The sequence below is a fragment of the Bordetella ansorpii genome (genome assembly GCF_900078315.1).
In the GTDB taxonomy this organism is placed as follows: domain Bacteria; phylum Pseudomonadota; class Gammaproteobacteria; order Burkholderiales; family Burkholderiaceae_B; genus Bordetella; species Bordetella ansorpii.
On the sequence record NZ_FKBS01000014.1, the window covers coordinates 1,023,151 to 1,080,164 of the forward strand.

48 protein-coding genes and 2 tRNA genes (1 of these 50 running past the window's edge) are annotated in these 57,014 nt (G+C 67.5%); 25 read left to right on the top strand and 25 right to left on the bottom strand.

From position 1 onward, the window contains the following. The first annotated feature begins 25 nt into the window (after positions 1-25). From A7W11_RS12295 to A7W11_RS12305, 3 genes are all read left to right on the top strand, one after another. Entirely contained in the window at positions 26-11,002 is a 10,977-nt protein-coding gene (locus A7W11_RS12295; protein WP_218188602.1) for a filamentous haemagglutinin family protein, read from the top strand. A gap of 229 nt (positions 11,003-11,231) precedes the next feature. Beyond that, positions 11,232-12,833: an inorganic phosphate transporter gene (locus A7W11_RS12300; RefSeq protein ID WP_066412464.1), complete on the top strand. Its 1,602-nt coding sequence runs from the start codon at positions 11,232-11,234 to the stop codon at positions 12,831-12,833. A gap of 213 nt (positions 12,834-13,046) precedes the next feature. After that, a complete protein-coding gene (locus tag A7W11_RS12305; RefSeq protein WP_066412466.1) occupies positions 13,047-14,084 on the top strand; it encodes an RpnC/YadD family protein in 1,038 nt (345 codons plus the stop codon). Between the two features lie 22 nt (positions 14,085-14,106). Here A7W11_RS12305 and ruvC read toward each other — a convergent pair whose 3' ends face one another. The 5 genes from ruvC to A7W11_RS12330 all read right to left on the bottom strand — a co-directional run bounded on the left by ruvC (position 14,107) and on the right by A7W11_RS12330 (position 18,866). Then, positions 14,107-14,658 (bottom strand): crossover junction endodeoxyribonuclease RuvC, encoded by a 552-nt coding sequence (gene ruvC, locus A7W11_RS12310; protein WP_066412474.1) that lies wholly within the window; start codon positions 14,656-14,658, stop codon positions 14,107-14,109. Positions 14,659-14,662: 4 nt separating this feature from the next. Continuing rightward, positions 14,663-16,252 carry a bifunctional phosphoribosylaminoimidazolecarboxamide formyltransferase/IMP cyclohydrolase gene (gene purH, locus A7W11_RS12315; RefSeq protein WP_066412476.1) on the bottom strand — a complete coding sequence of 530 codons (1,590 nt, stop codon included), beginning with the start codon at positions 16,250-16,252 and terminating at the stop codon, positions 14,663-14,665. 16 nt (positions 16,253-16,268) lie between these two features. After that, the gene (locus tag A7W11_RS12320; protein WP_066127022.1) at positions 16,269-16,508 is read right to left on the bottom strand and encodes a helix-turn-helix domain-containing protein; all 240 of its coding nucleotides are present in this window, start codon (positions 16,506-16,508) and stop codon (positions 16,269-16,271) included. Between the two features lie 50 nt (positions 16,509-16,558). Beyond that, positions 16,559-17,587 (bottom strand): tRNA dihydrouridine synthase DusB, encoded by a 1,029-nt coding sequence (dusB, locus tag A7W11_RS12325; RefSeq protein ID WP_066412481.1) that lies wholly within the window; start codon positions 17,585-17,587, stop codon positions 16,559-16,561. A gap of 115 nt (positions 17,588-17,702) precedes the next feature. Beyond that, positions 17,703-18,866: a UbiH/UbiF/VisC/COQ6 family ubiquinone biosynthesis hydroxylase gene (locus A7W11_RS12330; protein ID WP_412778719.1), complete on the bottom strand. Its 1,164-nt coding sequence runs from the start codon at positions 18,864-18,866 to the stop codon at positions 17,703-17,705. Between the two features lie 140 nt (positions 18,867-19,006). On the opposite strand from A7W11_RS12330, the gene A7W11_RS12335 reads away from it, so the two are divergent. Further along, a complete protein-coding gene (locus A7W11_RS12335) occupies positions 19,007-19,468 on the top strand; it encodes a TM2 domain-containing protein (protein WP_066412494.1) in 462 nt (153 codons plus the stop codon). A gap of 34 nt (positions 19,469-19,502) precedes the next feature. Here the strand turns inward: A7W11_RS12335 and A7W11_RS12340 are convergent, their stop codons facing one another. Continuing rightward, positions 19,503-20,843, bottom strand: a complete 1,341-nt coding sequence (locus tag A7W11_RS12340) for an aminopeptidase P N-terminal domain-containing protein (RefSeq protein ID WP_066412497.1) — start codon at positions 20,841-20,843, stop codon at positions 19,503-19,505. 411 nt (positions 20,844-21,254) lie between these two features. On the opposite strand from A7W11_RS12340, the gene A7W11_RS12345 reads away from it, so the two are divergent. The 5 genes from A7W11_RS12345 to A7W11_RS12365 all read left to right on the top strand — a co-directional run bounded on the left by A7W11_RS12345 (position 21,255) and on the right by A7W11_RS12365 (position 28,324). After that, positions 21,255-22,262: a sodium:calcium antiporter gene (locus A7W11_RS12345; protein ID WP_066414003.1), complete on the top strand. Its 1,008-nt coding sequence runs from the start codon at positions 21,255-21,257 to the stop codon at positions 22,260-22,262. A gap of 399 nt (positions 22,263-22,661) precedes the next feature. Then, entirely contained in the window at positions 22,662-23,018 is a 357-nt protein-coding gene (locus A7W11_RS12350; RefSeq protein ID WP_066412504.1) for a hypothetical protein, read from the top strand. Positions 23,019-23,399: 381 nt separating this feature from the next. Beyond that, on the top strand, positions 23,400-26,144 hold the full coding sequence (gene mgtA, locus A7W11_RS12355; protein WP_066412516.1) for a magnesium-translocating P-type ATPase: 2,745 nt from the start codon (positions 23,400-23,402) through the stop codon (positions 26,142-26,144). Continuing rightward, entirely contained in the window at positions 26,141-27,265 is a 1,125-nt protein-coding gene (locus tag A7W11_RS12360) for a porin (protein WP_156523059.1), read from the top strand. The genes mgtA and A7W11_RS12360 overlap by 4 nt, the downstream gene beginning before the upstream one ends. Positions 27,266-27,457: 192 nt before the next feature. Beyond that, entirely contained in the window at positions 27,458-28,324 is an 867-nt protein-coding gene (locus A7W11_RS12365) for a cytochrome c oxidase assembly protein (RefSeq protein WP_066414015.1), read from the top strand. 4 nt (positions 28,325-28,328) lie between these two features. On the opposite strand, the gene galU is transcribed toward A7W11_RS12365, so the two are convergent. Beyond that, on the bottom strand, positions 28,329-29,168 hold the full coding sequence (gene galU / locus A7W11_RS12370) for a UTP--glucose-1-phosphate uridylyltransferase GalU (RefSeq protein ID WP_066412520.1): 840 nt from the start codon (positions 29,166-29,168) through the stop codon (positions 28,329-28,331). A gap of 82 nt (positions 29,169-29,250) precedes the next feature. Here galU and A7W11_RS12375 point away from each other — a divergent pair, with 82 nt between their 5' ends. Continuing rightward, positions 29,251-30,750, top strand: a complete 1,500-nt coding sequence (locus A7W11_RS12375) for a M48 family metalloprotease (protein WP_412778720.1) — start codon at positions 29,251-29,253, stop codon at positions 30,748-30,750. A 51-nt stretch (positions 30,751-30,801) separates the two neighbouring features. Here the strand turns inward: A7W11_RS12375 and A7W11_RS12380 are convergent, their stop codons facing one another. The 3 genes from A7W11_RS12380 to A7W11_RS12390 are packed head-to-tail and all read right to left on the bottom strand — an operon-like array spanning position 30,802 to position 32,577. Beyond that, the gene (locus A7W11_RS12380) at positions 30,802-31,902 is read right to left on the bottom strand and encodes a YheT family hydrolase (protein WP_066412532.1); all 1,101 of its coding nucleotides are present in this window, start codon (positions 31,900-31,902) and stop codon (positions 30,802-30,804) included. Positions 31,903-31,917: 15 nt separating this feature from the next. Beyond that, positions 31,918-32,340: a YybH family protein gene (locus tag A7W11_RS12385; protein ID WP_066412537.1), complete on the bottom strand. Its 423-nt coding sequence runs from the start codon at positions 32,338-32,340 to the stop codon at positions 31,918-31,920. A gap of 21 nt (positions 32,341-32,361) precedes the next feature. Next, positions 32,362-32,577, bottom strand: a complete 216-nt coding sequence (locus A7W11_RS12390) for a zinc-finger domain-containing protein (RefSeq protein WP_066412540.1) — start codon at positions 32,575-32,577, stop codon at positions 32,362-32,364. A 219-nt stretch (positions 32,578-32,796) separates the two neighbouring features. On the opposite strand from A7W11_RS12390, the gene A7W11_RS12395 reads away from it, so the two are divergent. The 3 genes from A7W11_RS12395 to A7W11_RS12405 all read left to right on the top strand — a co-directional run bounded on the left by A7W11_RS12395 (position 32,797) and on the right by A7W11_RS12405 (position 35,454). Next, positions 32,797-33,465: an AzlC family ABC transporter permease gene (locus A7W11_RS12395; protein ID WP_156523098.1), complete on the top strand. Its 669-nt coding sequence runs from the start codon at positions 32,797-32,799 to the stop codon at positions 33,463-33,465. A 13-nt stretch (positions 33,466-33,478) separates the two neighbouring features. Then, positions 33,479-33,808, top strand: a complete 330-nt coding sequence (locus A7W11_RS12400; RefSeq protein WP_066412546.1) for an AzlD domain-containing protein — start codon at positions 33,479-33,481, stop codon at positions 33,806-33,808. Positions 33,809-33,987: 179 nt separating this feature from the next. Next, positions 33,988-35,454: a DEAD/DEAH box helicase gene (locus A7W11_RS12405; RefSeq protein ID WP_066412549.1), complete on the top strand. Its 1,467-nt coding sequence runs from the start codon at positions 33,988-33,990 to the stop codon at positions 35,452-35,454. Positions 35,455-35,528: 74 nt separating this feature from the next. Here A7W11_RS12405 and A7W11_RS12410 read toward each other — a convergent pair whose 3' ends face one another. Beyond that, a complete protein-coding gene (locus A7W11_RS12410) occupies positions 35,529-35,918 on the bottom strand; it encodes a thioredoxin family protein (RefSeq protein WP_066412552.1) in 390 nt (129 codons plus the stop codon). Between the two features lie 64 nt (positions 35,919-35,982). Here A7W11_RS12410 and A7W11_RS12415 point away from each other — a divergent pair, with 64 nt between their 5' ends. From A7W11_RS12415 to A7W11_RS12430, 4 genes are all read left to right on the top strand, one after another. Beyond that, positions 35,983-36,795, top strand: coding sequence for an EI24 domain-containing protein (locus A7W11_RS12415; RefSeq protein WP_066412553.1), 813 nt, complete (start codon positions 35,983-35,985; stop codon positions 36,793-36,795). 19 nt (positions 36,796-36,814) lie between these two features. Beyond that, positions 36,815-37,624: a competence/damage-inducible protein A gene (locus tag A7W11_RS12420; RefSeq protein WP_066412555.1), complete on the top strand. Its 810-nt coding sequence runs from the start codon at positions 36,815-36,817 to the stop codon at positions 37,622-37,624. 123 nt (positions 37,625-37,747) lie between these two features. Next, entirely contained in the window at positions 37,748-38,632 is an 885-nt protein-coding gene (locus A7W11_RS12425; RefSeq protein ID WP_066412557.1) for an IclR family transcriptional regulator, read from the top strand. Beyond that, entirely contained in the window at positions 38,625-39,710 is a 1,086-nt protein-coding gene (locus A7W11_RS12430; protein ID WP_066412559.1) for an AbrB family transcriptional regulator, read from the top strand. Before A7W11_RS12425 ends, A7W11_RS12430 begins: the two co-directional genes overlap by 8 nt. A 126-nt stretch (positions 39,711-39,836) precedes the next feature. On the opposite strand, the gene A7W11_RS12435 is transcribed toward A7W11_RS12430, so the two are convergent. Continuing rightward, entirely contained in the window at positions 39,837-40,814 is a 978-nt protein-coding gene (locus A7W11_RS12435; protein WP_066412569.1) for a tripartite tricarboxylate transporter substrate-binding protein, read from the bottom strand. Positions 40,815-41,284: 470 nt separating this feature from the next. Between A7W11_RS12435 and phaP the strand changes: the two genes are divergently transcribed. Then, on the top strand, positions 41,285-41,872 hold the full coding sequence (phaP, locus tag A7W11_RS12440; RefSeq protein WP_066412570.1) for a TIGR01841 family phasin: 588 nt from the start codon (positions 41,285-41,287) through the stop codon (positions 41,870-41,872). A gap of 209 nt (positions 41,873-42,081) precedes the next feature. On the opposite strand, the gene A7W11_RS12445 is transcribed toward phaP, so the two are convergent. From A7W11_RS12445 to A7W11_RS12465, 5 genes are all read right to left on the bottom strand, one after another. Continuing rightward, positions 42,082-43,128 carry a quinone-dependent dihydroorotate dehydrogenase gene (locus tag A7W11_RS12445; protein ID WP_066412572.1) on the bottom strand — a complete coding sequence of 349 codons (1,047 nt, stop codon included), beginning with the start codon at positions 43,126-43,128 and terminating at the stop codon, positions 42,082-42,084. A gap of 136 nt (positions 43,129-43,264) precedes the next feature. Continuing rightward, the gene (locus A7W11_RS12450; RefSeq protein WP_066412575.1) at positions 43,265-43,990 is read right to left on the bottom strand and encodes an arginyltransferase; all 726 of its coding nucleotides are present in this window, start codon (positions 43,988-43,990) and stop codon (positions 43,265-43,267) included. A 115-nt stretch (positions 43,991-44,105) separates the two neighbouring features. After that, positions 44,106-44,867, bottom strand: a complete 762-nt coding sequence (gene aat / locus A7W11_RS12455) for a leucyl/phenylalanyl-tRNA--protein transferase (RefSeq protein ID WP_066126946.1) — start codon at positions 44,865-44,867, stop codon at positions 44,106-44,108. 4 nt (positions 44,868-44,871) lie between these two features. Then, the gene (locus tag A7W11_RS12460) at positions 44,872-45,453 is read right to left on the bottom strand and encodes an NUDIX hydrolase (protein WP_066412577.1); all 582 of its coding nucleotides are present in this window, start codon (positions 45,451-45,453) and stop codon (positions 44,872-44,874) included. Positions 45,454-45,550: 97 nt separating this feature from the next. Continuing rightward, positions 45,551-46,141 (bottom strand): DUF2946 family protein, encoded by a 591-nt coding sequence (locus A7W11_RS12465; protein WP_066412580.1) that lies wholly within the window; start codon positions 46,139-46,141, stop codon positions 45,551-45,553. A 185-nt stretch (positions 46,142-46,326) separates the two neighbouring features. On the opposite strand from A7W11_RS12465, the gene A7W11_RS12470 reads away from it, so the two are divergent. Then, on the top strand, positions 46,327-46,704 hold the full coding sequence (locus tag A7W11_RS12470; RefSeq protein WP_066412583.1) for a DUF427 domain-containing protein: 378 nt from the start codon (positions 46,327-46,329) through the stop codon (positions 46,702-46,704). 59 nt (positions 46,705-46,763) lie between these two features. Here the strand turns inward: A7W11_RS12470 and A7W11_RS12475 are convergent, their stop codons facing one another. After that, positions 46,764-47,537 carry a GntR family transcriptional regulator gene (locus A7W11_RS12475; RefSeq protein ID WP_162270270.1) on the bottom strand — a complete coding sequence of 258 codons (774 nt, stop codon included), beginning with the start codon at positions 47,535-47,537 and terminating at the stop codon, positions 46,764-46,766. Positions 47,538-47,772: 235 nt separating this feature from the next. Here A7W11_RS12475 and A7W11_RS12480 point away from each other — a divergent pair, with 235 nt between their 5' ends. From A7W11_RS12480 to nudC, 4 genes are all read left to right on the top strand, one after another. After that, the gene (locus A7W11_RS12480; RefSeq protein ID WP_066412595.1) at positions 47,773-48,477 is read left to right on the top strand and encodes a nitroreductase; all 705 of its coding nucleotides are present in this window, start codon (positions 47,773-47,775) and stop codon (positions 48,475-48,477) included. Positions 48,478-48,628: 151 nt separating this feature from the next. Next, on the top strand, positions 48,629-49,186 hold the full coding sequence (locus A7W11_RS12485; RefSeq protein WP_066412598.1) for a hypothetical protein: 558 nt from the start codon (positions 48,629-48,631) through the stop codon (positions 49,184-49,186). After that, positions 49,183-49,923 carry a hypothetical protein gene (locus A7W11_RS12490; RefSeq protein ID WP_066412601.1) on the top strand — a complete coding sequence of 247 codons (741 nt, stop codon included), beginning with the start codon at positions 49,183-49,185 and terminating at the stop codon, positions 49,921-49,923. The genes A7W11_RS12485 and A7W11_RS12490 overlap by 4 nt, the downstream gene beginning before the upstream one ends. 137 nt (positions 49,924-50,060) lie before the next feature. After that, complete coding sequence (gene nudC / locus A7W11_RS12495) at positions 50,061-51,032, top strand: NAD(+) diphosphatase (protein WP_066412603.1); 972 nt, start codon at positions 50,061-50,063, stop codon at positions 51,030-51,032. 31 nt (positions 51,033-51,063) lie between these two features. Here the strand turns inward: nudC and A7W11_RS12500 are convergent, their stop codons facing one another. Continuing rightward, positions 51,064-51,909 (bottom strand): S1/P1 nuclease, encoded by an 846-nt coding sequence (locus tag A7W11_RS12500; protein ID WP_066412612.1) that lies wholly within the window; start codon positions 51,907-51,909, stop codon positions 51,064-51,066. Positions 51,910-52,226: 317 nt separating this feature from the next. Here A7W11_RS12500 and A7W11_RS12505 point away from each other — a divergent pair, with 317 nt between their 5' ends. Continuing rightward, on the top strand, positions 52,227-53,228 hold the full coding sequence (locus tag A7W11_RS12505) for a tripartite tricarboxylate transporter substrate binding protein (RefSeq protein ID WP_066412614.1): 1,002 nt from the start codon (positions 52,227-52,229) through the stop codon (positions 53,226-53,228). A gap of 28 nt (positions 53,229-53,256) precedes the next feature. Here the strand turns inward: A7W11_RS12505 and A7W11_RS12510 are convergent, their stop codons facing one another. The 6 genes from A7W11_RS12510 to A7W11_RS27960 all read right to left on the bottom strand — a co-directional run bounded on the left by A7W11_RS12510 (position 53,257) and on the right by A7W11_RS27960 (position 56,865). Beyond that, positions 53,257-53,868 (bottom strand): hypothetical protein, encoded by a 612-nt coding sequence (locus tag A7W11_RS12510; RefSeq protein WP_066412617.1) that lies wholly within the window; start codon positions 53,866-53,868, stop codon positions 53,257-53,259. An 81-nt stretch (positions 53,869-53,949) separates the two neighbouring features. Then, positions 53,950-54,025 (bottom strand) — tRNA-Gly (locus A7W11_RS12515). Positions 54,026-54,174: 149 nt separating this feature from the next. Then, positions 54,175-54,248 (bottom strand) — tRNA-Cys (locus A7W11_RS12520). Between the two features lie 147 nt (positions 54,249-54,395). Beyond that, entirely contained in the window at positions 54,396-55,772 is a 1,377-nt protein-coding gene (locus A7W11_RS12525; protein ID WP_412778721.1) for a short-chain fatty acid transporter, read from the bottom strand. A 188-nt stretch (positions 55,773-55,960) separates the two neighbouring features. Further along, a complete protein-coding gene (locus A7W11_RS12530) occupies positions 55,961-56,686 on the bottom strand; it encodes an ABC transporter substrate-binding protein (RefSeq protein WP_066412631.1) in 726 nt (241 codons plus the stop codon). Between the two features lie 38 nt (positions 56,687-56,724). Then, positions 56,725-56,865 carry a hypothetical protein gene (locus A7W11_RS27960; protein ID WP_175582039.1) on the bottom strand — a complete coding sequence of 47 codons (141 nt, stop codon included), beginning with the start codon at positions 56,863-56,865 and terminating at the stop codon, positions 56,725-56,727. Positions 56,866-57,011: 146 nt separating this feature from the next. Here A7W11_RS27960 and A7W11_RS12535 point away from each other — a divergent pair, with 146 nt between their 5' ends. Then, positions 57,012-57,014: the beginning of an N-acetylmuramoyl-L-alanine amidase family protein gene (locus tag A7W11_RS12535; protein WP_328587204.1), read on the top strand. The gene runs 702 nt beyond the window's last position; 3 of the gene's 705 nt are visible here — the first part of the coding sequence; the start codon lies at positions 57,012-57,014; the stop codon falls past the right edge of the window.

The following is a 57,014-nucleotide window of genomic DNA, read 5'->3' on the forward strand; positions in this document are numbered from 1 at the left end:
TGGCGAGGACGGCCGGCTGTACAGCGTGGACCGCGCGCCGGGCGACCTGCTGTACAAGGGCGTCTATCGCGGCTACGAGGCCGCGTCGGCGCGCTGGGGCGAGGATGCCACGCGCTATTACTACAACCCGCTGATCGCGCCGACCTCGCGTTTCGAGCCGGGCTATACGGTGGGCCGCGACGCAGGCACGCTGGTGGTGTCCACGGCCAGCGCGGTGCTGGAAGGCCGGTTGGTGGGCGAGACGTTCCAGGGCACGCGGCAGACGGAAGCGCCGCTGCCCGAGGCCGAGGGCTACGGGCAGTCGCACCGCGCCCAGTCGCGCCGCGGGCAACTGATCGTGGGCGACTGGCGCTATATGTACGACACCCGCAGCCGGCTGATGCTGCCGGTGTTGAGCGCCACCAGCCAGAACATCGGCACCGTCGTGGTGGATCGCGATGTCGCGGCGCTGGCGCAGTCGCTGGACCTGCAGGCGGCGCTGCCCGATGACCGCAAGGGCGTGCTGCACCTCGATACGGCGCTGCTGGACGACGCGCAACTGGGTTCGATCCGCATCGCGGCCAGCAAGAGCATCGCCATCGACGCGACGTTGAGCACGGCCCACGGCGGCGGCATCACGCTGTATGCGCCGCAGATCGATATCCGCGCCGACGTGGTCAGCCGTGGCGGCAGCATCCAGGCCGGCAACGTGCTGAACCAGTTCAACGATGGGCGCATGCAGGACGTGGCGCTGGTGCCGGCCCCTCGCGAGATGGCGCACGTGAACGTGGCCGAAGGCGTGCGGCTGGACGCCAGCGGCCTGTGGAGCAACGGCATGGATGCCGCGCGGGCCCAGGCGGCGGGCGTGTATCGCAATGGCGGCAGCGTGTCGCTGCGCGGCACCGGCAACGTGAACGTGGCCGAAGGCAGCGTGATAGACGTGTCGTCGGGCGCCGTGCTGTCGCCTGAAGGCAAGCTGCAAGGCGGGCGCGGCGGCAGCGTCACGCTGGCCGCCGACGTGCTCAGCTACCTGACCCCTGCGTCCAGTGGCGGGCAACTGGTGTTCGAGGGCCAGGTGCAAGGCTTTGGCGTGACCGGCGGCGGCACGCTGTCGGTCGAGAACGGTGGGCGCATCGTGCTGGGTGGCGCGCACGAGGCGGCGGGCGAGAACGCGTTGTGGCTGGATGCCACACTGTTTCAGCAGGGCTTCGCCAACTATGCGATCAATGGCCATGGCGGCGTGACGGTCGCCGAGGGCGCCGAGATCGCGCCCGCGATGCCGGTGTATCGCCTGACGGCCGGTTCCATGGCCGGCCTGCCGTCGGACGGCCATGCGGCGGATGCGCTGTCGCTGTGGCTGCCGCCCTTGCACGATGAAGACCCCAAGCGAGGCGTACTGACGCAGCGCCAGGGCGCATCGCTGGCGCTGCGTTCTGCGCGCAGCACTGTAGGCGGGGCCATCGAGATCGGCCGCGGCGCTCGTGTGGCCGTCGATCCGGGCCAGTCCATCAGTGTGGTGGGCGGCGGACAGATCACCGTCGAGGGCCGGCTGGAAGCCCCCGGTGGAAGTCTCTACATCAACGATATTCATCCGGAAGGCGCGGCGTTCGATCCCATCGCAAACGCCCGTTCGGTGTGGATCGGCGAGCAGGCGGTGCTGGACGTGGCGGGCCGCGCTTATGTCGCGGTTGACATCCAGGGCAGACGCTACGGCCAGGTGCTCGATGGCGGCAAGATCGACATCGGCGGCACGCTCAGCTGGGAGACGGGCGACTACCTGACCGACCGTCCCATGGACCTGCACCTGATCATTCGCCCGGGCGCGCTGCTGGATGCCTCGGGCGCGCAGGCCGTGCTGGACCTGCCGGGCCGCGGCGAGACCGCCGTGGCCTCCAACGGCGGCAGCATCGTGCTGTCCTCGGCCAACAGCCTGTACCTGGATGGCGCGCTGCGCGCGGCCGCAGGCGGCGCGGGGGCGGCGGGCGGCACGCTGGGGCTGTCGATGGGCGACTCGTACTACGTGCGCAACGTCAACCCCGATGCCGGCGTGCTGCAGGCGCGCCTGCTGAGGCTGGCGCAGCAGCAAGGCGACAGCGTGCTGCGCGCTGATTTGCGCGCAGGCGAACAGGACGACACGCTGGTCTATGGGTTCGGCCGCATCGGCGTGGATAGGATCGAGGCCGGCGGTTTCGGCAATCTGGCCGTGCGCAACCACATGATCGCTGAGGGCGACGTCGTCCTGCAGGTCTCGGAAAGCCTGCGCCTGACCGGCATTAGCCCGCTGACCGGTGCGGACGTTGCGCGCTCGGTGACGCTGCGGGCGCCCTACATCCGGCTCGACAGGCCAGAGGCCGAGGCGCAGAACGGCGATTTCTATGTCACGCCGAGCATGGGCGGCGAGCCGGGGAGTAACGAGGTCTGGAAACTCGGGCACCGCTTCGAGGCGCAGGCCGACCTGATCGACGTGCGCGGCATCCATGCCTTCATGCCTTACCACGACATATCGATCTACAGCCGCGGCGACGTACGCTTGCTGCCTACCGAAATTTCGACCGGCGCGGGCGGCTCGGCCTTGATGGGGCCGCAGAACTTGACCGTGACGGCCGCCCAGATCTACCCGGCCATCGGTGCGGTGAATGCGGGCCTGCAGGCGGGCTATTACGGCGGGGCGCTGGGCGTCTCCCTCAATAATCCGGATGCGGTGCTGGCGCTGCGCAGCCCCGACGGCGCGGTGCCCGACATGCCGTTCTCCGTGTTCGCGTCGATGCGCCTGGTCGCGCCCCGCATCGAACAGGGCACCGTCGTTCGGGCGCCATTGGGCGCGATCAGCATCGGCAGTGGTCAGTTTGACGCCTCGTCGGTGACCTTCCTGCCCGGCAGCGTCACCTCGGTCAGCGGCGCGGGATTGGTCATGCCGTATGGGGGCACCGTCGACGGTATCAACTACCTGTACAACGGCGCCAAGATCCAGCCGGTGCCGGCCGGCGGCGCTGGCGCGTCCGATCTCGAAAGCCGCGCGCTGCAGATCCAGGCCGACGACATCACCGTGGCCGCGGGAGCCATCCTGGACCTGTCGGGCGGCGGAGACATCCGTGGTGCGGGCTTCGTCAACGGCCGGGGCGGCTCGGTCGACGTGCTCAGGCACGCCATGGCGGACAGCAATCCCGCCACGGGCTTCAAGGCCTCGGGCAACGGCGTGTATGCCATCGTGCCGTCGTTCGGCGGTTCATACGCGCCGCTGCTGGCGGATGCCGGCGCGGGCCTGCCCACCCTGGGCCGCCAGGTGACGATCGAGCGCGGCCTGCCCGGCCTGCCGGCAGGCACGTATACGCTGCTGCCGTCTACCTATGCGCTGCTGCCGGGCGCGTTCCGGGTGGAAATCGGTGCGGACGCGGCGCCGACGTCCTCGGCGGTGCGCACGCGCAGTGGTTCGTGGGCCACGCAGGGCCAACTGGGCACGGCCAACACGGGGCAGCGCAATGCGCTGAGCAATGCCTTGCTGGTCACGCCCGCCGACGTGGTTCGGCGCCATTCGCAGTACAACGAAACGTCTTACGCCGATTACCTGGTGGCCGACGCGGCGCGGCGCGGCATTCCGCGTGCCATGCTGCCCATCGACGCCAGCCTGCTCGAACTGCGCCTGCTCAAGGGCGCCGGCATGGGCGGCAAGCTCGCGCTGGACATGCAAGGCGAAGCGCGCTTCGCGCCCGCGGCGGGCAGCGACGGGTTCGGCGGCACGCTGGTCGTCAATCCCGTCAACCTGGGCCTGGAAATCCTGGCTCCGGGCCAGGCGCCGGTGCTGGGCGCCCAGGCGGTCTCGGTATTCGCCGACGCGCTGAACGCCTTGAAGCCTTCGCGGCTGGTGCTGGGCGGCAGCATGCGGAACTATGACGGATCGGCCGCGCAGCTCGTGGCTGGTGGCAGCGCCAATCTGGTGGTGCGTTCGGGCGCGATCCTGTCCGCCCCCGAACTCATCCTGAGCGGCACCGCTCACGGCCGTATCGTCGTCGAGCCGGGCGCCACGCTGACCACGCTGGGCCAGGGGCCCGTGCGGATGGACACGCGCAGCGGCTACTACCTGCGCAGCGATGGGGTAGGGACGCTGGTGGTGTCCAACGGCAACGTCAACATCGTGCCGCCCACCTACGAGAACGCCACGCGCATCGACCTGGGCGCCTGCTGGACGGCGGACTGCGCAGGCGTGGCGCGCATCGTCTCCGAAGGCACCATCGCCGCGGCCACCAATGGCGTGCTGGCCATCGGCGAGGCCGCGGAATACGGCACGCGCAACCTGCTGATGAGCGTGGCGTCGATCAACCTGGGGTCGGCGCAATCCCTGGCCGCGGCGCAGGCCGCCGGTCATCTGCCTCCCGGCATGGCCCTGAGCCAGGACCTGCTGAACAGCCTGTTGCGTGGCAATACCGCGCTGGGCGCGCCCGCGCTGGAAAGCCTGATCCTGTCGGCCGGCGATGCCGTCAACGTCTTCGGGTCGGTGACACTGGACACGCGCGGCACGGGCGGCGCCTCGTCGCTGCAGCGGCTGGTGCTGGGCGCGCCGGCCATCTACGGCTACGGCGCCGCGGCCGACGTGGCCACGATAGCCGCCAACGAGTTCGTCTGGGCGGGTTCGCTGGCGGCCGATCGCGCCAGTCTCGCGCCAGGCTACGGCACCCCGGCCGCGCCGGGCGGCGCCGTGCTGGATCGCCTGGGCGACGGCACGTTGAACATTGCAGCGGACGTGATCCGCTTCGACGCCGCGCCATACAGCACGGCCACCTCGCTGGCGCCCGCGCAGCGGCTGGTGTTGGGCTTCTCGGCGTTGAACCTGAATGCCGACCGCATGGTCACCGGCAACAAGACCGGCAAGCTGGAGTTCTATCATCGCCCCGACCGCTATGAGGCGGGCACGGGCTGGACGTACCAGGGCGGCGACCTGACGGTGCGCACGCCCATGCTGACCGGCGAGGCCGGCTCAGTGCTGACTCTGCACGCGGGCGGCACATTGCAGGCGCGGGGCACGGGCGCCGCGCACGAGGCACGCGATGCGCTGGGCGCGACCGTGAACCTGGCGGGCCAGCGCATCTTGCTGGACACGGCGGTGGTGCTGCCCTCGGGCCGCCTGGCGCTGGAAGCCGAGGGAGACATCACGCTTGCCGACGGCGCACAGATCGACCTGGCGGGTCGCGAGATCGCGCTGTACGACGCCCGGCGCTACAGCTGGGGGGGCGACCTGGTGATGAAGAGCGAGGCTGGCAACATCGCGCAGGCCGCAGGCTCGCGCGTCGACCTGTCGGCGCGCTACAACCGTGCGGGCACGCTGCAGGCCACGGCGCTGGGCGAATCCGCCGGCCGCGTTGATCTCGCCGGCGGCATCGTCGGCACCGCCAGCGGCGTGTACAACGCGGGCGGTACGTATGTTCCCTATGAGACCGCCGAGGTGGCGCTGCGCGCGCAGACGCTGGCCGATTTCTCGGGCCTGAATGCGCGCCTGAATGAGGGCGGCGTGTTCGGCGCGCGGCGCTTCCAGATCAAGCAGGGCGACCTGACCGTGGGCGACGAGGTGCGCGCCCGCCACGTCGAGATCGTAGTCGACGGCGGCAGCCTGACGGTGAATGGCCGCATCGACGCCAGTGGCGCGCAGGTCGGCAGCATCCGTCTGGCCGCGCAGGGCGACTTACGCGTGAACGGCCTGCTCGATACGCACGGCCAGTACCTGCGCCGCGACAGCTACGGCAAGATCATAGATGCCCCGAACCGCGCCATCATCGAGTTGACCTCGCGCCAGGGCACGCTGGTGCTGGGGCAGGGCGCGAGCTTCGACCTGCGCGCGGGCACCGAGGTGCCGCAGTACCACGACGGCCAGGCGCGCGGCACGCTGGACCTGAACGTGCGCCGTACGGGCGGCGACGACGCGCGCGGCGCGCTGGCGGGCTCGGGCGACGGCGCCGACGGCGTGGCGCTGGACGTGGCGGGCACGCCCGTCATCCTGGGCGCCAAGGCGGTGTCGGTGAACGCGTTCCGCCGCTACACCGATGCGCCGCTGGCTGCCCAGCCCGACGTCACGGGCAAGACGCCGCAACTGATCTCGCAGGATTACTTCGGCGACGAGACCCGGGGCATCCACAAGGAGAACCTGGACTTCATGGCCGCGGCAGGGGCCAACACGGCGCTGGGCGCAACGCTGGCCCGCCTGGGCGCGCAGTTGCGCCCCGGCGTGGAAATCGCCAGCGCCACCGCCGATGGCGATCTCACGGTCGTGGGCGACCTGGACCTGTCGAACTACCGCTACGGCCCGCAGGCCGATCCGACGCGGCGCGGCTATGGAACGCCGGGCGTGTTGGTGCTGCGCGCGGGCGGCAACCTGAACATCTACGGCAGCATCAACGATGGCTTCGGGCTGGCGCCCGAGTCGCCCGACGACAAAGGCTGGCAACTGGTCGAGGGCCGCTACAGCAGCACCTCCGGCCAGACGCCGTTCGGGCAGGAACTGGTCATCCCGATCGATGGCGTGCAGCTCGAAACGGGCACGATATTCCCGGCGGGCAGCACGCTGAACTATGACGTGAAGGTGCAGGCGGCGACCTTGCCGGCCGGCACCGAATTGCCGACGACGATGACGCTGAACGGCAACCTGTCATTGCCCGCGGGCCTGGTGCTGACGGGCGACGTCATCACGGCGGACGGCACGCTGTACGCGGCCGGTTCGGTGCTGAAGGACACGCTGAACCTGACCGCGGATGCGCGCCTGGGCGCGGGCTTCCGCCTGCGCAGCCAGGCGGCGTTCAAGGCCTTCACCTGGCCCAAGGGCGCGAAGCTCGCGGCGAACCTGGTGCTCGCCGAACGCCTGACCCTGGCGCGCGGCGCGCGCATCCCGTCGAACACCACGGTGGAGCTGGTGGGCGACGCGCCCGTGTCGCTGCGGCCTGCCGGACCGGACGGCCGGCAGGGCCGCAACTGGGCGCTGGCCCCCATGCTGGGCGAGGGCGCCACGTCGTGGAGCATGATGCTGGTGGCGGGCGCGGATCTGGGCTCGGCCGACATGCGCGCGCGCAATGTGTTGGGCGAAGGGGACATCGTTCTGGCCGATGCGCACTTCGGGCAGATTGCGTTCGGCCAGCGCACGATAGAGCTGGTGGGCGGCGGACCCATGGCGGTGACCGAAGCAGGCGCGCTGGGAATTTTCGGCGATGCTGCCTTGGCCGGCATGACGCAAGAAGAAATTGACACGTGGTTGCAGGAGAACTGGGGTGCGTCCTGGAAGGATTTCTTCGGCGACGCGACGTTGGCGTCCATGTGTGATTGGGGCCCCAGTTATTGCGTTGCCACGCCCTCGCCGCCGAAAGTGACCGAAGCAGGCGCAGTGGGGATATTCGGCGATGCTGCCCTGGCCGGTATGACGCAGACCGAAATCGACACATGGTTGCAGGCAAACTGGGGTGCGTCCTGGAAGGATTTCTTCGGCGACGCGACGTTGTCGTCGATGTGCGACTGGGACCCGGGCTACTGCCTCGTCGAAGGCGGCACTGAACAAGAGACCTACACCCACAGCTACGCTTCCCGACTGCCCCTGTTCAGCGTATTGCGCACCGGCACGGGCGACTTGTCGCTGTTGGCCGGCCGCGATGTGGGCATGGTCTCGGCATACGGCGTCTACACGGCGGGCGCGGTGACCTCGCTGGGCGCCGCGGATGCCCGATTCAATTTGCCGCGCGGGCAGAAGGACGGGAACGGTGTGCTGGGAATGGTGCAGCGCGACGGCCGCTACGATGCCGCGATGGCTGCGTACCAGGCCTGGTATCCCGATCACGGCGGCAACCTGACCATCGCCGCTGGCCGCGATGTGTATGGCGACAATTGGGGCTCCCGCGCCAATGCGGCCTCGCTGGCCGAGTCGCAGCCGTATTTCTCGCAGGAGGCCAGCGCGCAGGTGGGCAACTGGCTGTGGCGCCAGGGCAATCAAGGGTCGTCCGGCATCGAGGATATCGCCGCAAGCTGGTGGATCAATTTCGGCGCATACGCCAACACCCGTCCCTATGAGGGCGGTTTGTCGAAAGTGACGACCGACGGCGGCGGCACCCGAATGTACGGCTTCACGGGCTTCGGCACCCTGGGCGGCGGCAATCTGGACATCTCGGCGGGTCGCCATGCTGGCGTGGTCGATGCGCGCGGCGATTCGCTCGCAAGCCGAAGCGCAACTTCGCCGCGCTCGCAAGGTCTGGTGGCGGCGGTGGGCAGCACCGGCCGCGTGCTGGACGGCGAGCTGGTGCTGACCGGAGGCGGCGACCTGAACGTGCGCGTGGGCGGCGCGTTGAATCCCAATGCGCGCGCCACCCAGCAGAGCGATGGCAGCGGCAGCCCGACGAGCAATCACTATGACCTGGGCGGCGCGCTGGACGATCTCGACCTGAACGGCGTGCTGACCAATCTGCGCGGCACGCTGGCCGTATCTGCCGGCAACATCGGCGCCATCTCGTTGAAGTACGGCGACGGCGGGGGCGTGCGCGCCACCGATCCGTTCGCGGTGGGGGGCGGGCTGTCTTTTGGCGGTCCGCGCCTGATCCTGGGTGACGCGACCGCCTGGCTGGACACCCGAGGCGATCTGGTGCTGGGCGCCGCCGGCGATGCCGGCCGCGTGCGGCAGCCCAACACCAGTCCGTACCGGCTGGTTGGACAGGCCGATCCGGTGATCGGCGGCGGCGAGGGCTGGTTCTCGCTGTGGACACCGTCCACCTCGGTCAACCTGTTCTCCGCCGGCGGCAACCTGACGCCGATGACGGCCAATAACGCCTTCCGGACCTCGGACGTCAACGAAGAGAGCGCGCCGGGCTCCCAGGTGTATTACGTTTATCCCTCGCAACTGCGCGCCGTCGCGGCGGGGGGCGACATCATGCTCGCTTCCCTGAACGTGGCCAACTATGACAGCCTGATGCTGGCGCCCGCGCCATCGGGTACGCAGTTCCAGACCGCGGACCGGCCGACGGATTCGTTCGAGGCCCAGGCGGGGCGGCTGGATATGCTGGCGACCGGCTCGATTCTCGCTGGGCCGGGGGCGCATCGCATGTCCCTGTCGGGGGCCGACGCCGCGTTGCCCTCCCCATGGCGCCCGGCATTCAGCGCGCCGGGCGAGACGCAGACGTCCCGGCCTCTGGGCAATCTGTCGCCCGAGGGCGTGGGTGCCGCCGCCTACGGCAAGCCGCTGTTCGTGTTCGGCCCGAACTCGCCGCAGGAGACCTCGCTGTATGCCGATGACGCGATGCCCGCGCGTTTCTATGCCGTCGAAGGCGACGTGGTGGGCTTGACGACAGGCAACGTCCTGTCGGTGAAGGGCAGTCTTTACTACGGCCAGCCGCGCGCGCTGGACAGCTGGTACGAAGCGGCACTGCCGCTGGATGTGCGGGCAGGCCGCGACATCCTGGACCTGCATGCCGTCATGCTGCACAACAACAGCACCGACGTCTCGCGCGTGCAGGCCGGCCGCGACGTGGTCTATGCCGACCTGACGGTGGCCGGCCCCGGTACGCTGCTGCTGCAGGCGGCCCGCCAGGTGCGCCAGGACGACGTGGCCAGCGTGCGCAGTCGCGGCCCGTTGATCCGCGGCGATGCGCGCCCCGGCGCCAGCATCGCCGTGCTGGCGGGCGTGGGCGCGGCAGGTCCTGACTACGCGGGCTTCCTGTCGCGCTACCTGGATGCGGCCAATGCGATGGCCACCGGCCCCGGCAACGGCCTGGACACCCAGCCCGATCGCGTCGTGCAGACCTACGGCGGCGAACTGACGCTGGCAGATTGGCTGCGCACGGAGTACGGCTACAACGGCACCGAGGAAGACGCGCCCGCCGAGCTGGCGCGCCGCCAGGCGCTGCGCGACGCCGATACCAGCGGCCCGCGCCGCGACCTGGCGCAGGACTACCGCGAGGAAAGCCAGCTGTACCTGGTGAACTGGCTGCGCAGCGCGCACGGCTATCAAGGCGACGAGGACGGTGCGCGCGCCGCGCTGGACGCTCTGGCGCCGCTGCAACGCGAGGTCTATGCCCGCCAACTGTACTTCGCCGAACTGCGCGAGGGGGGCCGCGAGTACAACGACGAGACCGGCCCGCGCTTGGGCAGCTATCTGCGCGGCCGGCGTGCGATCAGCGCGTTCTTCCCGCAGGCGGATGCGCAGGGCCAGGCCTTGGCCTACAACGGCGACTTCACCATGTACGGCGGCGCCGGCCTGCACACCGACTTCGGCGGCGCCATCCAGGTGATGACGCCGGGCGGACGTCAGGTGATCGGCCTGGAAGGCGTCGCGCCGCCATCCACCGCCGGCATCGTCACGCAAGGGCGCGGCGACATCCAGATGTACGCGCAGTCCAGCATCCTGCTGGGCCAGAGCCGCATCATGACGACCTTTGGCGGACATGTGCTGGCCTGGTCGGCCGAGGGCGACATCAACGCGGGCCGAGGTGCCAAGACCACCGTGGTCTACACGCCGCCCAAGCGCGTCTACGATGCCGTCGGCAACGTGGCGCTGAGCCCCACCGTGCCCAGCACCGGCGCGGGCATCGCCACGCTGAACCCGATCTCGGAGATTCCGCCGGGCGATGTGGACCTGATCGCACCGTTGGGCACCATCGACGCCGGCGAAGCAGGCATCCGCGTGTCGGGCAACATCAACATCGCGGCCTTGCACGTGGTGAACGCGGCCAATATCCAGGTGCAGGGCGAATCGAAGGGCATCCCGGTGGTGGCGGCGGTGAACGTGGGCGCGCTGAGCAACGCCAGCGCGGCCGCCACCAGCGCCGCGACCTCGGCGCAGGATGCCGTGGCGCGTTCACGTGCAGCGGCGCAGAAGGCGCTGCCGTCCATCATCAGCGTGCAGGTGCTGGGTTTCGGCAACGAGCCCGTGCCGAAGCCCGTGCCATCCGGCAACGAACGCGTCAGCTATGACAGCAGCAGCACGGTGCGTGTCCTGGCCGTGGGGCAACCGTCCGATGCGGCAAAGGGGCAACTGACGGCTCGGGAACGCGCGAACCTGATGCCCTGAGCGCTGGGCATCATGGCAGGCACTGCGGCGTCCTGCGCGGCGCCGCAATGCCTGCCGATAAGAACCTGATTCAGTCTTTCGTCAGTGCTCGTTGCCGTCCAGCGGAACGCCGCCGGTAAGCGTTGGTAAGGTTTGCGGCGCAATGGTTGCCCCATGCCCGCTTGAAACCCGACTGTCATCGCCGCTGCCTACCTTATCCCGCACTCGACATTCGATGAGGACGAGGTTCATGGCCGACACGACTTACGAACAGACCGCTCCCGCAGGGGCTGCGCCGCATCCGCTGGACAAGCGCGGCAACGACAAGCTGTTCACCTCGGTATTCATGCTGGTGGTGGTGCTGGGCCTGACGTATGTGGGTTACGCGCTGTCCCAGGACCTGGAGAACGCTTCGCAGGCCGTGCCCTGGATCCTGCTGGGCCTGGCCCTGCTGATCGCGCTGGGCTTCGAGTTCGTCAACGGTTTCCATGACACGGCCAACGCCGTGGCCACCGTCATCTACACGCGCTCCATGCCCGCGCAGGTCGCCGTGCTGTGGTCGGGCTTCTTCAACTTCCTGGGCGTGCTGACGTCCAGCGGCGCGGTGGCCTTCGGCATCATCTCGCTCTTGCCCGTCGAGCTGATCCTGCAGGTCGGATCGGGCGCGGGCATGGCGATGGTGTTCGCGCTGCTCATGGCCGCCATCGTGTGGAATCTGGGCACCTGGTATTTCGGCCTGCCGTCGTCCAGCTCGCACACGCTGGTGGGCTCGATCATCGGCGTGGGCCTGGCCAACCAGTTCATGGCGCCCGCCGGCAGCGCCACCAGCGGCGTCGACTGGTCGCAGGCCAGCAGCGTGGGCCTGTCGCTGCTGGTGTCGCCCGTGGTGGGCTTCGGCCTGGCCGCGTTGCTGCTGCTGGCGATGAAGTCGCTGGTGCGCAACCGGGCGCTGTACGAAGCGCCGGGCGCAAATCCTCCGCCCCGGTGGATCCGCGGCCTGCTCATCTTCACGTGCACGGGCGTCAGTTTCGCGCACGGTTCCAACGATGGCCAGAAAGGCATGGGCCTGATTATGCTGATCCTGATCGGCGTGGTGCCCACGGCGTTTGCCTTGAACCGCACGCCCGGCGCCAACGCGCTGGAGCACTACAAGGAAACCGCCGTGCAGGTCGAGACCGTGCTGGCCAAGTACGCCAAGCCGGGCATTCCCGTGCCCGACGCGCGCGCGGCCATCAGCAACACGGTCAAGACGCGCGAGTGGTCCGACCAGACCACGCCCGCGCTGGTCGCCTTCATCAAGGAGACGCGCGAGCGCGTGTCTCCGTACTCGGCCGACACGCTGCCACGGGCCGCGGTCAGCAACACGCGCAACGATATCTACATGATCGGCGAGACGCTGAAGCTGATCGACAAGAAGCATCAGCTGGACGTGTCGGACGCCGACATGGCGGTCATCGAGCGCTATCACGACGCGGTCGACAACGCGACCAAGTTCATTCCCCTGTGGGTGAAGGTGGCGGTAGCCCTGGCGCTGGGCCTGGGCACGATGGTGGGCTGGAAGCGCATCGTGGTCACCGTGGGCGAGAAGATCGGCAAGACGCACCTGACGTACGGGCAGGGGGCGTCCGCCGAGCTGGTGGCGATGGGCACCATCGGCGCGGCCGACTTCATGGGCTTGCCGGTGTCGACCACGCATGTGCTGTCGTCGGGCGTGGCGGGCACGATGGCCGCCAACGGCTCGGGCCTGCAATGGGGCACCGTGCGCAACATGCTGCTGGCGTGGGTGCTGACGCTGCCGGCCTCGATCGCGCTGGCGTTCGGGTTGTTCGTGGTGCTGCGGCAGGTGTTCTGAGCGGAGGAGGTTTCGGACGCGCTCGGGACAATGCCGCCGGGGGGGTGAACTGACCCCGGAATTTGGACATGAATCCGACTTTCGGGGGGGCAGTTCCGGATGGCGGTGTTCCGTTGCAGAGGGACATTTATTGCTCTACGTAGATGCCGATCTGGCGGCACGTGGCGATGACGCCTAGAGTGCGGGTTTCCTGTTCCGCGGGGAAGCCGCTTCATGGACCACGACAGCCCGCGCGATCACGAGGACTACGATTCTGCCTGGAAGGAAGCGCTGGAGTGCTTTCTTCCCGAAGCCATCGCAATGTTCTCGCCTTCGTTGCATGCGCGGATCGACTGGCATCAGCCGCCGACGTTCCTGGACAAAGAGTTCCAGGATCTTGTTCCGGGCATAGGCCGAAGCCGTCGCCATGTGGATAAACTGGTTCGGTTGGCCTTGAAGTGCAGTCGCTATCCGCGGCTGCTGCTGCATGTCGAGGTCGAAAGCCGGCGTCCTTCCATCGCGGTGTTGCGACGGACAACCTTGCGCGTGCGGCAGTACGATTACCGCATCCATGATCGCTATGTGCTGCGGCCCGCACTCGCCCAGGACGATGCGCAAGTGTTCGTCACGGTCTGCTCATTGGTGATTTTTACGCGCGGTGCGGGACCTGATCGTCTGACGGCCGAACATCAGTCTATTCAGAACGCGCGGCCATTGCGATATCGATCCCTCTTTCTGGAAAGCTGGCTAGCGCGGTGGCCGGAACTGCGAACCCTGGCGCGCAGCAATCCTTTCGGCGTGATCGTGATGGCGCAACTGCTGGCCCAGCAACATCGTCGCCCCCAGAGAATGCCGGCAAAGCTCGGACTGGTCCGCTTTCTGCTCGAACTGCGCTATCCCGGCGTGCAATCCAGTACCTTGCTCAGACTGATCGACTGGATGCTGGCGTTGCCTGCCGAGCAGGAAAACGCCTACGTCCGCGCAGTCGAAGACATCAAGAAGGAGTCCTCAATGGCTTACGTCACCAGCTTTGAACGGGTCTATACCAAACGCGGTATCGAGATCGGCCTCAAACAAGGCGAAGAGATCGGCCTCAAGGAAGGCGAAAGGCGCGCCTGGTCGACGGCGTTGCACGATCAGCTCGAGCAGAAGTTCGGCTCGATTCCCGATTGGGCATCGCAACAGATCGAACAAGCGGAGACCGCTCAACTGCGCAACTGGCTGCGCCGTATTTTTGCTGCCGAATCGCCGCAGGCCTTGTTCAACGGCTAACATCCGCTGCGTGCGCGAACCTTCACCCCACCAATCGCCCATTCCGCACCCCAGGCCGCGTGCCCCGCGCTCCAACGCGCTCCAGCACACTTCCCAATCGCTGCTGCAGCGGTCCCACATGCGCATGGCAGATCGCGCAGGCCAGGGCGTCGGCCGAGTCCGGCGCGGGCGTGCCGTCCAGCGACAACAGCCGCTGCACCATCATCTGCACCTGTTCCTTGGCCGCACGCCCCGTGCCGACCACCGCCTTCTTGATCTGCAAGGCGGTGTACTCGTGCACGTCCAGGCCGCTGTCGGCCAGCGCGCACAGCGCCGCGCCGCGGGCCTGGCCCAGCAGCAGGGTGGAAGCAGGATTGGTGTTCAGAAAGACGATTTCAAGCGCAGCCACGTCGGGCTGCGTCTCGCGGGCCACCTGGCGCAGGTTGTCCAGGATGACCTTCAACCGCTGGGGAAGCGGCAGGGCCGGCGGCACGACGATGGTGCCGCTGGCCACATACCGCAGACGCATGCCCTCGGAATCGATCACACCGAAACCGGTGCGGCGCAGGCCAGGATCGATACCGAGGACGCGCATCCGGTCAGTGACGGAAGTGGCGGGTGCCGGTCAGCACCATCGCGATGCCGTGCTCGTCGGCGGCGGCGATCACTTCGTCGTCACGCACGCTGCCGCCGGGCTGGATCACGCAGGTCGCGCCCGCGGCCACCACCACGTCCAGGCCGTCGCGGAACGGGAAGAAGGCATCCGACGCCACCGCCGAGCCGCGCAGCGTCAGGCCGGCGTTCTCGGCCTTGATCGATGCGATGCGGGCCGAGTCGATGCGGCTCATCTGGCCGGCGCCCACGCCCAGCGTCATGCCGCCGGCGCAGAACACGATGGCGTTCGACTTCACGTACTTGGCGACCTTCCAGGCAAATGCCAGGTCGTCCATTTCGGCGTCGGTCGGCGCGCGCTTGCTGACCACCTTCAGCGCATCGCGCGGCACGGCGTAGGCGTCGGGGGTCTGCACCAGCCAGCCGCCGCCCACGCGCTTGACGTCCAGCGCGTTCTGGCCCGGGCCCATCGGCACCTGCAGCACGCGCACGTTCTTCTTGCCGGCCAGGATGGCCAGCGCGGCGCCGTCATAGGCGGGCGCCAGCAGCACTTCCATGAACTGGCCGCCGACGGCTTCGGCCGTGGCCGCGTCCACAGGACGGTTGAAGGCGATGATGCCGCCGAACGCCGACGTGGGGTCGGTCTTGAAAGCCTTCTGGTAGGCCGCCAGCGGATCGGCGGCCACGGCCACGCCGCACGGGTTGGCGTGCTTGACGATGACGCAGGCCGGCGTGTCGAAGCCGCGCACGCATTCCCAGGCGGCATCGGCGTCGGCGATGTTGTTGTAGGACAGTTCCTTGCCCTGCAACTGCTGGTAGTTGCCCAAGAGGCCGGCCGGACGCTGCGCATCGACGTAGAAGGCGGCGCTTTGATGAGGGTTCTCGCCGTAGCGCAGCGCCTGTTCCTGGCGCACTTGCAGCGTCAGCACGCGCGGCCATTCCTGGCGGGCGGGCTCGGCATCCTGCGCGGGGGCGGGTTCGGTCAGGCTGCTCAGGTAGGCGGCGATGGCGCCGTCGTAAGCAGCGGTATGCGCGTAGACCTTGCCGGCCAGTTCCAGGCGCAGGGCGTACGAGGTCTTGCCCGACTGGTCGATCTCGGTCAGCACGCGGTTGTAGTCCACCGGATCGATGACGACGGTGACGCCGCCTTCCTCGGTGCCGTGGTTCTTGGCCGCGGCGCGCAGCATGGCCGGGCCGCCGATGTCGATGTTCTCGACGGCGTCGGCGAACGTGCAGCCCGCCTTCGCGATGGTCTCGCGGAAGGGATACAGGTTCACCACCAGCATGTCGATGCGGTCGATGCCGTGCTTGCCCAGCGTTTCAAGGTGCTCGGCGCTGTCGCGGCGCGCCAGCAGGCCGCCGTGGATCTTGGGATGCAGCGTCTTGACGCGGCCGTCCAGGATCTCGGGCTGGCCGGTGTGCTCGGCTACTTCGGTCACGGGCAGGCCGGACTCGGCCAGCAGGCGGGCGGTGCCGCCGGTGGACAGCAGGCGCACGCCGCGCGTGTGCAGCGCGCGTGCGAATTCGACGATGCCGGTCTTGTCGGAGACCGAAAGCAGGGCAGTTTCGATTTTCATGGGCAGAAGGAACGGGTCAGAGCTGGATATTGTGCGCAAGCAGCTTTTTGCGCAGGGTATTGCGGGTGATGCCAAGCATCTCCGAGGCACGCGACTGATTGCCGCCGGCGCGCTCCAGGGCCACTTCCAGGACGGGGCGTTCGACGCAGCGCATCACCATGTCCCACATGTCGTGCGGCTCGGAATCGCCCAGGTCCTCGAAATAGCGCTCCAGGCTGGCACGGACGCATTCTTGGAGAACATCTTGCTTGCTCATATACAGATCGATTGTTTGTTGTATGTATGAATGGAGTTGCGGCGGTCGGCTCAGGCCGCCAGCAGAGTTGGTGCTGCGCCCGTGGGTCGGGCGGCGGCCTCTGCACGCACCAGGCCGTCGAACCATGACGCCACCGCACGCGCCTGGTCGGCGGTGTTGTCGATCTGGTTCATGCGGGCCCGGAATTCCTCGGCTTCGGGCAGGCCGTCGAGGTACCAGCCTATGTGCTTGCGCGCGGTGCGTACGCCCGTGTGCTCGCCATAGAAGCGGTAGTGATCGTCGAGGTGTTCCAGCAAAAGGTCGCGCATTTCGGCCGTCGTGGGAGGCGGCAGCTTGGCGCCGGTTCGAAGGTAATGATCGATCTCGCGGAAGATCCAGGGACGCCCCTGGGCCGCGCGGCCAACCATCACCGCATCGGCGCCAGTGTAATCCAGGACGGCCCGGGCTTTCTCGGGCGAGTCGATATCCCCGTTGGCCACCACGGGAATCCGCAGGGCGGCCTTGACTTCCCGGATGGTGTCGTACTCGGCGTCGCCGGTGTACAGATCGGCGCGCGTGCGGCCATGCAGCGTCAGGGCGGCGATGCCGGCTTCCTGCGCCAGCAGGGCCACGCGCACGGCATTGCGGCTGGCGCGGTCCCAGCCGGTGCGGGTTTTCAGGGTGACGGGGATGCCCAGGGGCGCGCAGGCGCCCACCACGGCATCCAGGATGCGGGCGATCAGGTCTTCGTGGCGCAACAGCGCCGAGCCGCTGGCCAGGTTGCAGACCTTCTTGACCGGGCAACCCATATTGATGTCGATGATGCGCGCGCCGCGCGACACATTGAACGCGGCGGCCTCGGCCATCATGGCGGGATCGGCTCCGGCGATCTGCACCGAGACGGGATCGATCTCGCCGTCGTGGTTCAGGCGGCGCGAGGTCTTGACGCTATCCCACAGGCGCGGGTTGCTGGCCGCCATCTCGGAGACGGCATAGCCCGCGCCCAGCCGTTTGCACAGTTGACGATAGGGACGGTCGGTCACGCCCGCCATGGGGGCGACCAATACGTTGTTGGGTAGAGTCCAGGGGCCGATACGCATCGCGGGATTTTAGCCCCGCTTGTTTTGGCCCTTATTTAGGACATCGGTCAATTGCCGGGTTACCAGTTGATTCCGTGGCGGGGGTGGGACACTGGAAGCCATATGACCTGTCAAATCAGGCGCGCAGGCCTTGCAGCAGGTGGCGCGCCAGCGGCGCTCGCAGCGGCGGCGCCATGTCCAGCGCCAGCAGCGTCAGGCCGCAGGCGTGTTCCACGGGGGCCAGGCCAGTGGCGAACAGGCGCGGCATCAGGTCGGTCAGGCCGGCCGTGACCCAGCGGTCCGCGCGGCGCGTCCGGGCGAATTCCGCCAGCAAGGCAGCGGGATCGCCCTGGGACGAGGCCAGCCAGCCCCCCAGCGCCTGCGCCAGTTGCGCGGCATCGCGCAGGCCCAGGTTCAAGCCCTGGCCGGCCACGGGATGCAGCGTCTGCGCGGCGTTGCCGATGATGGCCACGCGGCCCTGCGCCTGCGACTGGCGGGCCTTCAGTTCGAGGGGGAAGACATGACGCGGCGCCTGGCTGTGCAGGCGGCCCAGCCGGGTGCCGAAGGCCTGGGTCAGCGCGGTGGAGAACGCCGCGTCGTCCTGTTGCGCCAACTCGGCGGCATGGGCGGGCGCGCAGCACCACACCACGGAATACGTGTCGGCCATCTGCGGATGCGGCAGCATGGCCAGCGGGCCTTCGTGGGTGAAGCGCTCGTAGGCCCAGCCGTTGCGCGGCAGGGTGGCGCGCGCGCTGGTCAGCACGGCATGCTGGCCGTAGTCGCGCCGCACGTCCTGGCCGCCCGCGCCGTCGCACAGCACGGCCACGGCACAGGTAATGGTGTTTCCGCCCTGTTCGATAGTGGCAACGCCGCCTTCTTGCGACGACACGCGCGCGGGCGGGCCGTTCAGCACGGTGACGCCGCTGGCTGCCACGCGCTCTTGCAGGCGGGCGTGCAATCCGGCGTAGCCGACCGTGCTGCCCAGCTCGGGCACGCCGAAATCGCGATGATCGATCAGGGTCCGGCCCAGCCGGCCGCATTGCGACACATGGATGTGGCGGATGTCGGCCGCGCGCGCGGGCCAGGCCCGCAGCGCGTCCAGCAGCACGCGGCTGCCGTGGTTCAGCGCCAGCACGCGCGGATCGGCGGCCGGGTCGCGAGGCGACTGGGCGGCGTCACCCTGCAGCAGCGCGATGCGAGCGGGTTCGGGCGCCAGGCGCGCCAGCAGCAGCGCCAGCACCTGGCCGACGGGGCCGGCGCCGAGCACGGCTATATCGTAGGCGGGAGCATTCACATTCATACAGGCGATTTTACTGCCCGATGGCTACAATCCGCTGCTCGGACACGGGCAAGCATGCGGCGGCGCCGCCGCGGCCCAGGACAGTCCGATGCGTGCGGGCCCGTGCCCGCCACGACGAACCTCAGGTGGAGCCAGCGACGATGACCCCTACGCCGTCCATGCCGACGTTTTCCGTGGCTGCGCCGCGCCGCGCGCGCAGCAAAGTGGCGGTGGGCCTGCTGGCCTGTTGCCTGGGCTGGCTGGGCGCGCACTGGTGGTACCTGGGGCGCCCGCATGCCTGGCTGGTGACGCTGCTCTGCGGCCTGTGCCTGGCCGGCGCGCAGTTCCTCACCCCGTGGTACGACAATCCCGTCTTCTTCGTGCTGTTCATTCCCGCCGTGGCGGGTTTCATCGAGGGCGTGGTCTACAGCCTGATGCCCGACGAGAGGTTCGACCGCCTGTGCAATCCCGGCCTGGGCCGCGTCACGCACACCGGTTGGGGGCCGGTCCTGGTGGCGATCTTCGGCTGCATGGCGGGCGCCATCGTGGCGATGTTCGCCATCGCGATGGTGGTGGTCTACACCTGGACCGCAATGGGCTGGCTGGACGGCTACGTGCTGTAGCGGATGGCCTTTCATGCCCGTCCGGGCGTCGCCTTCATTCCCGCATCAGCGCCTCGATCTCGCGCGCATCCACCGGCACGCCGCGCGTGAGCAGTTCGCATCCCGCCTCGGTGACCAGGGCGTCGTCCTCGGTGCGGATGCCGATGTCCCAGAAACGCGCCGGCACGTCGTCGGCAGGCCGCACGTACAGACCGGGTTCGATCGTCAGCACCATGCCCGGCTGCAGCATGCGCCAGGGCCGCTCGTCGCCGATCGGGCCGGGTTCGCGGTAATCGCCGGCGTCGTGCACGTCCAGTCCCAGCCAATGGCCCGTGCGATGCATGTAGAAGCGCGAGTACGCGCCCGACTCCAGCACGCCGTCCAGCGATCCTTCCAGCAGTTTCTCGTCGATCAGCCCCTGGACCAGCACGCGCAGCGCCGCCAGGTGGCCGTCGTTGAACGACCTGCCGGGCCGGGTGACCTGCGCGGCAGCATCCTGCGCGGCCACCGTCAGGTCGTACAGGGCGCGTTGCGGGCCGCTGTAGCGGCCGTTCACGGGAAACGTGCGGGTGATGTCGGCGGCATAGCTGTCGAACTCGCAGCCCGCGTCGATCAGCACCAGGTCGCCGTCCTTCAGCACCGCGTCGCCGGCGGGGTAGTGCAGCACGCAGGCGTTGGCGCCGGCGGCCACGATGCTGCCGTAGGCGGGCGCCTGCGCGCCGTGGCGGCGGAATTCATACAACAGTTCGGCTTCCAGCTCGTACTCGTGCATGCCCGGGCGGGCCGCGCGCATGGCCCGTGTGTGGGCGCCCGCGGAGATGCGCGCGGCGCGGCGCATGGCGGCGATCTCGTCGGGATCCTTGACCAGCCGCATCTCGGCCAGCGGGACGTTCAGGTCGCGCCATTGCTCGGGCGCGCGGCGGCCTGCGCGTGCCCGCCCCTGGGCGGCCGCCAGCCATCCGCGCAGTTGCTTGCCGCGGGCGTCGTCCAGTCCCATCGGCGCATACAGTGCGGGCTGGTCCAGCAGCAGGTCGGGCAGCACCTCGTCCAGGGTCTCGATGCCGTGCGCGTCGTCGAAGCCGAAACGTTCGGCGGCCGCCTCGGGTCCCCAGCGCAGGCCTTCCCAGATTTCGTGCTCGGGATGGCGGGGCCGGCAGAACAGCAGCGAACGGTCATCCGCGCCCGCGATCAGCACCAGCCAGGCCTCGGGCTCGATGAAGCCGCTCAGGTAATAGAAGTCGCTGTCGTGGCGATAGGGATGTTCGGCGTCGCGGTTGCGTATGGCAGTTGGCGCTGTGGGCAGCACGGCGATGCCGCCGCCCTGCGCGCGCATCCGCGCCAGCAGACGGGCACGGCGTTGCTGGAACGGTGTGATGTCGGTGGGCGGAAGGGACATGGCGTCATCGGCGTCGAGGTGGGGATTCGGCGACTTTACCGCGAAGCGTGGCGGGCTTGGCGTGGCAAATTCGTCCTTGCGAGCGGATGCCGGACGAGCCTGTCCAGGCCTTTCGAGTGCCACGGATCCCTGGTGTCGCGGGATCCACACATCATGCGAAGAGTCTCGACAGCGGGACGATCGGTACTGCTACAATCCGCGCACCCCATCGGGGAGTAGCCATTTCGCAGCCTTTGCGAAAGCCCGCGTCAACAAACTTGGTGGTCTTGCACCCCATGGCGCCGGCAGCTTTCGGGCACTGCTTCATGCAGGTTCCCGGCCAGCCAGGCGAGACCTTTGGCCACGTCGCGTTCACCCTGGCCGGGCGAGCCGCGCGTTGCGCCATTGTTTTCGCTCGCCCGGCTGCGCGTCATGTTGCTCACCTTGTTTCTCTTCCTGCTGTCCGCGGCCATCATCTATCTGGCCTGTGAATACTTCGTCAACGGCGTCGAGTGGGTCGGCCACCGCATGGCGCTGGGCGCCACGGCCACCGGCACCGTCCTGGCCGCCTTCGGCACCGCCTTGCCCGAAAGCGCCGTGACCTTCATGGCCGTGGTCTTCGGCAACACCCCCGAGCAGAAAGACATCGGCGTCGGCGCCGCCATGGGGGGCCCGCTGGTGCTGGCCACCGTGGCCTATGCCGTGGTGGGCCTGGCGCTGTGGCGCAATCGCCGCGCCGCGCACGTCGGCGTGTCCATTCCCATCAGGGCCGACCAGGGCCGGCTGGCCCGCGACCAGAGTTGGTTCATGGGCATCTTCGTTCTCAAGGTGGCGCTGGGCCTGCTGGCCTTTGCCTGGAAGCCGTGGCTGGGCATCCTGTTCCTGGCGGTGTATGCGCTGTATGTGAAGCGCGAGCTGTCGCACGATGACGGCGGCATCGAAGAGGACGACCTGGAGCCGCTGAAGCTGCGCCCCCGCGATACGAACCCGTCGATGTTCTGGGCTTGTACGCAGACCGTGCTGGCGCTGGTGGTCATCGCCGCCGCGTCGCGCGTGTTCGTGCAGCAGATCGAGGCGCTGGGCGTGGCCATGGGCATCTCCGCGCACGTGGCCGCGTTGCTGTTGGCGCCGGTGGCGACCGAGCTGCCCGAGATCCTGAACGCGCTGATCTGGGTGCGGCAGGGCAAGGAGCGGCTGGCGCTGGCCAACATCTCGGGCGCGATGATGATCCAGGCGACCATTCCCAGCGCCATGGCCATTTTCATGACACCGTGGCTGCTGGATGCGCCGCTGCAGGCCGCCGGGCTGTTCACGCTGGCGTCCATCGCACTGCTGTGGATGCGCCTGCGTCGCGGCGCCATGACGGTGACGGCGCTGGCGTCGGTCGGTGGGCTGTACGTGCTGTTCGCCGGCTATCTGATCTGGCATTTCTACGGCTGAGAACCCTTGCCCGGGAATTGTGGCGATCAAGCTACGAGTCTTGTTTATCAGGGCAAACCCGGGTAAGATCTCAAAGTCATCATTCCCAAGGGGTTCTTTCCGTGAATACCGATTCCGGCGACAGTAGTAGTCGATCTTGCATCGACGTCGCTGCCTGACAGGTCACACGCAGAATCCCTCTGCCGCGTCCTGCCAGCGCAGGATGCGGACATCTCCCGGTTAGCCAGGCATTCGCCGCGACCGGAAATCTCCCCGCTACTCATACCGCCAGAACCGTTGCGTTGCCGCAGCGCCATGCGCCCGCGTTTGCGTCTGTTCCAGCCGCAACCGGTACGCCACGCGTCTGCGCGCGCCCGTTCGCGGCAAAGATGCTCCGTCCTTGCAGCATAGGAGGTCAGCATGCGTTTCTTTGACTTGTTCCTGCGCCGTGCCGGCGTCGAGCGTACCGAGGCCGGCGGCCGCCGCCGGGGTACGTCACGCCTGACGGTGGTTTGCCCCCGCGATTCGCTCGATTCGCTGCGCAAGCAGATCTGCCTGGACTTCTCGGCCGCTGGCCTCAGCGTGTCGCAGTTCCAGGTCGATGCCGCCACCGCGCAGGCCGGCATGGCGCAAGCCTGCATCACGGTCGACTGTCCGCCCGAACTGCGCGCCGAGCTCATGTCCCAGGCCAAGCGCCTGAGCGCCAATCCGGCCGTGCGCCACGTGCACTTCGGCGCGAGCGCAGCCGCATCCACCACCATGGCGGCCGCTGCGTAATCCGCACGGTCCGACCGTTCACCTCAACCAGGGAGGCCGCCATGCCAGGCGCCATAGATTCCGAGCCTCGATTGCGCCGGCCGTGCGCGGCCCGACGCCTGCCCTGATCCGCTTTTCCACATTCCCCGCGGATCGGGACCTGCGCGTCCCGCCGTACGGAATGTGCAGCGCCTGCCGCTGACGGTGCGCCGGATTGCCCGGCCGCCCCAACCCCGCCGCCACACGCTCCATCACGCCCCGGCGCATCGCCGTTCATAGAACGCCGGTCGCGTCGTGACCTCGCACGCCTGTACTGCATGCCCACAACATTGCATGCGGTACAGGCGTGTGCGGACCCGCTCGTCCGGACTGACTCCACCACCAAGAAATTGGAGTGTTCCGATGCTGCACTTCCTCAAGTCCCTGTTCTCGTCGGCGGCCCGGGTCCGCCATATCGGCCGCCATTTCCGGCGCACGCCTATCCTGGAGCCCATCGGCCCCGGTTCCGATTCCGCCGCCACTGCCTGCGCGGTGCGCCGCGCGGGCCGCCGGCTGCAGGATGTCGCCTTCGAACCCCTGGATGCGCTGTACGCCCGGCTCGACTCCACGCCCCAGGGCCTGCCCGTCGAACGCGCGGCCCTGCTGCGTGACGAGTTCGGCCCGAACGAAGTCGATCAGGAACGTCCGCTGGCCTGGCACACCCATCTTTGGCTGGCCTACCGCAATCCGTTCAACCTGCTGCTGACGCTGCTGGCGGCCGTGTCCTGGGTTACCGACGTGAAGCTCGCCGAACCCGCCGACCGGGACTGGTCGTCGGTCATCGTGATCACCGGCATGGTGATCGTGGCCACCTTGCTGCGCTTCGTACAGGAGCGCCGTTCGCATGCCGCCGCCGAGTCGCTGCGCGCCATGGTGCAGAACACGGCCACCGTGCTGCGTCCCGGTTCGGGCCGCAAGGTCGAGGTGCCGCTGCGCGAGCTGGTACCCGGCGACGTCGTGGCCCTGTCGGCCGGCGACATGGTGCCGGCCGACTGCCGCGTGGTGACCGCCAAGGATCTGTTCGTGGCGCAGGCCGCGCTGACCGGCGAAGCGCTGCCCGTGGAGAAGTTCGTGCAGGCGACGCCTGGCCTGGGCAATCCCCTGGAGCTGGAAAACATCGTCTTCATGGGCACCAACGTGGTCAGCGGCGCCGGCCTGGCGCTGGTGACGGGTACCGGCTCGCGCAGCTGCTTCGGCCAGTTGGCCGGCAGCGTGTCGGCCGTGTCGCGCGCGCCCACCCAGTTCCAGCAGGGCATCAACCGCGTCAGCTGGGTGCTGATCCGTTTCATGCTGGTGATGGTGCCGGTGGTGTTCCTGATCAACGGACTGACCAAGCACGACTGGCTGCAGGCGCTGCTGTTCGCGCTGGCGGTGGCCGTGGGCCTGACGCCCGAGATGCTGCCCATGATCGTCACCTCCACGCTGGCCAAGGGCGCGCTGGCGATGTCGCGCCGCAAAGTCGTGGTCAAGCGCCTGGACGCCATCCAGAACCTGGGCGCCATGACCGTGCTGTGCACCGACAAGACCGGCACGCTGACGCAGGACCGCATCGTGCTCGAACGCCACATCGACGTGGACGGCGCGGCCAGCGACGAGGTGCTGAGCCATGCCTACCTGAACAGCCACTACCAGACCGGTCTGAAGAACCTGCTGGACGTGGCGGTGCTGGAGCACGCCGAACTGGGCCGCAGCCTGAATCCGGCGGCGAACTACGTGAAGGTCGACGAGATTCCGTTCGACTTCGCGCGCCGCCGCATGTCGGTGGTGGTCAGCGCGCGCGATGCGGCCGATGGCGGCCACGTGCTGATCTGCAAGGGCGCGTTGGAAGAGATGCTTGCCGCGTGCGAGTCGGTGCGCGGTCCGCAGGGCGACCAGCCGCTGGATGATGCCCGCCGCGCCCAGATCCGGCGCGAGACCGGCGAGATGAATGCCGAAGGCTTGCGCGTGATCGCCGTGGCGGTGCGCAACCTGCCCGCGGACCACGGCCCGTATGCCATCGCGGACGAGGCCGGCCTGACCCTGATCGGCTACATCGCCTTCCTGGATCCGCCCAAGGAATCCGCCGCGCCCGCACTGCGCGCGCTGATGGACGCGGGCGTGGCCATCAAGGTGCTGACGGGCGACATGGACCGCGTGGCGCGCAAGGTGTGCCGCGAAGTGGGACTGGATGTGGGGCAGGTGTACATCGGCGCCGACCTGGATGCGATGAACGAGGCCGAGCTGGGCGTGGCGGTGCAGGAGGGCACGCTGTTCGCGCGCTTGACGCCCGCGCACAAAGAGCGCATCGTGCGCGCGCTGCGCGAGCAGGGCGCCACGGTGGGTTTCATGGGCGACGGCATCAACGACGCGCCCGCGCTGCGTGCCGCGGACGTGGGCATCTCGGTGGACTCGGCGGTGGACATCTCGAAGGAAGCCGCCGACATCATCCTGCTGGAAAAGAGTCTGATGGTGCTGCATGACGGCGTGCTGGAAGGCCGCCGCATCTTCTGCAACATGCTCAAGTACCTGAAAATGACGGCCAGCTCGAATTTCGGCAATGTCTTCTCGGTATTGATCGCCAGCGCGTTCCTGCCGTTCCTGCCGATGCTGCCGGCCCAGTTGCTGATCCAGAACCTGATGTACGACTTTTCGCAGATCGCCATTCCGTTCGACCGCGCCGACCCCGAGTCGCTGCGCCGGCCGCAGCAGTGGGATCCGGCGGGGCTGGGCCGCTTCATGGTGTGTTTCGGTCCGCTGAGCTCGGTGTTCGACGTCGCCACCTTCGCGTTGATGTGGTACGTGTTCCATGCCAACGTGCCGCAAGCCCAGTCGCTGTTCCAGTCGGGCTGGTTCGTCGAGGGGCTGCTGTCGCAGACGCTGGTGGTGCACCTGATCCGCACGCGGCGCATCCCGTTCCTGCAAAGCCGGGCCGGCCTGCCGCTGCTGGTCTCGACGGTGCTGGTGATGGCGTTGGGCGTGGCCTTGCCGATGTCGCCGCTGGCTCCGGCATTCGATATGCAGGCGCTGCCGCTGGGGTACTTTCCCTGGCTGGCGCTGATTCTCGTGGGATATGTCTGCCTGGTGCAGGTGGTCAAGAGCGCTTGGGTGCGCCGTTATGGGTGGCAATGACGAAGTCCTTGATTCGCTATGCCTGCCGGGCCGCGGTGCGCGCCGCGCCAGTCCTCTTGTGGGGCGGCGTGGCCTGTGCCGCCGATCCCGGCCTGGCCCTGTACGGAGTGGTCGACGCCGGCCTGTCCGCCACGCGCGTCAGCGGCGCGGGTTCGTCCGTCCGACCGCTGTCCGGCGGCCTGACCGACAGCCTGTGGGGCATGCGCGGCAGCGAGGCGCTGGATGACGGCTGGAGCGCCGAGTTCGGTCTTGAAAGCGGCTTCGACGCCGCGACGGGCCGCGCCGACGAAGAGGGCCGCCTGTTCGACTACGGCGCCTGGACCGGCCTGTCCCATCCCGGTGTGGGATCGCTGCGGCTCGGCCGCCAGCAGACCGTCTCGATGGAATATGCCAGCGCGCTGGAGGTGGGTTCCTGGCGTGACCTGGGCATGGGGGCGCTGTTCAGGGCGGCGGACAACTATCGCCGGGATAATCTGCTCAACCTGCACACGGCCGTCGTGGAGGGCTGGCAGGCAGGGGTCGGTTATGCCTTCGATACGAATCGGACGGACGGGCTGGCGCCGGATGAGCCCCCAGGCCGCCGTGGCCACGCGCTGAGCGCCGGCCTGAAGTACGAAACCGATACCTGGCTGGCGGTGCTGGGCTGGGATCGCCTGCATTACGCGGGCCAGGCGGCCGACGCGCTGGGCGGTCGCGCGCCCATCGCCTGGCAGGCGGGCCTGTCCTACACGACGGAAGGCCTGCGCCTGTCGATGGCCTGGTCGCGGCAGCGCAACGGCTATGCCAGCCAGAATGCCGGCGGGCTGGACGGCCTGGGGCCGGCGGTTTTCCTGCGCGGGGGCAGCCTCGTTACCTGGCTGCTGGGCGCCGAGATCGGCGTGGGCGCATCGGGCGCGCTGTTGCTGCAATGGTCCATGGCGGCGCCGGATTGGCATTGGCAGGATGGCTCCCGCCCGAAAACCACCCGACTGGCTTCGCTGGGATACCGGTTCGACCTGTCGCCGCGCACCAGCCTGTATGCCTATGCCGCCCGCCTGGCCGGTGGCACACTGGACGAGCCCATCGTCCAGCGAGCAGGGCGCACCGAGCGCGTGGGGATGGGAATCACCCAACGGTTCTAGACCCGATGGCCGTACGCCGTTCGGCAGCGGATGTGGCGGCTTGGACATCGCGTCTGCGCGGCAAAGCCCCGCTGCCTGAGCGCGACGGGTATGCCATTTTGAGGCGCCCGATGGGCAGCCCGCGCTCCACTACAATCGCATGACATCCGCGCGATGCCTGCGCGCCTTTCGTCCGTACTGGGTCCCTTGCTCATGGATCTGCTCGGCTGGCTCGTTCCCTGGGAGTTCTCGCCCACCCTGATCGCCGCCTTCGCCGCGGCCATCGTGCTGTTCGTGCGCGGCCAGCGCGTGCATCGCGTCACCGTGGCGCGGCAGGTGTTCTTCTGGGCCGGCCTGGCGTTGCTGTACCTGTCCCTGCACACCCGGCTGGATTACTACGCCGAGCGCATGTTCTTCATCCATCGCGCCCAGCATCTGGTGCTGCATCACCTGGGCCCGCTGCTGGTGATGGCCGCTTTTCCGGGGTCCGTGATGCGGGCCGGCCTGCCCATGCCCTGGCGGGTGCGGCTGCGCGATTTCCTGCGCGCGGGCCCCGGGCGCGCGCTGCAAGGACTGCTGACGCACCGCATCCTCGTGCCGGCCCTGTTCGTCTTCCTGGTGCTGGTGTGGCTGATACCGTCGGTGCAGTTCTACAGCATGCTCGATTGGCGCCTGTACCGGCTGATGAACTGGTCGGTGGTCATCAGCGGCTTCCTGTACTGGAACCTGATCCTGGACCGCCGGCCCAGTCCTCCCGCGGCCATGAGCCCCGGCGGGCGAGTATTGTCGCCCGTGCTGACGATGGCGCCGCAGATGGTGGCGGGCGCCGTCATCGCCTTCACGGAAACCGATATCTATCCGCTGTTCGAACTGTGCGGCCGCGCCGTGGCGATGTCGGCCCAGACGGACCAGATGATCGGCGGCCTGACGATGTGGATTCCGGCGGCGCTGGTAGAGGTGATCGGCCTGCTGGTGGCCTTGGGCACCTTGATGCGCCTGTCGGGCAAGGGCCGTTTGCGCCGTGCCGACCGGCAGGCGCGGCGCGGGCGCGCGCCCGAGGCGCAACGCCCTGCCACTTGAGGGCTTATTCCGGGATCAGGCCGTGATACTTGCGGCCATAGGCCACGGTGGCCTGGAACATGCCTTCCTTGTTGCCGCAGTCGTAGCGCGTGCCTTCGTAGCGGTAGGCGTAGACCGGGCGGTCGCGCATCAGCGCGGCGATGCCGTCGGTCAGCTGGATCTCGTTGCCGGCGCCCGACTTGGTGTTGCGCAGGTACTCGAAGATCTCGGCCTCGAGCACGTAGCGGCCAACCACGGCCAGATTCGAGGGGGCGTCTTCAGGCTTGGGCTTTTCGACCATGTGGGTGACGCGCTCGGTGCGGGCGTCGATGGTCTGGCTGGCGACGATGCCATATTTGTTGGTGTCTTCGTGGGGCACTTCCTGCACGCCCAGCACGCTGGCGCTGCGCGCCACGGCCGCGTCGACCAGTTGGCCGATGACGGGCTGGTCGGCGTCGATCAGGTCGTCGGCCAGCAGCACGGCGAACGGTTCGTTGCCCACGGCCGGCGCGGCGGTCAGCACGGCGTGGCCCAGGCCCAGCGGGTAACGCTGGCGGATGTAGATGCAATTGACGTGCGCGGGCAGCACCTCGCGTACGATAGCCAGCAGCGCCTGCTTGTTCTTGCCTTCCAGGTCCGTTTCCAGCTCGGGATTGGAGTCGAAGTGGTCCTCGATGGCTCGCTTGTTGCGGCCCGTCACGAAGATGAGGTCGGTGATGCCGGCGGCGACCGCTTCTTCGACCGCATATTGGATCAGCGGTTTATCCACGACCGGCAGCATTTCTTTCGGCATGGCCTTGGTGGCGGGCAGGAAGCGCGTACCCATCCCGGCGACGGGGAAAACGGCTTTGCGAATTCGTTGCATCGAGGTTCCAGAGTAGAGAAGAATTATGTGTAGTCGAACTTACAGAAGGTATGGCTATCATAGTGCCATGCAGAGTCGTAACATGACACCTATCTCGGTATTTCTGCGTCGCAGCATAGCCATCGGAATTTGCACAGCAATTCTCGTGCCTGCGGCTCCCGTCATCGCGCAACCGGTCGGCCTGCCCTCCATGGGGGCGGCCTCGGCCGACGACCTGTCGCCCGCCACCGAACGGCAGTTGGGCGAGGCCATCATGGCGCAGGGCCGGCGCGACCCGACCTACATCAACGATACCGAGATCAGCCAGTACCTCACCACCATGGCGCGCAAGCTGGCCATGAACGCGCCCGGCGGCGTGCCCGACATCGAGGTCTTTCCGGTCCGCGATCCCGAGATCAACGCCTTCGCCATGCCGGGAGGATTCATCGGCGTCAATTCCGGGCTGGTGGTGTCCTCGGACAGCGAATCCGAACTGGCGGGGGTGCTCGCGCACGAAATCGGGCACGTGGTGCAGCGCCACATCGCGCGCGGCATGACGCAGCAGAACCAGAACAGCACGGTGATGCTGGCCAGCCTGGCCGGCGCGCTGCTGGCCGCATTGGCCGGTGGCGGCGGGAACCTGGCCATGGGCGTCGCCGCCTTCGGGCAGGCAGCCGCCATCAACCGCCAACTGGGTTTCTCGCGCGACGCCGAGCGCGAGGCCGACCGCACCGGCCTGCAGATGCTGTCCAAGGCGGGCTACGACCCCAGCGGCATGTCGCGCATGTTCGGTCGCCTGATGAACGCCGCCCGCCTGAACGAAGGCATGGGCGGCGGTTCGTGGGCCAGCACCCACCCGTTGTCCATCGATCGGATGTCGGACGTGCAGAACCGCATCCGCGAGTTGTCGACCGTGCATTATGTGGACAGCGACGACTATTGGTACATCCGCGCCAAGTTGCGGGTCGTGCAGGGGCGTGACGCGATCAGCCTGCGCACGGCCCAGCAGCAGTTGCAGGACGAGTCGCGCGCCCTGTCCGGCGTGCGCAAGTCGGCCGCGCTCTACGGCCTGGCGCTCTATCACCTGCAGCGCAACGAGACCAAGCAGGCCACCACGGCCTGGGAAATGGCCCACGAGGGCGGCCATCAGTCGCCGCAACTGGCCAAGCTGGGCATCGACATCGCCCTGGCGCGCAAGGACGACGGCGCCGCCATGCAGCAGGCGCAGGCGGCCATCAAGCGCTGGCCGGATCAGCGGGCGCTGGGCATCGCCTACGCCACCGTGCTGCAGGACGCGGGCCGCAATGACGAGGCCCAGGACTACCTGCGCGACCGCATCGAGCGATGGGGCGCCGACGAGCCGGGCCTGTACCAGATGCTGGCGCAGAGCGAGGACCGTAACGGCCGCACGGTGGCCGCCCGCCGCAACATGGCGCGTTTCTATCTGCAGACCGGCGCCTATGCCGCCGCCGAATCGCAATTGCAGCAGGCGCGCGGCATCTCGCACGACTTCTACGAACAATCGCAGATCGACGTGCAGATCAAGGAAGTGAAGCAGAAGCTGGCCGACGAGCGCGAACTGCTGCAGCGCTTCAAGTCGTGACGGCAAGGATGTGAAACCGCCGGCCGCGCCATCGGGCGTGGCCGGCGCCGTTTACAGGCCGGTTTCGAAGAAGCGCCCCAGGCGCTGGGGCAGCCAGTTCAGGTGGCCGGGGAAGGCGCCGGTCGGAAAGCCCGCATGGCCGCCCTGGGCCGGCTGGTGCAGCAGTACGCTGGGCGAACAGTCGGCCGGGCCGGGCAGGGCGCTTTCGGGCAGGAAGGGATCGTTGCGGGCGTTCAGCACCAGCGTGGGCACCTTGACGTGGGCCAGCCAGGGCTTGCTGGAGGCGCGCGTCCAGTAATCGAGCGCGTTGCGGAATCCATGCATGGGTGCGGTATACGCGTCGTCGAAATCGCGCAGGTCGCGCGCGTGGGCGATGCGCAGCACGTCGATGGCGCCCGGAAAGCGCTTGGCTTTCTCGAGCACCTTGCGCTTCATCGTCTTCAGGAAATAGCGCGAGTAGATCTGGCGCGCGATGAAGCCTTTGCACAGTTCGCGCCCACCTGCGGCCAGGTCCAGCGGCACGGACACGGCCGCCGCGGCGGTGAGCCAGGGCAGGGCGTCGCCCTGTTCGCCGATGAACTTCAGCATGGCGTTGCCGCCCAGCGACACGCCCACGGCGTGCCAGCGGGCGTGCGGCACGCGGCTGCGCACCGTGTCCAGCATGAAGCCGACCTCGGCCGAGTCGCCGGAATAGTAGGCGCGCGCCAGGCGGTTGGGCGAGCCCGAGCAGCCGCGGAAGTGCGCGATGGCCACGATCCAGCCCCGCGCACGGAAGTGGTGCGCGATGGATTGCGCGTAGCGGCTGGCGCTGCCGCCTTCCAGTCCGTGGAACAGGATGAGGGCGGGCGTGTCGGCGACCTGCGGCAGCGAGGCCCAGTCGGCCGGCGCGATCCAGCGTGCGGCCGCGACCTTGCCGGCGGCCGCCGGTGGCTGGCCGCTGACGGGACTGCCATCGGCCGCCTTGTGCGGAAACAGTCCCGGACCCGTCCAGTCGAAATCGACGAAGTCGCCGTCGGGCGTATCGACGCGGTCGCGCACGAACGCGATGCGGTGATACTGCGCGAACAGGGCGGCATACACCGTCTGGCTATGCCGGTCGGGCAGCCAGGGCGGAACCGGGCAGGGCGTGGTGTCGAGTCGGGATGCAGCCAACGAAACCGTCCCGACCTAGTGCAGCCTGTCGGGGATGTCGTGCAGATCGAGCACCCCCGCTTCGGGCGGCGCGGCGGAGGCATGGTGCATGACCATGCGCCAACCGGTGGGACCCTTGTGATAGATGTTGGTGGCGTAGCAGGTGGCGTATTGCGTGCCTTCCCGCGTGATGGCCGAGACCTGTTCGACCAGCACGTGCACCGCGCACATCATGCTCTGTATGACCAGCGGGCGCAGGGGACGCAGGTGCAACGGGCCGTTGGACAGGATCTGCTGCCACGACTCGTGGACGGCCATGTGGCCCACGATGCGCAAGCCGCCCGGATGGATGCAGACGATTTCCTCGTCGTCGGCCCAGACCTGCATCAAGCGGTCGAGGTCGCCTTGCTCCAGGGCGTCGTAGAAGGCGTGTTCTGCTTCGTCGGGTGTGGCGAACATGGCAAGCCGCGCAACTAGGGTTTAGTGGTGGCCGTGCAGGACCGTACCGGGCTTCAGGCGGTACTCGGCGCCACAGTAGGCGCAACGGGCCGAGCCGGTGTGGGCCACGTCGAGGAACACGCGGGGATGCATGCTCCACAGCGGGGCCTTGGGGCCGGGGCAGTAAACGGGCAGGTCTTCGGCACCGACTTCGATGACTTCCTGGGCGGGCACGGCAGCCGAGGCAGCAGCGGTCATTGAGGTATTCCTGAAAAAAGCCGGGATACGGCGGGCAATCGTCGCGCGTATTGTATCAAGCGCCGAAGGCTACAATACTGATCCATTTCCGCCGTCCAGGTTCCATGCCGTCCCGCCACATCCGCCAGGGGCCCGTCCTTGGCCTCTGACTCGAACAATTACGAAGCATCCGACGCCGAGGAGACACGGCGCGAACGCAGAGAGGCCTTCCGGGCCGGCGTGCATGCGGTGGCGCCCGCGCTGGTCGCCACGTCCACATGGGGGCTGGTCACCGGCGTGGCCATGGTCAAGTCGGGCCTGACCGAGTCCATGGCCCTGGCGATGACCCTGCTGATGTACGCGGGTTCCGCCCAGTTGACCTCGCTGCCGCTGATCGCGGCGGGCGCGCCGCTGTGGCTCGTCTTCGCAGCCGGTTTCGTGGTCAACCTGCGCTTCATCATCTTCGGCGCGGCGCTGCAGCCGTATTTCCGCCATCTCAGTTGGCCGCGCCGCCTGGCCATGGGCTACTTCACCACCGACATGGGCTTCGTGCTGTTCATGTCCCGCTTCGGCGAGGCGTCGCAGCGCGGCACGCGCGAGCACGTCTGGTACTTCGCGGGCGCCATCACGCCCGGCTGGATCACCTGGCAGACGGCTTCCATCGTGGGCATCGTGCTGGCTTCCCAGGTGCCGGTCTCGTGGTCGCTCGATTTCGCGGCGGTGCTGGCGCTGCTGGCCATCACCGTGCCGCTGGCCAGTTCCCGGCCGGTGCTGGTGTCCATGCTGGCGGCCGGCGTGACCGCCTGGATCGGCCAGGCGCTGCCGCTGCGCCTTGGGCTGGCCGCCGCCGTGGTGGTCGGCATCGTCGCCGGCATCGCCGCCGAGCGCTATCTGAAGAAGCCCGCATGATGATGAGGCGTGCATGAGTGCTTTCGAGATCTACGTCTATTCGGCCATTCTGCTGCTGACGGTATGCAGCGTCATCACCCGCGCCGGTTTCATGCTGTTCGGCGATTATCTGCCGCTGCCAGACGGCGTGCGGCGCGCGCTGCGCTACGCGCCGGCCGCGGCGCTCACTGCCATCCTGGTGCCCGACATGCTGCCCTGGCGCACCGGCATCGGTCCGGTCTTCGACTACAAGCTGGTGGCCGGCATCGTCGGCATCCTGGTCTTCCTGCGCACCCGCAACGCCGTGCTGGTCATCGTCTCGGGCATGTGCACCCTGTGGGCGCTGCGCTGGCTGGCCGGGTAGTTCCCACGCATCGGAGGCAGGCCGGGCTGCGGGCGCGTGCGCCGGCCCGGTTTTCCCGTGTTCGAACGGACGGGTTGGGATCGTAAGCGCCCGGCTGCTAAAATAAGTTATCCACAGCAATCCGGGACGCGTTGTATTTCCGTTTTGTTCTTTCACCGCCCCGGCATCTGCCACACTTGATGACGCAATCTACCTCTACCGCAGCGCCCGCCGCAGACGCGCCTTCGCGCACCTTCGCCGATTTCGGTCTGCACCCGCTCCTGCTCCAGTCCATCGTCGAAACCGGCTACACCACGCCCACGCCCATCCAGGCGCAGGCGATTCCGGTGGTGGTCGAGGGGCGTGACGTCATGGGCGCCGCCCAGACGGGCACGGGCAAGACCGCCGCGTTCACGGTGCCGATCCTGCATCGCCTGATGCCGCTGGCCAATCCCAGCGCGTCGCCCGCGCGCCATCCGGTGCGCGCGCTGATCCTCACGCCCACGCGCGAACTGGCCGACCAGGTCTACGAAAGCGTCAAGCGCTACAGCAAGCGCACCCCGCTGCGTTCGGCCGTGGTGTTCGGCGGCGTCGACATCCGCCCGCAAAAGGAAGAGCTGCGGCAGGGCTGCGAAGTGCTGGTCGCCACGCCGGGCCGTCTGCTGGATCACGTCGAACAGAAGAACGTGAATCTCAGCCAGGTCGGCATTCTGGTGCTGGACGAAGCCGACCGCATGCTGGACATGGGCTTCCTGCCCGATCTGGACCGCATCATCAAGCTGCTGCCCCCGCAGCGCCAGGGCCTGCTGTTCTCGGCCACGTTCAGCAACGAGATCCGCAAGCTGGGCCGTACCTTCCTGAACCAGCCCGTCGAAATCGAGGTCGCGGCGCGCAACGCCACGGCCGACACGGTCACGCAGATCGCCTACAAGATGACGGGCGAAGCCAAGCGCGCCGCCGTCGTGCACCTGGTCAAGTCGCGCGGCCTGAAGCAGGTCATCGTGTTCTCCAACACCAAGATCGGCACGGCCCGCCTGGCGCGCCAACTGGAGCGCGACGGCGTCAAGGCCGAGTCGATCCACGGCGACAAGACCCAGGCCGACCGCATGAAGGCGCTGGAAGCCTTCAAGGCGGGCGACCTGGAAGTGCTGGTGGCCACCGACGTGGCCGCGCGCGGCCTGGACGTGGCCGGCGTGCCCTGCGTCATCAACTACGACCTGCCGCATAATTCCGAAGACTACGTGCACCGTATCGGCCGTACCGGCCGGGCGGGCGCCAGCGGCGAAGCCATCGCGCTGTTCACCCCCGAGGAAGAGCGTTACCTGCAGGACATCGAGAAGCTGATCAAGCGTGAAGTGCCGCGCGGCCATCTCGAACTGCCCTCCGAATTGCTGGCTCGCAGCCATGGCCGTGGCGGCGAAGCGCATTCCGAACGCGACCGCAGCGACCGTTCCAGCCGTGGCGAGCGCGATCGCAGTGCGGATCGTGGCGACCGCGGCGGCCGTTCTCGCCCCGAACGCCGTCCGGTGGACGATTTCTTCCTCAAGCCCTACGAGCCTTCCGCCTCTGCCGCGCCCGCCGACGCGGAGGCCCGCAAGGAAGAAGACCGCCCGGCTGCACCCAAGCGCCAGCTTGCCGTATTGCTGGGCGGCAGCCGCAAGAGCTGATCCGCCGGCCCAGGCGGTTCCAGAAACGAAAAGCCCTTCACACTGAAGGGCTTTTTGCCATGCCGGAGCCGTCGTCAGGCCGTGGCGCCAGCCAGCATGGCCTTGATGTCCGGCAGCTCGGCAGCCACCGCCGGGCTGTTGCCGTCCAGCGTGTCCAAAAGGCGTTCCAGGTGGCCGATGTGCGGCAGCATCGGACCGTAGAACAGCACCCGGCCGCCGGCCTGCACGAACAGCGTGGGGAAGTTCTCGACGTCGACGTCGCCCAACAGGTCGGGCTGTTCCTCGATGTCGATCCAGGCGTAGGCATGCTGCGGCCGGGCCTCGGACAGGGCGTCGAGCTTGGGACGGTACTGGTTGCAGGTGTCGCACCAGGCCGCGCAGAAACAGGCCACCAGCCAGGTGTCTGGGCGGGTCAGCGCGGCGCGCAGGGCGGCGTCGTCGGTTCCGGGTACGAGCAGGGGCATGGGGGGCAAAGGGCAACGTGTTTGAGACTATGATACCCGGCATGCAGACTTCCCGCCCCGCCCCATGACCGCTCCCCCTACCGACATCACTCCCGGCGCGGCCGTGGCCGGAGCCGCCAGCGTGGCGCGCGCCTTCCGCCGCGCCGCCGTCTCCCAATGCCACCCGAACATGCTGTTCGCGGTGCTCATGCCCTTCGTCATCGCGCTGTTGGGCGCCATCCTGCTGCTGTGGCTGTTCTGGTCGCCGCTGACCGATTGGCTCAGTGTGCAGGCCAGCCAGTGGCAGGTCGTCAACGATGTCGATGCCTGGCTGGTGGGCATCGGGCTGTTCTCGCTCAAGCTGTACCTGATTCCCGTGATCGCCGCGGCCGTGCTGTTGCCGGTGTCGGGCATCCTGGGGCTGACCATCGCCGCCATCTTCGTCATGCCGCTGGTGCTGCGCCACGTGGGGCAGCGCGAGTATGCGGGCGTAACGCTGCAGGGCCGCAACGCCACCGCCGTCAGTGTCTGGAACGCCATCTCGGTCAGCGTCATCTTCGCGGCGGGCTGGCTGCTGACCCTGCCGCTGTGGCTGGTGCCGCCCATGGCGCTGGTGCTGTCGATCTTCTGGTGGGCCTATGCGTTCTCGCACATGATGCGGGTGGACGCCATCGCCGAACACGCCAGCCCCGAAGAGCGCCGCCTGCTGCTCAAGCGCTACAACGGCTCGTTCTGGTTGATCGGGCTCATCTGCTCGCTGATCAACCTGCTGCCGCCGGCCTGGGTCATCCTGCCGGTCTATTCCAGCCTGGTCTATGCCCACTTCGGGCTGGATGCGCTCGCGCGGCTGCGTGGCGAGCGCGTCATCGAGGTCCAGGCCACCGTCCGTCCAGAATAATCACGGAACCGCATCCATCATGTCAGTTCAACCCGCTCGCCGCATCGGCCTGATCATCGTCGGCGACGAAATCCTGTCCGGTCGTCGGCAGGACAAGCATTTCTCCAAGGTCATCGAACTGCTGGGCGCCCGCGGTCTGCAACTGGCCTGGGCCGAGTTCCTGGGGGACGACCGCGAGGCCCTGACCCGCGCGCTGCGCCGCACGTTCGCCTCGGGCGATGTGGTGCTGTCGTGCGGCGGGATCGGCGGCACGCCCGACGACCACACCCGCCAGGCCGCCGCCGCCGCGCTGGACCTGCCGCTGGCGCTGCATCCCGAGGCCGCCAGCGCCATCGCGCTGCGCACCGCCGAGCAGGCCGAGGAGAAGGGCCTGCCGCCGCCCGACATGGACGCGCCCGAGAACCGCCAGCGCCTGCAGATGGGCATGTTCCCGCAAGGCTGCGAGGTCGTGCCCAATCCGTACAACCGCATTCCCGGTTTCTTCATCCAGGACCACACTTTCGTGCCGGGCTTTCCGGTGATGGCGTGGCCGATGCTGGAGTGGACGCTGGATACGCGCTATCGCGGCCTGCATCACGCCGTGGTGCTGGCCGAGCATTCGTTCCTGGCCTACCAGATGCCCGAATCGCGCATCACGCCCTCGATGGAGGCGATCGAGCAGCGTTGGCCGGGAGTGCGCGCCTTCAGCCTGCCGTATATGGGGGACAAGGGCGGGCCAGCGCATCTGGAACTCGGGGTGAAGGGCGATCCGGATGCCGCGGCCGAGGCATTGGCGTTCTTCCGGGCGGAAGTGCAGCGCCTGGGCGGCAGCCTGACGGTTCCGGTCTAGCGCCTGGCGCCGGTGAAAAAGGGTTGCCAAAACGCAGCCATAATTTCACAATACGATAAGTCAAATTTTGCTGCGCTGCCGCATCGCTGTCGATGTTCCCCGGCGCACTCCTGGACACCCATCATGTCCCGCCTGTTCTCCGAGCCTGCGCAGTCTGAGCATCCGGACGCCAAATCCGGCGGCCGGCAGGAGCCTGCCATCCAGGTCATCGACCGGGCCATGCGGCTGCTGGACGCCCTGGCGGCGCAGCCCGAACCCGTCACGCTGAAAGAACTCTCGGCCACCACTGGCCTGCATGCCTCCACCGCACACCGCATCCTGAACGACCTGGTCGTGGGCCGCTATGTCGAGCGGGTCGACAACGGCCTGTACCAGTTGGGCATGCGCTTGCTGGAGCTGGGCTCGCTGGTCAAGGGGCGGCTGAACGTGCGCGAGGCCGCGCTGTCGGTCATGCGCAACCTGCACCGGCAAACCGGACAGACCATCAACCTGTCGGTGCAGCAGGGCGACGAGATCGTCTACATCGACCGCGCCTGGAGCGAGCGCTCGGGCATGCAGGTGGTGCGCGCCATCGGCGGCCGGGCGCCGTTGCATCTCACGTCCACGGGCAAGCTGTTCCTGTCCACGGCCGACGCGCGGGGTGTGCGCGCCTATGCGCTGCGCACCGGCCTGGCCGGCCACACGCGCAACAGCCTGACCGAGATCGACCGCCTGGAGCGCGAGCTGGCGCAGGTGCGCCGCCACGGCTACGCGCGCGACAACGAAGAGCTGGAGCTGGGCGTGCGCTGCATCGCCGCCGGCATCTTCGACGACACCGGCAAGCTGGTGGCGGGCCTGTCGATCTCCGCGCCCGCCGAACGCCTGCAGGACGAATGGATACGCCTGCTGGTCGACGCGGCCGCGGGCATTTCAGAGGCGCTGGGCTTCGAGCCCACGTCCCATCCCGACGATACGGGGGTGTCGGCCGTGCTTGCCGCGGGAGCGTCCGCCACCACCCGGCATGCCTGAGCCACGGTCATTGGCCCGCCTGAGCCGGCCCGTGCGGTGGGCCGCGCTGCTGGGCATCTCGCTTCCCTTCATCCTGGTCTTCGAGGCCATCGGCCTGCCGGCGGCGGTGCTGCTGGGCGCCATCGGAGGCGCCATCGTGGCCGCCGTCAACGGCGTCAGGGTGCAGACGCCGCGCTGGTCGTTCGTGGCGTCGCAGGGCCTGATCGGCTGCCTGATCGCGCGCAGCATGCAGCCGGACATTCTGTCCGCGCTGGTCGCGGACTGGGCCATCTGCCTGGCGGCGGTGGTATGCGTCATCATGGCCAGCGGCGCACTGGGCTGGACCCTGGCGCGGCGTGGCGTGCTGCCGGGCAGCACGGCGGTGTGGGGCCTGTCGCCCGGCGCCGCCAATGCCATGGTGCTGATGGCCGAATCCTACGATGCCGACGTGCGCCTGGTGGCGTTCATGCAGTATCTGCGCGTGGTGCTGGTGGTATTGGTCGCGGCCGCCGTCTCGCGCATCTGGGGGCTGCCCGCCGGGGCGCGTCCCGTGGCCATCGACTGGTTTCCCGCCTTGCCGGCCGGTCCGTTCGTGGCCACGGTGGCGGTGGCCGTGGGCGGCGCGTGGCTGGCCCGCGTCGTGCGCCTGCCCGCAGGCTCGCTGCTGCTGCCCATGTTCCTGGCGGTGGCGCTGCAGAACACCGGCTACCTGCACATCACGCTGCCGCCCTGGCTGATGGTGCTGTGCTATGCGGCCATCGGCTGGAACATCGGCCTGCGTTTCGACCGCGCGGTGCTGATGCACGCGCTGCGCGCCTTGCCGCGCGTGCTGCTGTCGGTGCTGGCGCTGATGGCGCTGTGCGGCCTGCTGGCCGTGCTGCTGACCGAGTTCGGCGGCGTAGACCCCCTGACAGCCTATCTGGCCACCAGCCCCGGCGGGGCCGATTCGGTGGCCATCATCGCGGCGTCCAGCCCGGTGGACCTGCCGTTCGTCATGGCCCTGCAGACCGCACGCTTCGTCATGGTGATGCTGCTGGGACCCTGGCTGGCGAAGTGGGTGGCGCATCACGCCAGGGGCGGCGCGATCCGTCAGGGCTGATGGCGCCTGCAAGAAAAAATCCCCGCGCGGCCAGGGCCGGCGGGGACGAGCGTTGCAACCATCGTTGTTATCCGGTGCCGGGAAGCACGGCCATGCCGGTTCCCGGTCTTGGTATGCCCGCGAACCTTATTGCTTCTCGAGACCGACCTTCTTGAACAGCTCGGCCCATTGCGGAACCTGTTGCTTGACCTTGTCCTGCAGCGCCTGGGGGTTGGCGTCCTTGGTCAGCACCGTGGCGCCCAACTGCTGCATGCGCTCCTGGAACTTCGGGTCGGCCAGGCCGGCCTGCAGCGACTTCACCAGCTTGTCGACCACGGGCTTGGGCGTGTTCTTCGGCACCCACATACCGTGCCAGATACCGACCTGGAAGCCCTTGTAGCCGGACTCGTCCATGGTGGGCAGGTCTTTCAGCGTGGGCACGCGCTGCAGGCTGGTGACCGCGTAGGCCTTCACCGACTTGGCCTGGATCTGCTGGGTGGTGTTGGTGGTCTGGTCGCACATCAGGTCGACCTGCTTGCCCAGCAGGTCGTTCATGGCGGGCGCGGTGCCCTTGTACGGAACCGTCAGCAGGTTCACGCCCAGCGCACTGGACAGCATGGTGCCGCAAAGATGGCTGGCGGCGCCGATGCCTGCGTTGGCCAGCGAGACCTTGTCGACGTTCTTCTTGACGTACTCGGCCAGTTCCTTGACGTTGTTGGGCGGGAAGTCGGAGCGCGCGATGACGGTCATCGGCACGTCGACCACCAGGCCGATGGGCTCGAAGCCTTCGAACGGATCGTAGCCGGGGTTCTTGTACAGCGACGGGGCGGTCGAGAAGCCGATGTGCATCAGCAGGATCTGATAGCCGTCGGGCTTGGCGCGCGCCACCTGCGTGGTGCCGATGGTGCCGCCGGCGCCACCCTTGTTTTCGACCACGATGGTCTGGCCCAGCGTGGGGCGCATGGCTTCGGCCAGGGAACGGGCCACGTTGTCGGTCGGGCCGCCCGCGGCGAACGGGACGACCATGTTCACGACGTGATCGGGATACTCGGCATGAGCGGCGCCAGCGGCGAACAAGGCGCCGACGGCCAGCGCGGCCGACAGCTTGCGGGTATAGCGGGTCATGAAGTCTCCAGGGGTAGGCTGAAATTGTGGTTTCTGCGTGGCCGGCGTGTGCCGCCACAAATATTGCAATCAGCGTGCAGCAAGTCTAGAAAACAATCGACACATCGTCACCCCGGTATTTCCCCCATTTTTGTGGGGGCGCAAGCAGGCGGGCATGCCGCAGGGGGGATTTGGACGATTCCCCGGGCAAATCTCCGGAAGAAGGTCGTTGAGCGCTGTCGTGGGAATACATCGCCTGGGCCTGGCGTCCGCGTGATGGCCGCATCCGCGTCGGCAAAGTGCAAATAAGTGTTGCGCTGCACAAAAACTACTTGACTTGCAATATACGAAGTCTAGAATACGCTTTGTGCAGTGCAGCAAACGCGCCGGCGGGAGTTTCAAGGTACCAGTCCGCGCACGTTCCAACAAAGTTTCGTCGCAGACCCTTATTTAATGTGCCGTGTAATCGGCCGTAGACCAGGAGATACCCCATGAACAACGCCATTCCGCAACAAGTGCTGGCCCGCCAGAAGGCTTCCATCAACACCCTGATCGCCGCGCAAACGGCCATGTTCAGCGGTTTCGAAAAGCTGGTCGACCTGAACATGAAGGTCGTCAAGGCAACGATCGACGAAGTCGCTCAGAAGTCGCAGCAAGCCGCTGGCCTGACCGACCCGCAGGAAGTCGCCGCTTTCGGCACCAGCCTGGTCCAGCCGGGCGCCGAAAAGGCCCTGGCCTATGGCAAGCACGTGTACGACATCGTCGCCGGTGTGCAGACCGAACTGGCCAAGCTGGCTGAAGAGCAGATCGCCGAAGGCCAGCAGCAAGTGGCCGAAGCCGTCGAGCAACTGTCCAAGAACGCTCCGGCCGGTTCGGAAAGCGCCGTCGCCATGCTGAAGTCCTCGCTGGCCACCGCCAACAGCGCCTACGACTCGCTGACCAAGGCTGCCAAGCAGGCCGCCGAAGTCGCCGAATCCAACATGAATGCCGCCGCGAACGCCACGTTCAAGGCCGCAACCGATGCCGCTGAAGCCGCCGGCAAGGCTACGCGTACCGCCACCCGTCGCGCTGCTGCGTAACAGGGCTGTCGTGTAGCCCCACTCTGTAGTACTGTTTAAGGACAGAGCAGAGCTGGAATTAGGGCCACCTTCGGGTGGCCCCTTTTTATTTCCGAGCTTGACGGCGTCCCCATTATTTTGGGTGTCGCGGGCCTACGTCATGCCGCGGTGGATGCGCGGAGGGTACTGGCCGCATGCGTGTGGCGCACGTGGCCTTGAGGAAGCGGCTTTCAACGCGCGGCGGCCAGCGCCCGCACGCATTCCTCGACCAGGGCCGGGCCGCGGTAGATCAGGCCCGTGTACAACTGCACGGCGTCGGCGCCGGCGGCCATCTTTTCGCGGGCTTGCCTGCCCGACACGATGCCGCCCACGCCGATGATGGCCAGCGAGCGGCCGGCGCGTGCGCGCAGCCGTTCGATGACCTTCAGCGACAGTTCGTGCACCGGAGGACCGGACAGGCCGCCGGCCTGGTCGGCATGCGGCTGGCCCTGCACCGCCGTGCGCGACAGCGTGGTGTTGGTGGCGATGACGCCGTCCACGCCCAGCGCGGGCAGGGCATCGGCGATGGCGTCGATCTGATCCTGTTCCAGGTCGGGGGCGATCTTCACCAGCATCGGCACCTGGCGGCCATGCTGGTCGGCCAGTTCGCGGCGCTTGTCGCGCAGGCGCGACAGCAGCGAGATCAGCTCGTCGCCGCCCTGCAGCGCGCGCAGGTTCTTGGTGTTGGGCGAGGAAATATTGACCGTGACGTAGTCGGCATGCGGATACACGCCCGCCAGGCCGATGAGGTAGTCGTCGGCCGCGCGTTCGATGGGCGTGTCGGCGTTCTTGCCGATGTTCAGGCCCAGCACGCCGCCGTCGCGGCGCCATTGGCTGCGCTGCACATTGGCGATGAACGCGTCCAGGCCCAGGTTGTTGAAGCCCATGCGGTTGATCAGGGCCTGCGAGCGCGGCAGGCGGAAGATGCGCGGCTTGGGATTGCCGGATTGCGCGCGCGGGGTGACCGTGCCGACCTCGATGAATCCGAAGCCCAGGTTGCCCAGCGCGTCGATGTGCGCGCCGTTCTTGTCCAGTCCCGCGGCCAGGCCGACCGGATTGGCCAGTTTCAGGCCCAGCAGTTCGATGGGAGCCTGCGGCTGCGTATGCAGCAGCCGGCGTGTGGCCTGGCAGTCGTAGACGCGCTGCAGGTTGGCCAGCGTGACTTCGTGGGCGGTTTCCGCGTCCATGGCAAACAGCGCCGCGCGGGCCAGGGGATAGGCTTGGAACAGGATCGACATGGGGCGGAATTGTAGTTCAGTGACATGCGTAGCGGCGCACGCAGTGACATGCATAGCAGCGGCGTAGCAGTGGGCGCCGCCACGGATGCCCGAAGGGCCGCGTCGCCAATGGTTGGCCCGCGGCAACACCAGGGGATCAAGCAGCCTGTTCCTGCCAGTTGCCGTCCACCAGCATCTGCAAGGGCTTGAAGCTGGATTTGTACGTCATCTTGCGGCTGTCCTGGATCCAGTAGCCCAGGTACAGGAACGGCAGTTCGAGCATGCGGCATTGCTCGATCTGCCACAGGATGCTGTAGGTGCCCAGGCTGCCCGGCGCCTCGGGGTCGTAGAAGGTGTAGACCGACGACAGCCCGTCGTCCAGCACGTCGATGATGGACACCATGGCCAGCGCGCCGTCGGGCGTGCGGAACTCGACCAGCCGGGTGTTGACGCGCGTGGTCAGCAGGAACTGCGCGTATTGCGTGCGGCTGTCGTCGTCCATGCCGCCGCCGGGATGGCGTCCCTGCTGGTAGCGGGTGTAGAGCGCATAGTGCTCGGCCGACCAGGCCAGCTCGGCCACGAAGGCGCGCAGCGGTTGATGGAAGCGCCAGGCGCGCCGCTGGCTGCGGTTGGGCGTGAAGCGGGCGGTATCCACGCGCACCGGCACGCAGGCCCGGCAGTGATCGCAATGGGGACGGTAGGTGAACAGGCCGCTGCGCCGGAAACCCTGCTCGACCAGTTGGGAATACGTGCCGGCGTTGATCAGGTGGCCGGGGGCCGCGACCTGCGAGCGCGCCTGCCTGCCGGGCAGATAGCTGCACGGATAGGGCGCCGTCGAGTAGAACTGCAGCGTGGAGAAGGGAAGTTCTTTGAGCTGGCTCATGGGGTCGCGCGCGGGAGGCTGCGAATCGGGGTTACGGGCGCGCGGGGCGATGCGTGGATCGGATTCGCAATTCCGAAACGGTAAGGTTCATTATGACCGATCTGGCTCGTCATGGTCAGGGCAACAGGCTCGCGCGGGGCAATGGCAACAGTTGTCCTTCGGCGTCCAGCACGCCGGGGCGCCAGGGCAGGCCGGGGGCGTCCACCGCCCGGCGCACGTGGGCCAGGAAGTCGGCGCGGTCCACGGGGCGGGCGCCCAGGCTGGCCAGGTGGCGGGTTTCCTGCTGGCAATCGATCCAGGCCACGCCGTGCCGCCGCAGGAATCGAACCAGATAGGCCAGCGCGATCTTCGAGGCATCGGTGGCCCGCGCGAACATCGATTCGCCGAAGAACATTCGGCCCAGGCTGATGCCGTACAGGCCGCCCGCCAGCTCGCCGTCGATCCAGGTCTCGATGCTGTGCGCGCTGCCTTCGGCGTGCCATTGCCGGTAGACCTGCTGCATGGGTTCGAGGATCCAGGTGCCGGCCTGGCCGCCGCGCGGCGCGGCGCATTGCCGCAGCACTTCGGCAAAGCACGTATCCACCCGCACCTGCACCGAGGGCCACGGCCGCTGCGCGTCGGCGGCGATACGGCGCAACCGCTTGCGCAGCGAGTGCGAGGGCGCGAAATCGTCGCAGGCCAGCACCATGCGCGGGTCGGTGCTCCACCACAGCACGGGTTCGCCTTCGGAAAACCAGGGGAAGATGCCGTTGCGGTAGGCCTCGTTCAGCCGGGCCGTGGACAGGTCGGCGCCGGCCGCCAGCAGGCCGGGCGGGTCTTTCAGCGCCAGCTCCGGAGGCGGCAGCGGCGTGTCGGGTTCTAGCCAGGGCAGCTTCAAGATGTCAGCGGCGCGAATCCAGCACGTAGTGGTGCGTGGGGAAGGTTCCACGCTTGCGGTCTTCCAGGTAGCGCTGCAGCGTGGTGGCCACCGTGCGGAACGACAGTTCGTCCCACGGAATCTCGGCCTCGTCGAAGTAGCGCGCCTCCAGGCTTTCCGGGCCGGGATCCAGTTCCGGGCCGACCGCATCGGCCAGGTAAAAGAAGTGCACCTGCTCGACCTGCGGCACGTCGATCACCGTATAGAGCTGCCCCAGCGTGATGCGCGCGCCGGATTCTTCCAGGGTTTCGCGTTCGGCGCCCTGGGCCGTGCTTTCGCCCAGCTCCATGAAGCCCGCGGGCAGGGTCCAGGTGTCGTAGCGCGGTTCGATGGCGCGCCGGCACAGCAGGATGCGGCCTTGCCAGGTCGGCACCGTGCCGACCACCATGCGGGGGTTCTGGTAGTGGATCGCCCCGCAGTGATCACAGATGTCGCGTTCGCGGTTGTCGCCGTCCGGCACGCGCCGGTTGACCGGCGAGCCGCATTGGCTGCAGAAGTGGGAGCGGCGCGGGGCCGGGAAATAGCTGGGGGGCTGTGGGGCGCTCATGACGGCGATTCTACCGGCAGCGGCGGGCTGGGCGCAGGCATGGCAGCGGGATTGCGGATATGTCGATATGTCGCGCCGGCATGTTCACGGATCTCCGTCAGGGCGTCGGCATGGCGTTGAAGGCCAGGCGCGTGGGGATGTCGGCGCGCGCAGCCTGGCGCAACGGCGTGCAGGCCGCCTGGCCCGGCAGGCATACCTGCAGCATGCCGTCGGGATCCAGGCCTTCCAGCGCGTCCAGCAGCGGTGCGCCGGTATCGGTATGCAATCGGGCCAGCAGCGTGCCCAGGTCGCGGTCCTCGATCATGCCGGGGCCGAGGGCGGTGACGGCATACAGCCTGCCCGTGTCATCCAACCACCAGCCGGTGACCTCGCCCGCGTCCTGCCCGGTATGCGTCAGCAGGCCGGCGCCGGACCCGGCCACGCGCAGGATATACGGCGCGGCATCCAGGCGGACGTAGACGCGTTGCGGACCGTTCTGGAAGTACCAGCGTCCTTGCGGGTCGACCGCATAGTTGCGGCCCATGAAGGCCAGGATCTGTTCGTTGGTGATGGGCTCGCCCGGCCCGCCCGAGGCGGCATCGCCTTGCGGGTGCAGGCGCCAGCGGCCACGTTCGTCCAGCGACAGCCAGCCGTGGACGGCGGGCACGTCGGGCCAGCGGGCGATGGCGTCTTTGACGGACTGGTCCATGGGGCGACCTAGGCGGAGCGCAGAGAAGAGGGCATCGTCCCATTATAGGAAGCCGTCGGGCGAGGACACCGACGCTCACAACTTTGGCGGCGATGACGGCGCCGACCGACGGTAAGCTGGGCCGGACGACGCGCCGCCAGCCTCGCCCGGCAGCGCGGCCGCAACCGACTCCCAGGAGCCCAGCCATGTCCGACAAACCCGTCAAGATTCCCGGCGCCGATCATCCCATCAGCATCACGCCCAACACGGCCCGCGTAGTGGTCACGCTGGGCGGCCGCACCATCGCCAACACACAGCGTGCGCTGACGTTGCGTGAGGCCGCGTATCCACCCGTGCAGTACATCCCGCGCGAGGACGTGGACATGGCGCAATTGCAGCGCAGCCCGCACGGGTCTTATTGTCCGTACAAGGGCGAGGCCGCCTACTACAGCGTACCGGCTGGTGGGGCGCGCGCCGAGAACGCGGCCTGGTCATACGAGTCGCCGCATTCCGCCGTGGCGCAAATTGCCGGTCACCTGGCGTTCTATCCCGACCGCGTCGATGCGATCGAGGAAGTCGCCTGATGCGAACGATGCCGAGGTAAACGGCGCAGGACCCGGACGTCGCCGAAGGCCGGCGGCGCTCATTCCGCCGGCTTCCAGCTGCCCTGGGTATTCTGGCGCTCCAGCGCCATGCGGTATTTGTACATCTGCGGGTGATACCAGGCGGTGATGTATTCCACCGGCAGGTCGTCCTGCGCGTACACCGTGCGTTCTACCTTCAGCAGCGGCGCGCCGGGCGCCAGGTGCAGGGCGCGGCCCAGTTCGGGCGTGGCCGATTCGGCCGAGATGGTCTGTACCGCCCGGCTGATGGTGATGCCGGCTTCTTCCAGCAAGGCAACCAGGGGCTGGGCGGTGATGTCGTGCCGCTCGTAGCGCCGTCCCACGGTTTCCGGCACGTAGGTTTCCAGGTACGAGAATGGCGTGGCGTCCAGCTTGCGTACCCGGATGGCATGCTGGACGGGGACGCCGCGTTCCAGGTCGAGCGCGCGGGCCGCTGCTTCCGGCGCGGGCACGTACTCGAATTCCAGCAACTGCACTTCGGTCTGCATGCCCATGGCCAGGCTGCTGTCCACCATGGCCTCGATGCTGCCGATGATGCCGGACGGGGGGAGGGTGCGTTCCAGCACACGGGTGCCGCGGCCTTTTTCGCGGCGCACCAGCGCGCGCGAGGTCAGTTCGTCGATGGCGCGGCGCACGGTGATGCGGGAGATTCCAAACTGCTTTTCCAGTTCGGCCTCGCTGGGCAGCATGCTGCCCGGTTGGAAATCGCCCCGGAAAATCGCCTCGCGCAAACTGAGAAACAGCTGGTGGTACAGCGGCACGGGTAAACCGGGGTCGACGCTCTTCATAGTCATTGAGTACAGCCAACAAGAAGATCGAAAATTGTAACCAGCCCGCGATGGTATACAGGATTGGGCGCGGGGCATATTCTTTTTTGCCTTAGCCGGAGCTGAATGCAAGGGCATGCCTTTAGGGCGGATGCCGGAGCGCGAGGGCTTTGCGCGCGTTCCAATCGCGGCTTCCCCCTTGAATAACCCGCATCGGCATCCTGCCATGTGAGGCAGAACAGAACACCTTCAGAGGTAGACAATGGATTCCTCCACGCGTTTCGATTCCCCGTCGCTGTCCTTGGAAGAGGCCATGCGTACCCGGCGTTCGATACGCGCCTTCCTGCCGGAGCCGGTGCCCCAGCCGCTGATCGAACGCGTGCTGGAGTTGGCCAGCCGCGCGCCCTCGGGCAACAACGCCCAGCCGTGGAAGGTCTACGTGATCACCGGCGCGGCGCGCGATCGCCTGGGTGCCGCGCTGCGCCAGGCCTACGACGATCCCGACCAGAGCGCGTACCAGGCCGAGTACCTGTATTACCCCAGGCAGTGGATCGCGCCGTTCCAGGACCGGCGGCGCAAGGTGGGCTGGGATCTTTACGGCCTGTTGGGCCTCACCCGCGAGAACAAGGCGGGCATGCACGCGCAGCATGCGCGCAACTATGCGTTCTTCGACGCGCCGGTGGGGCTGATGTTCACCATCAACCGCATCATGCAGCAGGGTAGCTGGCTGGACTACGGCATGTTCCTGCAATCGGTGATGCTGGCGGCGCGGGCGCATGGGCTGGATACGTGCCCGCAGGCGGCGTTCGTGCCGTATCACACGGTGGTGGCGCGCGAGCTGGGGTTTCCCGAAGAGGAGATGCTGGTGTGCGGGATGGCGTTGGGGTATGCGGATCCGGATGCGGTCGAGAATACCTTGTATAGCGAACGGGAGCCGGTGAGCGGATTCGCGACTTTCATGTCGTGACGGGCTGAGGTCTCGACGAATCTGGTCCGTCGCTGACTGGGCGTCACGCAGAATGCTGCCATGAGCATCATGGCGTTTTCATCTGTATTAATGCGTTAACCCGGTCGCGCCATAATTCGAGGTCTCCATGCCATGATCGCAGACAGCAGCAATGCCGGGCCTCCGCAAAAATATAAAAAGCAGTATCCGTTCGTTTTTCAAAAGACCTGTCGTTCAGTTCTTCGCATTCAGCCTGCTCGGTAGCGCGATCTATTCGATACGTTTCGTGTCGTTTCCCGTCGAGTGCGCAGAGCCTCCCTTGCGGGCTGCGGGTCTGTTGCAGATATCGTCCCCAGGAGGCAAGGGCGGGGGGCCTGTCATCTTCCTGGATTTCTTCCTGCCGACATGTCATTACGCGGATCTGGGAGAGGAGCACCGCTGCTACGCCTACGAAGAGGTACGGCCCTGGGCCGGCAAGCCCGTCGTGATGGAGTATTGGACCTGTCAAAGTGGACTGTCCACGGTCAAGCTGCTCGGCGAGATACGCGCGGATGGCAGGCCGCTGCCTCGCTTCAGCCGCGCGGAGCTTGAGGCCAGCCGTGCCCGCGCCGCTGACCAGCCCTACTGGGTTTATGGCATCTTTCCCGCAATCTTCACGGGTTTGATGTTCATCTTTTATTTCCTCTTGCCGAACCCGGCGAGGCGGCCCGAGGAAGAGACGCAACCATGATGCGACGCTTGAACGGCGCATCATGGACACGGCCTTTCGTGGCCGCCCTGGCATGCGCGGCCCTCATTCTTTTGGCGGGATGCTCGCGCAACGATGCCAACGTGCTGGTCTGCGATTTCGAGGCACACGAGCCCGTTGCCCGGCAGAACGTAGTGGGTCGCTGCGACGCGTTCATCGCAGCCTTCGAAATACCCGCCAAGTTCCTGCCTGGCAACGCCAAAAGGATGCCGCCGGCCGGCCGCTTCGAACTGACCATGCAGATGACGGAAAGCCGTACAGACGTCCCCCGGCGCCTGGATGCGCGGGACCGTCGGCTGACGGGGCATACGGTGCTGCTGGCCGCCAATACGGTGAGCAGGCTGCGGCAAGGATACGAGGCGCGCAATGCCCGGTCCGGATCGTACGTGCGTCGTCCGCAAAGCGGCCTGTCCGGGCTGGAGGTGTGGGACCCGTCTCTGTGTACCTCAGCCGGACGCCTGGGCGGGAGCGGCACCGCTTGTGCATCCTACGACCAGTTGATTTTCCCCGTCGCTCGGGAAGATGTCTTCATTGCCTGCCCACAGCCGATGAGCGGCGACGGGATGGAGAACAGCGCGTATTGCACGGTCCACGCCGAAATTTCCTATCACCTGACACTGAATTATCAGATTCCGCGCAGTGTGCTGGAGGGCGGGAAATGGATGACTGTCGATTCGCGGTTCCGCGGATACTTCAAGCATATGGCAGCCCGTCTATAGGCGTACGGGGGGCTGATAGGGCTTCGGGCAAGCGGCAGGCCAAGCCATTCTCCGCTGTCTGCTTCCAGGTGGCCACATCGACCGCCCACTGCCTTTGGTGCTACCGTAGTCGGCGCCGCAACTGCCTCGCTGACACCATGCCTTTCATCGACTCGTCCTCCCAGATCGACTTCGGCCTGAACCCCTTGGACCGCCAGTCGGGGCGGCGCGACGATGCCGATTATGTGGCCGCCCGCCGGCGCGAGGCCTCCACCCGCTATTTCGTCTTCGCGGGCGACGTGCCGGTGCTGGATGCGCGCGACGACGGCATCGACCCCCTGTTCGACGTCGGTCAACTGGCTGGCCTGGGCGAGCCCTTGCGTGAAGTCTTCATGGGCCAGGACGAGCAAGGCGCCGCGCTCTTCGCGCTGGCGTATCCCGCTGCCGATTCCGACCGTATTTCCCGGCGTCCCGGCACGGTCCTGATGGACCTGCGCAGCATTGCCTCGCGCGGCCTGTTCGTGCCGTCGGTGCTGGGCGAGCTGGGCGGCGCCAAGGCCATCCTGCATTGGCACGACAGGCATGGCTTCTGCGCCAATTGCGGCGCGCCCAGCCGTATCTCGGCAGCAGGCTGGCGGCGCGATTGCGATGCCTGTGGCGCACAGCATTTCCCGCGCGTCGATCCCGTGGTGATCATGCTGGCCATCGACGGCGACCGATGCGTGCTGGGCCGCCAACAGCGCTTCGCGCCCGGCATGTATTCGGCGTTGGCGGGCTTTCTCGAGCCCGGCGAAACCATCGAAGACGCCGTGCGGCGCGAGGTGATGGAAGAGGCCGGAATCGCCTGTGCCGAGGTGCGGTATTTCGCGGCGCAGCCCTGGCCGTTTCCGTCTTCGTTGATGATCGGCTGCTTCGCGCGCGCGGTCAGTAGCGAAGTGGTCATCGACTATAACGAGCTGGAGGACGCGCGCTGGTTCACGCGCGCGGAGGCCGCCGAGATGGTTGCGGGCACGCATCCCGAGGGCCTGTCATCCCCCAAGCCGTTCGCCATCGCGTATCACCTGATGAAGGCGTTCGTGGAAGAGGGCGAGGGCGTGTTCACGCGTGTGCAGTCGCGCGAGCTGGAATAACGTCAGGCGTCCGCGCTGCGTCGCCGCGCTGCTACTTGCAGCGCTTCGCCGCGAACGCCTGGTTCAACAGGTGCGCCAGCCGCATGCCGCCCACCGCCAGTTGCCGATCCAGGATGGGCCGGGCCTTGGCCAGATACGCATCGTCCAGCACGTCGTTGCGCGGCTGCATGTCGAAGATCTTCACGGCGGCGCGGTGGCTGTCCAGCGCCCAATCGGCGGGCGTGCCGCCCGCCAGGTTGGCGTCCGCCTTGGGCAGCCAGTTCGATTCCAGCACGTCCACGTAGCTGCCCCAGGCCCAGACGGTTTTGCGGATCAGCGCGGCGTCCCAGGCGGCATGCAGGTTGGTGTCTTCGGAGGCCGTGCCGTTGGCGCCGTTGCGCATCGCGATGGTGACCTTGATGCCGTTGCCGCCGTTGTTTTCCTTGACCGTATGCAGGGGCTGGTGGATGTCGGCCACGAAGTGCGTGAGGAACATCAGCGCACGCTTGCGGTTGGACGCCGGGCGCGAGGGGCAGGCCACCACGGCCTGCTCGCGCTGGATCTCGGCCACGATGCAGTCGCCCTTGTCGGGATCGGCCACGCAGTCGCGCGCCGGTTGATAGTCTTCCTTGGCCAGCGGGATGTCGACGAAATGCCAGCGCGTGGTGCGCGGATCGCGCACGCGTTCGTCGTCGGCCCAACTGCCCACCGACGCCAGCGAGGCGCCCTTGCCCAGCAGCGCCTCGACGCCCTTGTACGCCTCGGCCGACAGACGGCGGCTGGCGATCTCGGCAATGATGGAATGGCCTTCCTCGCCCCATGCGTGGGCGGGCAGGGCGACGCCCAGGGACAGGGCGGTGGCGAGTGCGGCAGCGCAGATGGCGGGGGCCAGACGCATGGCGGGAAATCCTTGCAAGGCGGAACAGTCAGCGTAGCTGGAGTGTATGACGCCGGATGCGTGGATTTTGCATGGAATCGTGTCGTAAACGGCACGCCATCCAACGATATGCAAACAAACGCAAAGCCTTGCGCCTTGCCGCTGCGCGGAGTATGAATTCAAGTTCTTAATATATGGGAAATAGTTCCTATAGATCGGAAAGGAGCAGTGCTAACTTTTTGCGTTTGCCCGGACCAGGCAAGGGTGGTCGAGATGAGGAACCGGGCGGGTTGAAGAGACCGGGCTGCCAACAGCCCCATGACAACAGGAGCCGGCAGATGCCAGCCATATTCCCGAAACGCGCGGTTCGTTATGTCGTTCCCATGCTCATCGTGGCAGCCAGCAGCGCCTGGTGCGCCCTCCCCGCGCGGGCCGCGGACAGCGGTGCGAGCTATCCGAACAAACCCATCAGCCTGATCGTGTCCTATCCCGCCGGAGGCAGCGTCGACGTGGCGGCGCGCATCCTGCAGGAGCCCCTGCGCCGCGCCCTGGGCCAGCCCATCGTGATCGAGAACAAGGGTGGGGCGGGCGGCACCATCGGCACGCGCTATGTGGCCTCCGCCGCGCCCGATGGCTATACGCTGCTGATCACGCTGTCGTCGCATACGATCAACCCCGCCATCTACGACAGCCTGCCGTTCGATACCCAGAAGGATTTCGCCTCGGTGTCGATGGTGGCGTCCGCGCCGCAGGTGCTGGTGGCCCATCCCTCGTTTCCGGCCAGCACGCTGCCGCAGGCCATCGAATACATCAAGACGCAGAAAGAGGTGCCGTACGGCTCCGCCGGAACGGGATCGCCCAGCCACATCGCGGGCGAACTGCTGCGCCTGAAGACGGGCCTGCCGCTGATGCACGTGCCGTATCGCGGCGGCGGCCCCGCTACCGTGGACGTGGTGGGCGGACAGATTCCGTTGCTGTGGGTGTCGTTGCCGTCCGTCACCGGGCACATCAAGGAAGGACGGCTGAAGGCCCTGGCCGTCTCGACCGCCAAGCGTACGCCGGTGCTGCCGGACGTGCCCTCCGTGGCGGAGACGGTGCCGGGGTTCAACGTGGATTCCTGGTACGCCATGTTCGCCCCGGCGGGCACGCCGCCCGCCGTGGTGGCCAAGGTGCAGTCCGCGGTGGCGGCCGCCGCGCGCGACAAGGCGGTGCAGGAGGCGTTCATCGCCCAGGGCGCGGTGGCCGTGGGCGGCACGCCGGCCGAGCTGGATCAGGTGGTGAAGACCGAGATACCGATGTGGAAGTCGCTGGCCAGGGAGGCCAGCATCTCGGTGAAGTAGGCGCCGCTGGTCTGGCGGCTACGGAGTCTCAGCGGCCCCGCAGCCACTCCAGGTACGCCTTGCGGGTGGGCTCGGATACCGATTCGAGCACTTTCTTGTGAGTGACCTGGTGGCGCAGCATCAGGCGCGCATCGGCGACGTTGCGCGACTTGCAGAACCAGTGGCAGCTGTGCTGGAACAGGTACAGCTCGGCGGACAGGTGGAAGGCGCGCGTCTTGGGCGGCCAGCCGGCTTCGTTGTCCACCGCGCGGCGCAGCCCGTTCGCATGGACCTGCAGCAACGTGCGGAAATCCCGTTGCGTCGAAGCGGGCAGCAGGTGCGTGGCGTAGGGCACGCAGATCGGATAGGTGCCCATGCGGGTGCGCTGTGCGTCGTCCTTCTGGATGGACGTGGCCAACGTCTGCATCTGCGCGGCCACCGCGCGCTCGGTGGGAGCGAAGGTCTCCAGCACCTGAAGCTGGCGGTTTTCGTTCTCTTCATGGATCGCCCGGGTGTAGCCCTGGGTCAGCGTTTCCATGTGGCGTTCGAGATTCAGGTCGGCCAGGTGGCGGCCCAGCAACGAGATATTGGCACGCTGATGGCGCACGCGCAGTACCTGCCATGCCGCGACGACGATCAACAGGATCAGAGCAAAGTCCATGGCCTACCGTACGTGGGGGCGCCTCGGGCGCGGGGCGAACAAAGCAAAAGGCCCAAACCTGGGTTTGGGCCTTTTTGAATTTGGAGCGGGAGACGAGTCTCGAACTCGCGACCTCAACCTTGGCAAGGTTGCGCTCTACCAACTGAGCTACTCCCGCATGGAGCTGTACTTTTCAGTACGTACTGCTTGGTGTCTTGCTGTGGGTCTTTCATTTTCTCGTGCTGCGTTTCGCTTGAACTGCAGCAAGCCAAAAATTATACCCTATTTTGCGGCAACCCGGATTTTTCGGGTTTCCTTGAAAATTGCTGGAGGCGCAAGCCGGAATCGAACCGACGTACACGGATTTGCAATCCGCTGCATAACCACTCTGCCATTGCGCCAAACCGCGTCAAGCCCGCTAGTATACATGAGCTTTTTGTCCGTTGTCACAAATCTGTTGATGTGGACAAAAAGGAACGGCCATCCGGATGAGGGATGGCCGTTCCGACGGGAATGGGCGGCCCGCGGGCCGCCGTGCTCGCCTTACATCAGGGCTTGATGGGCGCGAAGTACGCCAGGGTCTGGCCCAACGCCCACAGCAGGAACAGCACCAGCGGCACGTGCACGATCAGTTGCACGAAGGTGAAGCCGATCAGGTCGCGCGCCTTCAGGCCCAGCACGCCCAAGAGGGGCAGCATGTAGAAGGGGTTGATCAGGTTCGGCAACGCCTCGGCCGCGTTGTAGATCTGCACGGCCCAGCCCAGGTGGTAGTGCAACTCGTTGGCGACCTGCATCACGTAGGGGGCTTCGATGATCCACTTGCCGCCGCCCGAGGGGATGAAGAAACCCAGCACCGCCGAGTACACGCCCATCAGCAGCGCATAGGTGTCATGCGTGGCGATGCGCATGAAGAACTCGGAGATGTGGTGGGCGATGGTTTCGCCGCCCGAGCCCTTGACCTGCGTCATGATGGCCGCGATCGAGCCATACAGCGGGAACTGGATCAGCACGCCCGTGGTGGTGGGCACGGCCCGCGCCACGGCATCCAGGAAGCTGCGCGGACGCCAGTGCAGCAAGGCGCCGACCATGATGAAGATCAGGTTGTAGGTGTTCAGGCCCGAGATCGCCAGGATGGCGGGCTTGGTCGAGAACTCCTGGATCAGCCAGCCGGCGGCCAGCGCCACCAGCACCAGGATCAGGAAGGGGCTGTGCTCCAGCCACTCGCCCGGGCGGGTGGGCTTGGACACGGGCGGGGCAGTGAACGACGGGTCGATGCCGCAATCCTTGGCGTCGCGCGCCGAGGCCGCGCTGGGCGCGGTCAGGTAAGAGATCAGCCAGGACACGATCACCAGCACCAGCAGCATCAGGCCCGACTGCCACAGGAAGATGGTTTCGGTGAAGGGGATGACGCCGGTGATGGCGAGGATGGACGGCGGCAGGCTGGCCGGGTTGGCCTGTAGCTGCGCGGCCGACGAGGACAGGCCCAGCGCCCACACCGCGCCCAGGCCCAGGTAGGCCGCGGCGCCGGCGGCGCGATAGTCCATCTTCAGGTCGGTGCGGCGCGCCATGGCGCGCACCAGAAGGCCGCCGAACACCAGGCTCAGGCCCCAGTTCAGCAGCGAGGCGGTCATCGAGATGATGGCGACCCAGCCCACGGCCGAGCGGCCGTTCCTGGGCAGCATGGCCAGCTTGTCGATCAGCTTGGACGCGGGGCCCGACGTGGCGACCACGTAGCCGCCGATGACCACGAAGGCCATCTGCATGGTGAAGGGGATCAGGCTCCAGTAGCCGTCGCCGAACGCCTTGGCCGTGCTGGCGGGGCTGGCGCCGATGGCCAGGGCGGCCAGCGCGATCAGCAGGACGCCGACGGTGGCGAAAACCCAGGAGTCCGGAAACCAGCGTTCGGCCCAGGCCGCGCAACGCATGGCGAATCTTGCCGACCGACTTTCTTCCAGTGGTGCTGCCATATCCTCATAACCTCTGTTCTTCGATGTAATTGGAACTCGCGCACGCGAGCGCTCATGGCGCCCGCGCGGTTGCGCGAGGCGCGATGGTAGCGCGTAAATGTGATGACGTGAGGAAGGCGGGGCGGGCATGGCCGCCCATGCCGGGCTCAGGCGGCGGGCGCCACCGATGCCCCCTGGATGCCATGACGCTGCAGGGCCTGGGCCACGAAACCGTCGGCCTTGCGGGCCTCGACGAACTGCGCCAGGAACTGCGCGGCGGCCGCGGGGCGCGACTTGGGGCAGCCCATGGCCTGCTGGATCACCATGAACCGGCCGGGCAACAGGCGCACGCCGCCCACGCGTTTTGCATCGGCTTCCAGTTGCTGTTTCACGCCGGCGGCCACGTCCAGCCCCTGTTCGCGCCAGGTGTCCACCACGGCGGGCGAGGTCGGCGCACGCACGATCTCGGCGTGCTTCAGTTCGCGGGTCAGGTAGAGATCGTAGGCGCTGCCCTTGCCGACGGTGACGCGCGTGCCGGGACGGTCGACTTCGTCGTTGCTTTGCAGGGGCGAGTCCTGCGCCACCAGATAGGCGCCCTCGATCAGCACGTAGGGCGCGGTGAAGGCGATGCCGGCGCCGCGTACCGGATCGACGGCGAAGAAGCCGATGTCGGCCTGCTCGTTGGTGACGGCTTCGACCGACTTGCCCGCGGCATCGAACACGACCAGTTCCAGCGGTGCGCCGATCAGTTCGGCGAAGGCGCGGGCCAGGTCGACCGACACGCCGGCGGGCTCGCCCTGGGCATTGCGTCCGGCCAGGATGGGGTTGCCCAGGTTGATCGAGGCGCGCAGCGCGCCGGTGGGGGTGAAGGCTTGCTTGATGGCGGCGTCCATGCGGGTGATGCTCCAGTCAGGGGGAAACGGGCGGCGGACTATTTGCGCGGCCGCCTGGCCGGCGTGTCCGATCCCAGGATGTCTTTGATGCTGCCGAGGTTGTCCAGCGTGCTTTGCAGATGCTCGCACAACGCTTTCGAAGCATCTTCGCTGCGCTCGCGCTCCAGCAATTCCAGCACATGCAGGTGCTGCTCGCAATGCTGCCGCCTGGAGTACCATCCGATGGCTCGCGCCGGGCGCTGTGCGCCGTCTCCTCCGAGACCCCGTTCCGCTTTGGCGCTCGTCCTCATGGCGGCGCGGCGTGCCGTCCGGTTCGGAGACCTCGATG

Bases quoted from the DNA above. Each gene is read 5' to 3' on its own strand.
- A7W11_RS12300 (WP_066412464.1), top strand. From the start codon at position 11,232: ATGGCCGACACGACTTACGAACAGACCGCTCCCGCAGGGGCTGCGCCG.
- A7W11_RS12305 (WP_066412466.1), top strand. From the start codon at position 13,047: ATGGACCACGACAGCCCGCGCGATCACGAGGACTACGATTCTGCCTGG.
- ruvC (WP_066412474.1), bottom strand. From the start codon at position 14,658: ATGCGCGTCCTCGGTATCGATCCTGGCCTGCGCCGCACCGGTTTCGGT.
- purH (WP_066412476.1), bottom strand. From the start codon at position 16,252: ATGAAAATCGAAACTGCCCTGCTTTCGGTCTCCGACAAGACCGGCATC.
- A7W11_RS12320 (WP_066127022.1), bottom strand. From the start codon at position 16,508: ATGAGCAAGCAAGATGTTCTCCAAGAATGCGTCCGTGCCAGCCTGGAG.
- dusB (WP_066412481.1), bottom strand. From the start codon at position 17,587: ATGCGTATCGGCCCCTGGACTCTACCCAACAACGTATTGGTCGCCCCC.
- A7W11_RS12330 (WP_412778719.1), bottom strand. From the start codon at position 18,866: ATGAATGTGAATGCTCCCGCCTACGATATAGCCGTGCTCGGCGCCGGC.
- A7W11_RS12335 (WP_066412494.1), top strand. From the start codon at position 19,007: ATGACCCCTACGCCGTCCATGCCGACGTTTTCCGTGGCTGCGCCGCGC.
- A7W11_RS12340 (WP_066412497.1), bottom strand. From the start codon at position 20,843: ATGTCCCTTCCGCCCACCGACATCACACCGTTCCAGCAACGCCGTGCC.
- A7W11_RS12345 (WP_066414003.1), top strand. From the start codon at position 21,255: ATGTTGCTCACCTTGTTTCTCTTCCTGCTGTCCGCGGCCATCATCTAT.
- A7W11_RS12350 (WP_066412504.1), top strand. From the start codon at position 22,662: ATGCGTTTCTTTGACTTGTTCCTGCGCCGTGCCGGCGTCGAGCGTACC.
- mgtA (WP_066412516.1), top strand. From the start codon at position 23,400: ATGCTGCACTTCCTCAAGTCCCTGTTCTCGTCGGCGGCCCGGGTCCGC.
- A7W11_RS12360 (WP_156523059.1), top strand. From the start codon at position 26,141: ATGACGAAGTCCTTGATTCGCTATGCCTGCCGGGCCGCGGTGCGCGCC.
- A7W11_RS12365 (WP_066414015.1), top strand. From the start codon at position 27,458: ATGGATCTGCTCGGCTGGCTCGTTCCCTGGGAGTTCTCGCCCACCCTG.
- galU (WP_066412520.1), bottom strand. From the start codon at position 29,168: ATGCAACGAATTCGCAAAGCCGTTTTCCCCGTCGCCGGGATGGGTACG.
- A7W11_RS12375 (WP_412778720.1), top strand. From the start codon at position 29,251: ATGACACCTATCTCGGTATTTCTGCGTCGCAGCATAGCCATCGGAATT.
- A7W11_RS12385 (WP_066412537.1), bottom strand. From the start codon at position 32,340: ATGTTCGCCACACCCGACGAAGCAGAACACGCCTTCTACGACGCCCTG.
- A7W11_RS12390 (WP_066412540.1), bottom strand. From the start codon at position 32,577: ATGACCGCTGCTGCCTCGGCTGCCGTGCCCGCCCAGGAAGTCATCGAA.
- A7W11_RS12400 (WP_066412546.1), top strand. From the start codon at position 33,479: ATGAGTGCTTTCGAGATCTACGTCTATTCGGCCATTCTGCTGCTGACG.
- A7W11_RS12405 (WP_066412549.1), top strand. From the start codon at position 33,988: ATGACGCAATCTACCTCTACCGCAGCGCCCGCCGCAGACGCGCCTTCG.
- A7W11_RS12410 (WP_066412552.1), bottom strand. From the start codon at position 35,918: ATGCCCCTGCTCGTACCCGGAACCGACGACGCCGCCCTGCGCGCCGCG.
- A7W11_RS12415 (WP_066412553.1), top strand. From the start codon at position 35,983: ATGACCGCTCCCCCTACCGACATCACTCCCGGCGCGGCCGTGGCCGGA.
- A7W11_RS12420 (WP_066412555.1), top strand. From the start codon at position 36,815: ATGTCAGTTCAACCCGCTCGCCGCATCGGCCTGATCATCGTCGGCGAC.
- A7W11_RS12425 (WP_066412557.1), top strand. From the start codon at position 37,748: ATGTCCCGCCTGTTCTCCGAGCCTGCGCAGTCTGAGCATCCGGACGCC.
- A7W11_RS12430 (WP_066412559.1), top strand. From the start codon at position 38,625: ATGCCTGAGCCACGGTCATTGGCCCGCCTGAGCCGGCCCGTGCGGTGG.
- A7W11_RS12435 (WP_066412569.1), bottom strand. From the start codon at position 40,814: ATGACCCGCTATACCCGCAAGCTGTCGGCCGCGCTGGCCGTCGGCGCC.
- phaP (WP_066412570.1), top strand. From the start codon at position 41,285: ATGAACAACGCCATTCCGCAACAAGTGCTGGCCCGCCAGAAGGCTTCC.
- A7W11_RS12445 (WP_066412572.1), bottom strand. From the start codon at position 43,128: ATGTCGATCCTGTTCCAAGCCTATCCCCTGGCCCGCGCGGCGCTGTTT.
- A7W11_RS12450 (WP_066412575.1), bottom strand. From the start codon at position 43,990: ATGAGCCAGCTCAAAGAACTTCCCTTCTCCACGCTGCAGTTCTACTCG.
- A7W11_RS12460 (WP_066412577.1), bottom strand. From the start codon at position 45,453: ATGAGCGCCCCACAGCCCCCCAGCTATTTCCCGGCCCCGCGCCGCTCC.
- A7W11_RS12465 (WP_066412580.1), bottom strand. From the start codon at position 46,141: ATGGACCAGTCCGTCAAAGACGCCATCGCCCGCTGGCCCGACGTGCCC.
- A7W11_RS12470 (WP_066412583.1), top strand. From the start codon at position 46,327: ATGTCCGACAAACCCGTCAAGATTCCCGGCGCCGATCATCCCATCAGC.
- A7W11_RS12475 (WP_162270270.1), bottom strand. From the start codon at position 47,537: ATGACTATGAAGAGCGTCGACCCCGGTTTACCCGTGCCGCTGTACCAC.
- A7W11_RS12480 (WP_066412595.1), top strand. From the start codon at position 47,773: ATGGATTCCTCCACGCGTTTCGATTCCCCGTCGCTGTCCTTGGAAGAG.
- A7W11_RS12485 (WP_066412598.1), top strand. From the start codon at position 48,629: ATGCCGGGCCTCCGCAAAAATATAAAAAGCAGTATCCGTTCGTTTTTC.
- A7W11_RS12490 (WP_066412601.1), top strand. From the start codon at position 49,183: ATGATGCGACGCTTGAACGGCGCATCATGGACACGGCCTTTCGTGGCC.
- nudC (WP_066412603.1), top strand. From the start codon at position 50,061: ATGCCTTTCATCGACTCGTCCTCCCAGATCGACTTCGGCCTGAACCCC.
- A7W11_RS12500 (WP_066412612.1), bottom strand. From the start codon at position 51,909: ATGCGTCTGGCCCCCGCCATCTGCGCTGCCGCACTCGCCACCGCCCTG.
- A7W11_RS12505 (WP_066412614.1), top strand. From the start codon at position 52,227: ATGCCAGCCATATTCCCGAAACGCGCGGTTCGTTATGTCGTTCCCATG.
- A7W11_RS12510 (WP_066412617.1), bottom strand. From the start codon at position 53,868: ATGGACTTTGCTCTGATCCTGTTGATCGTCGTCGCGGCATGGCAGGTA.
- A7W11_RS12525 (WP_412778721.1), bottom strand. From the start codon at position 55,772: ATGCGTTGCGCGGCCTGGGCCGAACGCTGGTTTCCGGACTCCTGGGTT.
- A7W11_RS12530 (WP_066412631.1), bottom strand. From the start codon at position 56,686: ATGGACGCCGCCATCAAGCAAGCCTTCACCCCCACCGGCGCGCTGCGC.